At 39.4% G+C, this 57,671-nt stretch carries 52 protein-coding genes (2 of these 52 cut by a window edge); 24 read left to right on the top strand and 28 right to left on the bottom strand.

Annotated features, from left to right (window positions below):
- Nucleotides 1-582, top strand: the final stretch of a protein-coding gene (locus QWY93_RS00275) for a 2-isopropylmalate synthase (RefSeq protein WP_290246191.1). 591 nt of this gene lie to the left of the window's left edge; only the last 582 of its 1,173 coding nucleotides appear in the window; the start codon falls outside the window, past its left edge; its stop codon occupies nucleotides 580-582.
- Nucleotides 583-869: 287 nt separating this feature from the next.
- On the opposite strand, the gene ffh is transcribed toward QWY93_RS00275, so the two are convergent.
- From ffh to QWY93_RS00380, 21 genes are all read right to left on the bottom strand, one after another.
- Nucleotides 870-2,210, bottom strand: a complete 1,341-nt coding sequence (gene ffh, locus QWY93_RS00280) for a signal recognition particle protein (protein ID WP_290246192.1) — start codon at nucleotides 2,208-2,210, stop codon at nucleotides 870-872.
- A gap of 813 nt (nucleotides 2,211-3,023) precedes the next feature.
- The gene (locus QWY93_RS00285) at nucleotides 3,024-3,908 is read right to left on the bottom strand and encodes a DUF5777 family beta-barrel protein (protein WP_290246193.1); all 885 of its coding nucleotides are present in this window, start codon (nucleotides 3,906-3,908) and stop codon (nucleotides 3,024-3,026) included.
- A 53-nt stretch (nucleotides 3,909-3,961) separates the two neighbouring features.
- On the bottom strand, nucleotides 3,962-4,498 hold the full coding sequence (locus QWY93_RS00290) for a YceI family protein (RefSeq protein WP_290246194.1): 537 nt from the start codon (nucleotides 4,496-4,498) through the stop codon (nucleotides 3,962-3,964).
- Between the two features lie 12 nt (nucleotides 4,499-4,510).
- Entirely contained in the window at nucleotides 4,511-4,879 is a 369-nt protein-coding gene (locus QWY93_RS00295) for a 2-polyprenyl-6-methoxyphenol hydroxylase (RefSeq protein ID WP_290246195.1), read from the bottom strand.
- Between the two features lie 73 nt (nucleotides 4,880-4,952).
- Nucleotides 4,953-5,477 (bottom strand): CHRD domain-containing protein, encoded by a 525-nt coding sequence (locus tag QWY93_RS00300; protein WP_290246196.1) that lies wholly within the window; start codon nucleotides 5,475-5,477, stop codon nucleotides 4,953-4,955.
- Between the two features lie 121 nt (nucleotides 5,478-5,598).
- The gene (locus QWY93_RS00305; RefSeq protein WP_290246197.1) at nucleotides 5,599-6,858 is read right to left on the bottom strand and encodes a hypothetical protein; all 1,260 of its coding nucleotides are present in this window, start codon (nucleotides 6,856-6,858) and stop codon (nucleotides 5,599-5,601) included.
- Nucleotides 6,848-7,411, bottom strand: a complete 564-nt coding sequence (locus tag QWY93_RS00310) for an RNA polymerase sigma factor (RefSeq protein WP_290246198.1) — start codon at nucleotides 7,409-7,411, stop codon at nucleotides 6,848-6,850. The genes QWY93_RS00305 and QWY93_RS00310 overlap by 11 nt, the downstream gene beginning before the upstream one ends.
- A 518-nt stretch (nucleotides 7,412-7,929) precedes the next feature.
- Nucleotides 7,930-8,634, bottom strand: coding sequence for a sulfite exporter TauE/SafE family protein (locus QWY93_RS00315; protein ID WP_290246199.1), 705 nt, complete (start codon nucleotides 8,632-8,634; stop codon nucleotides 7,930-7,932).
- A complete protein-coding gene (locus QWY93_RS00320; protein ID WP_290246200.1) occupies nucleotides 8,635-9,060 on the bottom strand; it encodes a FixH family protein in 426 nt (141 codons plus the stop codon).
- An 18-nt stretch (nucleotides 9,061-9,078) separates the two neighbouring features.
- Complete coding sequence (ccoG, locus tag QWY93_RS00325) at nucleotides 9,079-10,491, bottom strand: cytochrome c oxidase accessory protein CcoG (RefSeq protein WP_290246201.1); 1,413 nt, start codon at nucleotides 10,489-10,491, stop codon at nucleotides 9,079-9,081.
- Between the two features lie 51 nt (nucleotides 10,492-10,542).
- A complete protein-coding gene (locus tag QWY93_RS00330; protein ID WP_290246202.1) occupies nucleotides 10,543-11,475 on the bottom strand; it encodes a cbb3-type cytochrome c oxidase N-terminal domain-containing protein in 933 nt (310 codons plus the stop codon).
- The gene (locus QWY93_RS00335; protein WP_290246203.1) at nucleotides 11,462-11,656 is read right to left on the bottom strand and encodes a cbb3-type cytochrome c oxidase subunit 3; all 195 of its coding nucleotides are present in this window, start codon (nucleotides 11,654-11,656) and stop codon (nucleotides 11,462-11,464) included. The genes QWY93_RS00330 and QWY93_RS00335 overlap by 14 nt, the downstream gene beginning before the upstream one ends.
- A gap of 10 nt (nucleotides 11,657-11,666) precedes the next feature.
- Nucleotides 11,667-13,796, bottom strand: coding sequence for a cytochrome-c oxidase, cbb3-type subunit I (gene ccoN, locus QWY93_RS00340; RefSeq protein WP_290248797.1), 2,130 nt, complete (start codon nucleotides 13,794-13,796; stop codon nucleotides 11,667-11,669).
- A gap of 56 nt (nucleotides 13,797-13,852) precedes the next feature.
- Entirely contained in the window at nucleotides 13,853-14,035 is a 183-nt protein-coding gene (gene ccoS / locus QWY93_RS00345; RefSeq protein ID WP_290246204.1) for a cbb3-type cytochrome oxidase assembly protein CcoS, read from the bottom strand.
- On the bottom strand, nucleotides 14,026-16,470 hold the full coding sequence (locus tag QWY93_RS00350; RefSeq protein ID WP_290246205.1) for a heavy metal translocating P-type ATPase: 2,445 nt from the start codon (nucleotides 16,468-16,470) through the stop codon (nucleotides 14,026-14,028). The genes ccoS and QWY93_RS00350 overlap by 10 nt, the downstream gene beginning before the upstream one ends.
- A 55-nt stretch (nucleotides 16,471-16,525) precedes the next feature.
- Nucleotides 16,526-17,164 (bottom strand): hypothetical protein, encoded by a 639-nt coding sequence (locus tag QWY93_RS00355; RefSeq protein ID WP_290246206.1) that lies wholly within the window; start codon nucleotides 17,162-17,164, stop codon nucleotides 16,526-16,528.
- Between the two features lie 278 nt (nucleotides 17,165-17,442).
- Complete coding sequence (locus QWY93_RS00360; RefSeq protein ID WP_290246207.1) at nucleotides 17,443-18,150, bottom strand: Crp/Fnr family transcriptional regulator; 708 nt, start codon at nucleotides 18,148-18,150, stop codon at nucleotides 17,443-17,445.
- A gap of 92 nt (nucleotides 18,151-18,242) precedes the next feature.
- Entirely contained in the window at nucleotides 18,243-18,833 is a 591-nt protein-coding gene (locus QWY93_RS00365) for a YceI family protein (RefSeq protein WP_290246208.1), read from the bottom strand.
- 80 nt (nucleotides 18,834-18,913) lie between these two features.
- A complete protein-coding gene (locus QWY93_RS00370; protein ID WP_290246209.1) occupies nucleotides 18,914-20,182 on the bottom strand; it encodes a hypothetical protein in 1,269 nt (422 codons plus the stop codon).
- A 19-nt stretch (nucleotides 20,183-20,201) separates the two neighbouring features.
- On the bottom strand, nucleotides 20,202-20,786 hold the full coding sequence (locus QWY93_RS00375; RefSeq protein ID WP_290246210.1) for a YceI family protein: 585 nt from the start codon (nucleotides 20,784-20,786) through the stop codon (nucleotides 20,202-20,204).
- A 404-nt stretch (nucleotides 20,787-21,190) separates the two neighbouring features.
- Entirely contained in the window at nucleotides 21,191-21,988 is a 798-nt protein-coding gene (locus QWY93_RS00380; RefSeq protein ID WP_290246211.1) for a M48 family metallopeptidase, read from the bottom strand.
- Nucleotides 21,989-22,189: 201 nt separating this feature from the next.
- On the opposite strand from QWY93_RS00380, the gene QWY93_RS00385 reads away from it, so the two are divergent.
- Nucleotides 22,190-24,142: a CHRD domain-containing protein gene (locus QWY93_RS00385; protein WP_290246212.1), complete on the top strand. Its 1,953-nt coding sequence runs from the start codon at nucleotides 22,190-22,192 to the stop codon at nucleotides 24,140-24,142.
- 51 nt (nucleotides 24,143-24,193) lie between these two features.
- Here the strand turns inward: QWY93_RS00385 and QWY93_RS00390 are convergent, their stop codons facing one another.
- Nucleotides 24,194-24,937 carry an NYN domain-containing protein gene (locus QWY93_RS00390; RefSeq protein WP_290246213.1) on the bottom strand — a complete coding sequence of 248 codons (744 nt, stop codon included), beginning with the start codon at nucleotides 24,935-24,937 and terminating at the stop codon, nucleotides 24,194-24,196.
- A gap of 131 nt (nucleotides 24,938-25,068) precedes the next feature.
- On the opposite strand from QWY93_RS00390, the gene QWY93_RS00395 reads away from it, so the two are divergent.
- Both QWY93_RS00395 and QWY93_RS00400 read left to right on the top strand, forming a co-directional pair.
- Nucleotides 25,069-25,992, top strand: a complete 924-nt coding sequence (locus QWY93_RS00395; RefSeq protein WP_290246214.1) for a glutamate--tRNA ligase family protein — start codon at nucleotides 25,069-25,071, stop codon at nucleotides 25,990-25,992.
- 374 nt (nucleotides 25,993-26,366) lie between these two features.
- Complete coding sequence (locus QWY93_RS00400; protein ID WP_290246215.1) at nucleotides 26,367-26,963, top strand: DUF4377 domain-containing protein; 597 nt, start codon at nucleotides 26,367-26,369, stop codon at nucleotides 26,961-26,963.
- Nucleotides 26,964-26,990: 27 nt separating this feature from the next.
- Here QWY93_RS00400 and QWY93_RS00405 read toward each other — a convergent pair whose 3' ends face one another.
- Nucleotides 26,991-27,917 (bottom strand): helix-turn-helix transcriptional regulator, encoded by a 927-nt coding sequence (locus QWY93_RS00405; protein ID WP_290246216.1) that lies wholly within the window; start codon nucleotides 27,915-27,917, stop codon nucleotides 26,991-26,993.
- 138 nt (nucleotides 27,918-28,055) lie between these two features.
- On the opposite strand from QWY93_RS00405, the gene QWY93_RS00410 reads away from it, so the two are divergent.
- Nucleotides 28,056-29,720 carry a glycosyltransferase family protein gene (locus QWY93_RS00410; RefSeq protein WP_290246218.1) on the top strand — a complete coding sequence of 555 codons (1,665 nt, stop codon included), beginning with the start codon at nucleotides 28,056-28,058 and terminating at the stop codon, nucleotides 29,718-29,720.
- On the opposite strand, the gene QWY93_RS00415 is transcribed toward QWY93_RS00410, so the two are convergent.
- A complete protein-coding gene (locus QWY93_RS00415) occupies nucleotides 29,712-30,323 on the bottom strand; it encodes a QcrA and Rieske domain-containing protein (protein WP_290246219.1) in 612 nt (203 codons plus the stop codon). The genes QWY93_RS00410 and QWY93_RS00415 overlap by 9 nt on opposite strands.
- Nucleotides 30,324-30,373: 50 nt before the next feature.
- Nucleotides 30,374-30,883 (bottom strand): hypothetical protein, encoded by a 510-nt coding sequence (locus QWY93_RS00420; protein ID WP_290246220.1) that lies wholly within the window; start codon nucleotides 30,881-30,883, stop codon nucleotides 30,374-30,376.
- A 668-nt stretch (nucleotides 30,884-31,551) separates the two neighbouring features.
- Between QWY93_RS00420 and smc the strand changes: the two genes are divergently transcribed.
- Nucleotides 31,552-35,106, top strand: a complete 3,555-nt coding sequence (gene smc / locus QWY93_RS00425; protein WP_290246221.1) for a chromosome segregation protein SMC — start codon at nucleotides 31,552-31,554, stop codon at nucleotides 35,104-35,106.
- Between the two features lie 773 nt (nucleotides 35,107-35,879).
- Here the strand turns inward: smc and QWY93_RS00430 are convergent.
- Complete coding sequence (locus QWY93_RS00430) at nucleotides 35,880-36,590, bottom strand: DsbA family oxidoreductase (RefSeq protein ID WP_290246222.1); 711 nt, start codon at nucleotides 36,588-36,590, stop codon at nucleotides 35,880-35,882.
- 200 nt (nucleotides 36,591-36,790) lie between these two features.
- The gene (locus QWY93_RS00435; RefSeq protein WP_290246223.1) at nucleotides 36,791-36,964 is read right to left on the bottom strand and encodes a hypothetical protein; all 174 of its coding nucleotides are present in this window, start codon (nucleotides 36,962-36,964) and stop codon (nucleotides 36,791-36,793) included.
- Between the two features lie 1,173 nt (nucleotides 36,965-38,137).
- Here QWY93_RS00435 and QWY93_RS00440 point away from each other — a divergent pair.
- From QWY93_RS00440 to dprA, 10 genes are all read left to right on the top strand, one after another.
- Nucleotides 38,138-38,815, top strand: a complete 678-nt coding sequence (locus tag QWY93_RS00440) for a GNAT family N-acetyltransferase (protein WP_290246224.1) — start codon at nucleotides 38,138-38,140, stop codon at nucleotides 38,813-38,815.
- A 1-nt stretch (nucleotide 38,816) separates the two neighbouring features.
- Nucleotides 38,817-40,016: an argininosuccinate synthase gene (locus tag QWY93_RS00445; protein WP_290246225.1), complete on the top strand. Its 1,200-nt coding sequence runs from the start codon at nucleotides 38,817-38,819 to the stop codon at nucleotides 40,014-40,016.
- Entirely contained in the window at nucleotides 40,009-40,977 is a 969-nt protein-coding gene (gene argC / locus QWY93_RS00450) for an N-acetyl-gamma-glutamyl-phosphate reductase (RefSeq protein ID WP_290246226.1), read from the top strand. The genes QWY93_RS00445 and argC overlap by 8 nt, the downstream gene beginning before the upstream one ends.
- A gap of 12 nt (nucleotides 40,978-40,989) precedes the next feature.
- On the top strand, nucleotides 40,990-42,135 hold the full coding sequence (locus tag QWY93_RS00455) for an aspartate aminotransferase family protein (RefSeq protein ID WP_290246227.1): 1,146 nt from the start codon (nucleotides 40,990-40,992) through the stop codon (nucleotides 42,133-42,135).
- A gap of 19 nt (nucleotides 42,136-42,154) precedes the next feature.
- Complete coding sequence (locus QWY93_RS00460; RefSeq protein WP_290246229.1) at nucleotides 42,155-43,096, top strand: Rossmann-fold NAD(P)-binding domain-containing protein; 942 nt, start codon at nucleotides 42,155-42,157, stop codon at nucleotides 43,094-43,096.
- Between the two features lie 20 nt (nucleotides 43,097-43,116).
- Nucleotides 43,117-43,917: an acetylglutamate kinase gene (gene argB, locus QWY93_RS00465; protein WP_290246230.1), complete on the top strand. Its 801-nt coding sequence runs from the start codon at nucleotides 43,117-43,119 to the stop codon at nucleotides 43,915-43,917.
- Between the two features lie 28 nt (nucleotides 43,918-43,945).
- The gene (locus QWY93_RS00470; RefSeq protein ID WP_290246231.1) at nucleotides 43,946-45,001 is read left to right on the top strand and encodes a M20 family metallo-hydrolase; all 1,056 of its coding nucleotides are present in this window, start codon (nucleotides 43,946-43,948) and stop codon (nucleotides 44,999-45,001) included.
- A gap of 212 nt (nucleotides 45,002-45,213) precedes the next feature.
- Complete coding sequence (gene argH, locus QWY93_RS00475) at nucleotides 45,214-46,548, top strand: argininosuccinate lyase (RefSeq protein ID WP_290246232.1); 1,335 nt, start codon at nucleotides 45,214-45,216, stop codon at nucleotides 46,546-46,548.
- A 186-nt stretch (nucleotides 46,549-46,734) separates the two neighbouring features.
- Nucleotides 46,735-47,103, top strand: coding sequence for a MerR family transcriptional regulator (locus QWY93_RS00480; protein ID WP_290246233.1), 369 nt, complete (start codon nucleotides 46,735-46,737; stop codon nucleotides 47,101-47,103).
- Complete coding sequence (gene dprA, locus QWY93_RS00485) at nucleotides 47,069-48,193, top strand: DNA-processing protein DprA (RefSeq protein ID WP_290246234.1); 1,125 nt, start codon at nucleotides 47,069-47,071, stop codon at nucleotides 48,191-48,193. Before QWY93_RS00480 ends, dprA begins: the two co-directional genes overlap by 35 nt.
- 69 nt (nucleotides 48,194-48,262) lie before the next feature.
- Here the strand turns inward: dprA and QWY93_RS00490 are convergent, their stop codons facing one another.
- On the bottom strand, nucleotides 48,263-49,108 hold the full coding sequence (locus QWY93_RS00490; RefSeq protein ID WP_290246235.1) for a hydroxymethylglutaryl-CoA lyase: 846 nt from the start codon (nucleotides 49,106-49,108) through the stop codon (nucleotides 48,263-48,265).
- A gap of 250 nt (nucleotides 49,109-49,358) precedes the next feature.
- Here QWY93_RS00490 and QWY93_RS00495 point away from each other — a divergent pair, with 250 nt between their 5' ends.
- The 8 genes from QWY93_RS00495 to QWY93_RS00530 form a co-directional block, all read left to right on the top strand.
- Nucleotides 49,359-50,321 carry an NAD(P)-dependent alcohol dehydrogenase gene (locus QWY93_RS00495; protein WP_290246236.1) on the top strand — a complete coding sequence of 321 codons (963 nt, stop codon included), beginning with the start codon at nucleotides 49,359-49,361 and terminating at the stop codon, nucleotides 50,319-50,321.
- Between the two features lie 329 nt (nucleotides 50,322-50,650).
- On the top strand, nucleotides 50,651-51,151 hold the full coding sequence (locus QWY93_RS00500; RefSeq protein ID WP_290246237.1) for a YybH family protein: 501 nt from the start codon (nucleotides 50,651-50,653) through the stop codon (nucleotides 51,149-51,151).
- A gap of 217 nt (nucleotides 51,152-51,368) precedes the next feature.
- Entirely contained in the window at nucleotides 51,369-51,734 is a 366-nt protein-coding gene (locus tag QWY93_RS00505; protein ID WP_290246238.1) for a nuclear transport factor 2 family protein, read from the top strand.
- Nucleotides 51,735-51,887: 153 nt separating this feature from the next.
- On the top strand, nucleotides 51,888-54,305 hold the full coding sequence (locus QWY93_RS00510) for a YfhO family protein (RefSeq protein WP_290246239.1): 2,418 nt from the start codon (nucleotides 51,888-51,890) through the stop codon (nucleotides 54,303-54,305).
- Between the two features lie 3 nt (nucleotides 54,306-54,308).
- The gene (locus QWY93_RS00515; RefSeq protein ID WP_290246240.1) at nucleotides 54,309-55,022 is read left to right on the top strand and encodes a class I SAM-dependent methyltransferase; all 714 of its coding nucleotides are present in this window, start codon (nucleotides 54,309-54,311) and stop codon (nucleotides 55,020-55,022) included.
- Between the two features lie 22 nt (nucleotides 55,023-55,044).
- Nucleotides 55,045-55,917 carry a glycosyltransferase family 2 protein gene (locus QWY93_RS00520; RefSeq protein ID WP_290246241.1) on the top strand — a complete coding sequence of 291 codons (873 nt, stop codon included), beginning with the start codon at nucleotides 55,045-55,047 and terminating at the stop codon, nucleotides 55,915-55,917.
- Between the two features lie 35 nt (nucleotides 55,918-55,952).
- Nucleotides 55,953-56,669 carry an O-methyltransferase gene (locus QWY93_RS00525; RefSeq protein WP_290246242.1) on the top strand — a complete coding sequence of 239 codons (717 nt, stop codon included), beginning with the start codon at nucleotides 55,953-55,955 and terminating at the stop codon, nucleotides 56,667-56,669.
- Nucleotides 56,670-56,672: 3 nt separating this feature from the next.
- Nucleotides 56,673-57,671 carry the 5' portion of a lipopolysaccharide biosynthesis protein gene (locus QWY93_RS00530; protein WP_290246243.1) on the top strand. 495 nt of this gene lie beyond the right edge of the window, so 999 of the gene's 1,494 nt are visible here — the first part of the coding sequence; it begins with the start codon at nucleotides 56,673-56,675; its stop codon lies off the right edge, out of view.

Consider the following 57,671-nt stretch of genomic DNA (forward strand, 5'->3'; position numbering starts at 1 on the left):
GTAATCATTTCTGCCCATTGCCATAATGATCTTGGACTGGCCACTGCCAATGCTATCTCCGCAGTAATGAACGGGGCCCGACAGATAGAATGTACCATCAACGGAATTGGCGAAAGAGCTGGAAACACTTCCCTTGAAGAAGTTTCCATGATCATGAAGCAACATCCAAGATTGAATGTTTATAATAACATCAATTCCAAATTGCTTAATCCAATAAGTAAATTGGTTTCAGAAAGAATGGGAATGTTGGTTCAGCCAAATAAAGCCATTGTAGGATCCAATGCCTTTGCCCATTCCTCTGGTATCCACCAGGATGGAGTAATCAAAAACAGGGAAACCTATGAAATCATCGACCCTGCTGATGTAGGGGTAACCGAATCCATGATCGTATTAACTGCCAGAAGTGGTCGGGCTGCATTGGCTTTCCGTGCCCACCGAATTGGCTATAACCTAACAAAACTTCAATTGGACGATGTGTATCAATTGTTCCTGGAAAAAGCTGATGTGACCAAGGAAGTTACTGATGATGATCTTCATGAAATCATGAAATTAGCCAAGATCGCTGGGAATGTAGAAGCGTAATCGAAATAGTAATTCCATAAAAAAAGAGGAATGATCAACTCATTCCTCTTTTTTTTGTTCAAACTACAATACATCATTTACAAAGACCTGATATACACTGATTATTTTTTATTTAAGTACTTATTCCCCACAGGCTTTCAGATCAACCCTTAGCTTCACCTTTGTACCATCGGGCCTTTTTGGTCCCATAAAAAAAGCCGGAAGAGGTCTCCACCTCCTACCAGCTTTCATATAATTTTTCTTGAGCTTGTCTCAAGGCTTATTATTCCCTTCTAAAAATAATTTTCTTAATTTCTTCCTCCTGCCTTTGGCATCAAATTCCCCAATGCACGCTGGGCTCCACCCATTTTATTCATTTGCTTCATGAGCTTCCTCATATCAGCAAATTGCTTCATAAGGTTATTGACTTCCTGGATGGTTCTACCACTTCCCTTTGCAATTCTCCTTCTTCTTCCTCCATCGATAATATCTGGATTTTCCCTTTCTGTAGGAGTCATACTACGGATAATGGCTTCTATAGGAATAAAAGAATCATCATCAATATCAATGCCTTTAAGGGCTTTCCCCATTCCCGGGATCATTCCCATCAGATCCTTCAGGTTACCCATCTTCTTGATCTGCTCCAATTGGGAAAGGAAATCATCAAAGTTGAATTGGTTTTTTCTGATCTTGGCATTGATCCGCTTGGCTTCATCCTCATCGAAAGATTGCTGCGCCTTTTCTACCAATGAAACCACATCCCCCATACCCAGAATCCGCTGGGCCATACGGTCAGGATAGAAAAGATCTAGATTTTCCATCTTCTCACCTGTGGAGATAAATTTAATTGGTTTGTTGACAACGTGACGGATGGATATGGCAGCACCACCTCGGGTATCACCATCTAACTTGGTCAACACTACCCCATCAAAATCCAATCGCTCATCAAAAGTCTTGGCAGTATTAACAGCATCCTGACCGGTCATAGAGTCCACCACAAACAAGGTCTCTGTAGGATTGAGATTTTCTTTTAATTCAGAAATCTCTTTCATCATCTGTTCATCCACAGCCAAACGACCTGCCGTATCAACGATGACCGTTTTCTTGCCATTTCTCTTGGCGTATTCTATACCCCTCTGGGCAATTTCAACAGCATTTTTGTTTTCAGGTTCAGCATATACCTCAACCCCTATCTGCTCACCTAATGTCTTTAATTGTTCGATGGCAGCAGGACGATAAATATCACAGGCAATCAACAAGGTCTGACGGCCTTGCTTTTTCAGATAGGTAGCCAATTTACCGGAGAAGGTAGTTTTCCCAGAACCCTGAAGTCCGGAAATCAAAACTACTGCCGGATCTCCCTGAATATTAATATCCTTCTTCTCACCCCCCATAATCTTGGTAAGCTCTTCTTGGGTGATTTTCACCAACAATTGTCCGGGAGAAACCGAAATCAAAACGTCCCTACCAAGGGCTTCCTCTTTGATTTTATCCGTTACATCCTTTGCCACCTTATAGTTCACGTCGGCATCAATCAATGCCCTTCTGATTTCTTTGGCCGTAGTTGCAACGTTGATTTCTGTAATCTTGCCCGTTCCTTTGAGGGTCTTAAATGCTCTATCTAGTTTATAACTGAGATTATCAAACATGCTCTTTTATTCTATTTATTGCAAAAATACAATAAATAAAGTTTTTTTGAAGGTAAGTGGTATTTATCTGAAAAATTCTTTATCCACCTTAGGCTTTCCCTCAATCTTTTAGTTAAATCTAAAAATAACTACCCCCACTTAACCATCTGAATATCAATATTTAAACAACTTTAAAAACAGGTTTTACACATCAAAATCCTAAATTATGCAGTTCATTGAAGAAAGATAACAAAAAATACTCTTTTTTAGGTGTTTTATTTTTCAACAAAAAATCCTATATTGGAATTACTGTTTCACTTTTTCAACCAAGAAGTTATCAACTTAATTTTTCATTTTTTAGTAGAAAGAAAGCCGCCGGGATTTTTCCGGCGGTTTTTTGCTTTAATCACCGGAAAACTGGATGTTATATTAAAAAAAATCTCCTCCATCTTCCCTTACTGTTTCCCAAATTTAAAGAATCCACCCATATTTCCAAAATAATTCAATTACTTTTAGGTAATTTTACATTTTTCGCAAACCTCACCCGATATTAATGGATAGTTTCAAATACTCTATCTCAACTCCAGGTAAATTTCATCAATTCCTTAATTGAAAATTAAAATCAGCTATCTCGGATTTTCCATCCCAGATCAAAACTAGAGTGATTTTCAATCCTTATGACCGGATAAAAAAAGGAAGCGTTTTTAATTCTGAGCCAAAGAGAATAAGTGGGGTTTAGCTCAAACGGAATAAAAAGTTAACTAATAAGCTGGTAAAGCCGAGGATTTGAGTAATTTTCATTATTTCCTAATCAGGATTCATGATAGGAATTCCTTACCAGTCCTTGTTTTTATTTTTCAGCTGGAAAGTTCTGGAAATATTAAATCCAAAATGGATATCTCCATCCCAGAAATCACCTGTTGTTGATGGAATAAATCCACTTTCGGTCATGGCCCTGGAATTGGTCAAATGAAGCTGGAAGACATGACCTCCAGTTTCAATATCCACACCAATGGCCACGGCATTGTGATTCCGGTCATTGTCAGGTGCATTGGCCCTGTAAATGTACTCCAGATTAATGGCAGTTCCTGGCGTAACTTGGTACTTCCCTCCCATTCCCAAGGCATAAAGGTTGTTTTTATCTGTTGGTCTTGGCACCAAATTCCTATGAACCAGGGTAGGTGCCAATTGCAGGGAAATTTTATTAAATTTTCTGGCAAGGATTGCCTGATGGGTATAGGCCAATTTTCTTTTAAAATTCATAGGCAAATCAGGCCTTTTAAAAGTCTTGATGGCCATATTGGAATACCAAACCAAAGAAACGGGCATATTTTTTTCGCCCGATTCCTGCCATAGAATTTTATATTTTACCAAACCATCATAAATTTTTTCAAATGAATTTCGTCCAACTCCTATCGTCAATCGATCTGTAATGGCATAATCCAGTCCCAATCTGATATTGGAATCATCTAAGCCAAAAAACTGATAAGAACCGGAGTTGACCCGGCCAAAACGGTGAGAAATGATAAAGTCTAAGGTTCCTTCCGGCCGGGTCTCCACGGTATGCCCATTTATCAGCCGGGTACCTTTAAAGGTTCCGGTTACTTTTTGATCTACAGGCTCGGTGGATTCTTCTAGTTGTTTTAGCAGATCATCTTGAGCATAGGCTACTTGGGAAAACAACAATAATAATAGAAGAGACAGATTAAAAGATTTCATGGTGTTGGACAGTTTTTATTGGGATTTGTTAAAGTTTTAAGTAAAGCCTCAATTTACTGAGCATTAAATTTAAAATTAACCGTTACTTCCACTTCTTCAGAAATATTATAAAACAAAACTTTGGGAATTTCCACATCATAATCTGCCACTTTAATGGGGAAAACAGCTTCCATTTCTATTTTATTACCCGAAACCGTAAAATCTCCAGTAACTTGGAAATCCCTTGTAATACCATGAATGGTCATCTTTCCTTTAGCAACGGCCTTTTGTGTACCACTGCTTTCCATGTCATAGTTGCTCAATTGGCCTTGAAATGTTCCCCTGGGATATTTGTCGGATTCCATAAATCTTTCATTAAAATGCTGTTGCATCAATGATTTCCTGAATTCAAATCCCTTGATGGGTACCACAAAAGCCAATTCCCCTGATTTTGAATCAAACAATCCAGTCGCATCCTTATTGGTGGCCTTGATGTCCTCTAATGGGGCATCCGAAAAGAATGTAACCTTACTATCTGTGGATTTATAGGTCTGCCCCAATAAAGGCAAACACCAAGACCACACCAAAAATATCAACATTAACAGTTTCATCTCACTTTCATTTTAATTGTCCTGGGCACCATTGGCTACCCAACAATAAATATCATCTTTCTCTTGTTCAGATAATGTGTTATTAGCTTCAGGAGGTGGCATGAAACCACTTTGGGTATAAGTACGAATTGTGGTGGCATTTTGGATGATATTTTCCTTTACAGTGAAATCCACAGTTCCTGTACCTCCTGGTACATGGCAACCTGATACGGCGCAATTTGCATTGATAATTGCCAATACATCCCCAGACAGGGTGGCATTGTTATTTTCACAAGGATCGCCATTTCCATTTCCCGGATTGATATCTTCTTCATTTTCACTGGAACAAGCCCCCGCAAATACCAGTAACATAAAAACCATCAAATACTTCATTAATTTCATAATTAATTTATTTAAGGTTAAAATCACTTTCTGAAAAACTGGAGCCCCTGATGGGCCCCATTTTCATTTTTCTTTAATAGGAGGGTCCTCCTCCGTTACCCCCGTTATTATTTCCTGTTCCGGAGCTATTGCTACCAATGTTTCCCTGGGCAACCAAGGTGGACAAATTTGATCCACTTAAATGGACATTGACGTAACCATCATAAATGAGCAATTCATCGAAAGTAATGGGGGTACCATCATTTTCTTCCGTAACCAAGGTTTGACTCATCCCTGTAGCACCATCCACATCAGTAAGGTCTATTTCTATTGGACCTCCTTCACTTGCTGAATTGGAATGAATATGTGAAGGGTGGCTATTACCAGAAGTAGTTCCAACCAGGTCAATGGTCACCATAGTGGACCCATCATTTTGCCTTTCAAATTTTACTGTCCCATAAATGGCAGGATCAGAAACAGGGTCCAGCGTATAGGTTCTTTCCTGAACCTGTGGATCTCCATTGCCATTATCATCGTCATCATCATCATTACATGAGATCAATCCTAATCCGGCGATCAGAAATAAACTGATCATCCAATAAATTATTCGCTTATTCATCACTTCTATCATTTCGGTTGTTATAAAATATCCTCTTTTCTACACACTTAAAGTTCGGCGAATACTTTTCATATTAAGCATTGCCAACTTACCAATAGCCTTGGAAATTTTCCTTCGACCATTACCATCTATATTTTATGCCAATAAAGGCGCCGGCGCTTTTTAAATTTACTTTTCCTTCCCCGATTTCTGTGATGGGCAATTTGAAATAGGGTTCTACCTGGAGTGAAAGTTTTGGTGTCAAAATCCTTTCATACCCCAAACTAAAATTCATTATTCCCAATAAATGCTGATTTGAATTCCTGACATCAACTTCACTGGAATAAGGGCTATAACCATTTGAATATTCCAGCTCATAACTTTCCCTAAGCATGAAATAGGAAGAAAATCCTGTACTGATATACCACCTGTCCAATTCATTATTGATGGCATAAAACCGGACATTTAAGGGCACATCCAATACCCAACAATCTCCCTTGATTCCGTTTGGAGAAGGTGCATAACCTGTTTGATACCCTTCATCCCCTTGGTAGGTCTTAAAGGAATAAAGCCCTCCCAGGGTAATGCTCCACTGAGGCAAAAGGAAATACTCCACATTAATCCCTGCACTGGTTCCCAAACCATGCAGATCATTGATTTTCAAAGCACTTACATCAGGGGAAAGCAAGCCAGCCAAACTCCAACGGTCATCCTGCCAATAATCAGCTTTTTTCTTATCCGGAACGTTGTAGGTTCCTTCTCTGGGTCCTTTTGTATCCATGGGTTGTAAGCCATTGGAATTGAGTTTTGGGGTTTGAAGAAATAAATCTGGAACCACCCTTTTTGCCCTATTAACCAATACCATTTGGTTTTGGGGTGAATTTCTAACTTCTTGCTGAGTAACTGCCCCTGCATCTGCATTTTGGAACTCAGGGTCCACAGTTTTTTTATTATTTATTTTATTTCTGGAGTGAAAAGTGGATCGTGCGCCACGAGCTTCTTGCTTGCTTGCGGCATTTTTTCCCTCCAAGTTTCCTGTAGTATTATTTTCAGAGTTATTATTCCCGTAGTTTGAATAAATTTCATTTTTGCTGGTAGTATTTTCACCACTTTCTTCAGTTTCTGCAATAATTAATTCAGATGAAGAGGATTGATTTTCCTGCTGCTGGACTTCAGTATTATTACTTCCATCCCAAAAATTCCAGGCCAACCAGGCACCTCCCAAAAGAATTATAGCAGAAAGACTTCGGAAAAGGTTGTTTTTGTACCAAGGCACACCATTATGTCCTGGAGAAGGGCTTTGAAGTTTTTGCTTCATCTTATCCCAATCCCCCGGCACAAAAGGAATGTCCGCTTCCTCCACCTTTTGGCGGAAGAGTTCATCCAATTCCTTATCGCTCATATTTTTCCAGTCCTTTTTCATGACTTCGCGTTAACATACTTCTTAGGTTGGCCCTAGCCCGGGACAAATTTGATTTTGAGGTGCCCACAGATATTTGGAGCATATCGGCAATTTCTTCATGGGAATACCCCTCAATAACATTCAAGTTGAACACTGTTCGGTACTTGGGAGACAAATTCTGTAACAGTTGGATAATTTCCTGATAAGAAATTTCTCCCATGATGTCCTGTCCCTGGTCTGATACCTTTTTGACTTGATCTAAATCAGCATTATTATTTTGATGAATATATTTTTTGTAATGATTAATCGATGTATTAATCAGGATCCTTCTAAACCAGGGCTTAAAGGGTTGATCGGGATTAAATTGACTGATCTTATTAAAGATTTTCATAAACCCATCATTTAAGACCTCAACTGCTTCCTCCCTATTGGCCGTAAACCTTAGACTAATGCTCATACCATAACTGTAAAATTGCTTATACAACAATTCCTGGCTTTTTTGGTCACCTTTTAAAAGCCCCTCTAACAGCGATTTCGTTAGTTCTTTTTTCACTTATTTTCCGCTTGCATTAGTCTATACAACACTTTTCTTTGATCGGTTGCGTGGGATAATAGATTTTAAGAATATTCTTAATTATGCCAGTAACCTTTGGGATCCAGAAGAAGGCCACAAACCTCTATGAAGGACAAATTTTCATCACACCACCTTCCATCAGAAAAGATTAGTGGGATTTATTTTGATTGATTTCCCTGATGAAAGGATACTCTTCTCTAAGTTTTCCGGCCAACCTTATTATTGACTTCCCTTTTTGATCATTTTATTTTTATTCCCTTAAAATAAAACGATCAAACAGAATTAAAGGTATGATTTCCTGGAATTGCCCCTTCAGGTCATCCACCCAATCACTAAACCTAAAAAACTTTTGACTTGGATTTTTTATCAAATACCAACTTACAATAATGTAATTTATCAGTTTCCTTTTTCAAACTATAGTTATAAATGGCATAAAAAAGAGGTTAGGAAATCTAAATCCTAACCTCAAAAAACAATAGTAGAAAGAGAAAACCCTATTACCTGCACATGGTCATTTCCTGAATGGTTGTTCCAATTTCCATAAGCTGCAATTCCGGGCTGAGAAAATGAATTCCCAGCCCCAATCCGCGGAAAATAAATAGGCAACCAATAAATACCCCAAAATAGGGCAGCCACTGGGATACCTTTTGCCTTCCAAAATTATTAATCCAGTTTCCACCCAACATCAAAACCAGCAAAAGCGGAATAGTTCCTATTCCAAAAAATGCCATATAAAGAGAGCTCCCCAAAGGATTTCCTTGTGCCAAAGCCGCCATCAAAGCCATATACACCATCCCACAAGGCATAAGTCCATTTAAGAATCCGGTTACAAAAAATGATACGGCACCTCCCCTTTTGATCCAATATCCCAGGTAATTTTTTAATTTCCCCACGAATTGAAACAATCCTAAACCGGCCATTAGCTTTTCCCCTTTTGAATAAAAGATGGCAAAAATGATCATTATAATCCCCAGACCAATAGATAGTCCCTGTTGCATTCCTGCCATTTCAAATCCTACGCCTAAAAAGCCTATTGCCAAACCTAACAGGGAATAAGTCATGGTCCGTCCCAGGTTATATGCCAGTTTTCTAGCCCAATACCCACGCTTATTCAGGGACCCAATCGCCAAAGCTATTGGACCACACATCCCCACACAATGAAAGGAACTTACAAAACCCAGAACTATCGCTGTCCAGATCATTTACAAATTAATTTTTTTCTCCTGAAAGTATTCCTTACCATCATTTTTCCAGGTTAATTTTACTCTCCAATACCCGGATTTAAGATCCTTCAAATCCAACTCTAAAGGTGATTTTTCAGAAAATTTTACCGGAATCTTATGGTCCATCCTGGCATCAGAAGGTCTGAATAACCATAATGTTCCTTCCGCCCCATTTTCCAATTCCAATCCCAACTTTTTGGTATTTGCATCAAACCAAATCACTTCCTGGCCTAACTCGGCGGCATTGGCCACTTTTTGGATGTGTTCCTGGTATTTGATTTCCTCTTCATAATATTGCTGGGTTACCAAATGAATATCATCCTGTTTGACACAAATGGTCACCATTGTTGCCATCATTGCTCCAAAAGCAATAAAAACCAAAATCAATCCTTTTCCCCAATTCATACTTTTTTGATTTAATAGTTATTTGTTTTTTGGTAATGGAGCCATAAAATTGGTTTCAATTCTGTCAATCACCTCCCCGCCCTGAATTAAAAGCAGTTCCACCTCCTGATTGATGGATTTAACATTTTCTTGTTCCATTACAAGGAAAAATCTCCCTTCCATTTTAGACTGACCAGACAATCTCCAATTCCCCCCTTCCTTTGCTTCTATTTTAAACCGGCTATTTCCAGGTTTTATCTGAATGTTTTTTGGATCAAATGTTTTGTTGATCAGTGTCATTTCATACAAATTACTGACTTGCCCATCGGGCCTCTCCTGGTAAGTCATACCCCTAAACCGGGTAACCGTGGCGGAAAAATCGTCTCTAGTAACCAGTAGGCCAACAAAAGCTAATATCAACAGCGCCAATACCGTACTATAGCCCATTACCCTAGGGGTAATCAACTTAGCATTTTTGTGTTGAATGCTATTTTCAGAGGCATACCTTATCAAGCCTTTGGGCCGGTTGATTTTTTCCATGACGCCATCACAGGCATCCATGCATGCAGTGCAATTTACACAGTCCATCTGGACCCCATTTCTAATATCAATGCCTGTTGGACAAACTTGAACACAAAGGCTGCAATCCACACAATCCCCCTTAAGGTTGCCTTCATTTGAATTTTTCACCAATTTTCCCCTTGGTTCGCCTCTAACATAATCATAACTTACATTGATGGAATTACTATCCAAAAGCACTCCCTGAAGCCTTCCATAGGGGCATACCACTGTACAAGCTTGTTCTCTAAACCAGGAAAAAACAAACAGGAAAATTCCCGTAAAGGTCATTAGGCCAATAAAACCAGCCCAATTTTCCGTAGGAGAATGAGATACCATTTCCAAGGTTCTTTCCCATCCCACCAAATAGGCCATGACAGTATGGGCAATCACCAAAGACACCATGGTAAACAAACCCATTTTAAAGCCTTTTTTAAGGATTTTTTCTCTGTTCCAGGGCTTGGCATTCAACTTTTTTTGTTGATTGGCATCTCCCTCGACCCAGTATTCAATTTTCCTGAAGACCATTTCCATAAATAATGTCTGAGGACATGCCCAACCGCAAAAAACCCTGCCAAACACAACCGTAAACAGGATGACAAAAACAAAAAAGATCAAAAGCAAAAACAACAAAATATGAGTATCCTGTGGCCAAAAGACCTGCCCAAAGATGATGAATTTCCTTTCAAAGAAATTCAATAACATCAACGGTTTACCATTCACCTGAAGAAAAGGACCTGCAAACAGCAGGCCCAACAATAGCCAGCTGACAATAGTCCTCCACCGGAAAAAGAAACCTTTTACCTTCTTGGGGTAAATCCAGTTTCTTTGTCCATCCTCTTGAACGGTGGCCAGGGAATCCCTAAATGAACTTGTGTTTTTGATATCTTTCATTGGATTTAAATTTTGAGGCAGATGGCCCATTGTCAGCCATCTGCCTCTCCATTAAAAAGCTGATGGAGCACTTCCAACTTCTATTGCTGCAGTTTGTGTATCTGCCGGAGCTTTTTCTTCTGGGACATATTTTTCTCCCTGAGGTTCTTTGGGGTTGGTCGGAGTGGTACCCTGTAAGGAAAGGACAAAGTTGGCCACTTGCTTGATTTCCTCAGGGCTTAACTGATCTTGCCAAGGGATCATGCCCTTTTCAGGAACACCATATTTTATAACGGTAAATACATCCTTGATACTTCCACCGTGAAGCCAATATTCATCGGTAAAGTTGGGGCCAACACCCCCTCCTCCATCTGCACCATGACAGGCTACACAGTTATTTTGGTACAAAGATTTTCCTGCTTGGATCACCGCTTCAGACTGGTCCAATGTTACATTGGTTTCATCTATGGAGGCCAATGCAAATGCTTTTCTTTCCTCGGCTTCTAATGCTGCCAATTCCAGCTCTACTTGATATTCTTCAATTTGAGATTTGCCCAAATCAAATACCGAATAGTACATAAAATAGCCAATACCAAACACTATTGTTCCATAAAACAGGTACTTAAGCCAAGGAGGCATAAAGTTGTCCAGCTCCACAATACCATCATAGCTGTGGTCCAGCATGATCTCATGTTCCTTTTCAATGGGTTTCATTTCCCCTACCACAAACCTTTTCTTAAACCTTTCCCAAAAAGAAGGTTCTTGGGCCAGTTCGGGATTTTCTTGTTTCAGAATTCCCGAAATAAAAGTCATTAGGTAAATCAATAACAACAATAATAAAACCGTCACCCCTAATACTACCATTATCATGATCAATAGGGCCAATTGGGTGCTATCCATTCCCCTTAGGCTTTCTACCCAGCCAGTATTGCTTTGCTGGGCCAATGCCGGAGTTGCTGATATAAATGCCAAAAAGGCTGACAATATTAATTTATTCTTTTTCATAGGTATTATCATTTTTGGGATTGCCATCGTGGACGGGCAAAGACTTCATATGATCTACATAATTGCGATCCGCTTTTAAAACCCACCAGGCCATTCCAATAAAAAACAAGACAAAGATGAGCAGGGAAATCACTGGGTATATTTCCACATTTTCTATTGCGATTAATATTTCCTTTTTCATTTTGCTTTACTTATGGATTTGAACTCTCTTTTTTTATATCTGTCCCCAACCGCTGTAAATAGGCGATAAGAGCCACAATTTCGGTGTCTGGAAGCACCTCAATACCTGATTCCTTCAGGTTGGCAGCAATCCCCTGGGCTTGTTTATGGGCATTCTCTACTGCCTCTTGCGAAAAACCTTCCGGATAAGGTACACCCAACTTCTGCATGGTTTCTATTTTGGCCGGTAGATCCGAATGGTCCATGGTATTGGTAGCCATCCAAGAGTAAGAAGGCATTGTGGACCCGGGAGACATGGTTCTGGGATCCACCATATGGTGGTAATGCCAACTATCTGGATATTTCTTTCCAACCCTGTGCAGGTCTGGGCCGGTCCTTTTGGATCCCCATAGGAAAGGACGGTCATATACAAATTCTCCTGCTTTGGAATACTCTCCATATCTTTCTGTTTCTGAGCGGAAAGGCCGGATCATTTGAGAGTGACAACCTACACAACCATTAGAGATATACAGGTCACGCCCTTGCAATTCAAGCGGGGTATAAGGTTGTACACTGGCAATGGTGGGCACATTGGATTTTACCAAAATGGTAGGTATGATTTCTATTACCCCCCCGATGATGATGGCCACCGTTGCCAAAACAGTAAAGAAAACGGGTTTCCTTTCCCAGGCTCGGTGCCAAAACTCACCTTTCTCAGACCTATATTTCACAAGGGCAGGAGCTTCGTCTTTTTCCTCAGTCAAGAAGGATCCTAACTTGGCTGTTTTTACAAGGTTATACCCCATAATTATTGCTCCGGTCAAGTAAAGTACCCCACCAAATGCCCGGAACATGTACATAGGGACAATTTCCAGCACAGTCTCAAGGAAGTTGGGATAGGCCAACCTTCCCATTTCATTAAATTCTTTCCACATAAGACTTTGAGTCAATGCGGCTACATACATGGGAAGTGCGTAAAACAGGATACCCAAGGTCCCTAACCAAAAGTGGGTATTGGCCAATTTGGTAGAGTAAAGATTAGTTCTCCACATCTTAGGCCATAGCCAGTACAATATTCCGAAAGTGAGAAATCCGTTCCATCCCAAACCTCCAATATGCACATGGGCTACAATCCAATCTGTATAGTGGGCAATGGCGTTGACATTTTTAAGGGAAAGCAATGGTCCTTCAAAAGTGGCCATACCATAGGCGGTAACAGCAACCACCATAAATTTCAACACCGGGTCAACTCTCACTTTGTCCCATGCCCCTCTCAGGGTCAAAAGGCCATTGACCATACCACCCCAAGAAGGGGCGATTAGCATAATTGAAAAGGCAACACCTAATACCTGGGCCCATTCTGGCAAAGCGGTGTACAACAAGTGGTGAGGCCCTGCCCAGATATAAATAAATATCAAGGACCAAAAGTGAACAATAGATAGCTTATAAGAATAAATGGGTCTGTTGGCTGCTTTTGGCAGGTAATAATACATCAACCCCAAAAAGGGAGTAGTTAGGAAAAAAGCCACTGCATTGTGCCCATACCACCATTGTACCAAGGCATCCTGAACACCTGCATAAGCGGAATAACTTTTAAAAAAAGAAACAGGCAATGCCAATGAATTAAAGATATGCAGTACCGCTACCGTTACGAAGGAGGCCAGATAAAACCAAATGGCCACATACATATGTCTTTCTCTTCTTTTTACCAAGGTACCGATCATATTGGCACCAAAGGCCACCCAAATCACCGCAATGGCAATATCAATAGGCCATTCCAGTTCTGCATATTCCTTGGACGTGGTCAGTCCTAAAGGAAGGGTGATGGCTGCAGCTAATATGATCAGCTGCCAACCCCAGAAATGGATCCAACTGAGGGCATCACTCCACATCCTGGCCTTCAAAAGCCGGGGCATGGAATAATAAACACCCGCAAAAATAGCATTTCCCACAAAGGCAAAAATCACCGCATTGGTATGCAATGGACGAATCCTGCCAAAGGTGGTGTAGGGATTACCCAAGTTAGCCTCGGGAAGAAATAGCTGGGTGGCGGCCAATATACCCACCAACATCCCAACCAAACCCCAAATGATGGTGGCTGCACCAAAGTACTTGACGATTTTGTTATCGTAACTGAATTTTTCCAGCGTTGCTGTACCCAAGGACTGGGCGACCGGATCATCGCCCCTGAACTTTTCCAATTTAGGTTCTGACATATCTATTTTGATTTAATTGTAGTTTTTTGGTTTCCGTTTTCTTTCGTTGTTTTATCAAATAAAATCCTGATGGAGGGAGTATGGGCATCATCGAATTGCCCTTGGTTCATGGCCCTTAGAAATAGTATTAAAAAGCCAATGGCCAGAACTAGACTCACTCCGATCAATACAAAAATCACTTCCATAGCTCATTTTTTTTTGTGATCAATCCTTTCTTATAAGCCCAATAATTGGTTGAAATGGTGGTAAACACCACTACCGAAATACTGCTCAATGGCATAAGCACTGCACAAATCACCGGACTCAGCAGCCCCTGGACTGCCAGGCCAATGCCCAAAGCATTGTACACAAAGCTCAGGATAAAGCTTCCCTTAATAATTTTCCTGCTGACTTTGGCAAACTCAATAAAGGCCGGAAGTTTATTTATGGCCGTTGCATCCAATATGGCATCACTTGCAGGGGAAAAGTGAGTCGCTTGATCTGTTAAGGCAATCCCCACTTTGCTTTCCTGAAGGGCGCCGGAATCATTCAAGCCATCTCCCATCATTAATGTGTTTTTTCCCTCACCATTTAACTTTTCCAAAAACTTCAGTTTGTCTTTAGGGCTTTGCTGAAACAGCATGGACACACCTGATCCAAATACTTCTTCCAAATGTTTTCTTTCATGATTTTGATCTCCTGAAAGCAAATGCACTTTACCCTTTTCCTTTAAAAGGGTGACCAGAGTTGGCATTCCTTTCCTCAGTCCGCTTTGGATTGAGAAATAGCCCATCACCTTTCCTTCAATGGCTAGATACACCTGGTTTCCCAAAATTTTATTTTTCCCATTTTCTACTTCTAGCCATTTTGCTGAACCCAGCTTTATTTCCATGGACTTATATTTGGCCAAAATGCCTTTTCCTGTCCACTCCTTGATTTCAGTTACATTATTAGAAGGCTCTTCTTTTATCCATTGCCGAATCCTATTGCTTAATGGGTGGTTTGAGACGGAAACCATCGATTTGATGATGGACAAAGTTTCAGGAGAAAGAGCTTCTCCCTTGAAAGATACTTTGGCCTGATTTGGGTTAGTCAGAGTACCTGTTTTGTCCAATACAAAAGAGTCCACCTCTGCCAGGTTTTCGATCACATGGCCATTTTTGAGATAAAATTTTCCATTCCCCATCACCCTTAGGGTATTTCCAAGGGTAAAGGGAGTGGAAAGCGCCAGTGCACAGGGACATGCCACTATCAGGACACTGGTAAATGCTTTGATCCCAGTGGGCAAATCATAAAAGCTCCAAAATCCCAGTGCCAAAAAGGCCACTAAAAGTACTGTGAAAGTAAATTTTCCACTAATGGCATTAGCCAAAGAGGCCAACCCTTCCTCATCCTTATTTTGATGGAAACTTTTGTGGTTCCAAAGTGAAGTCAAATACCCCTGAGAGGGTAATTTTTGCACTTCTAGTAATAATTCAGCACCTTTTTGCCTGCCTCCAGCATAAATCAATTTTCCTTCGGGGACCTTTACAGGAACTTCCTCTCCGGTGACAAAACTGTAATCGATTTGTGCATCCCCATTGAAGAGCACACTATCACAAGGGATCAATTCCTCATTTCTAACTTTGATAAGGTCCCCTTCCTGGATTTTTGTCAAAGCCACTACCTCTTCTGCCCCTTTGTTCATTAAGGTTACAGACAGTGGGAAGTAAGCTTTATAATCCCGGTCGAAAGCCAGGGTGGCAAAGGTTTTTTGTTGGTATAATTTTCCCAATAGCAAGAAAAACAGCAGCCCACCTAATGAATCCATATACCCACTTTCCTGGTGGATCAAAATTTCATAGAGGCTATAAGTAAAAAGAGTAATGATTCCTAATACAATAGGAACATCCATATTTACTCTTTTGCTTTTCAGGGAATACCAAGCCGACTTGTAATAATCAGCTGCAGCATAAAACACCACTGGCAAAGCCAGGAAAATATTTAGGTAAGCAAATAATCCTCTGAAACCTTCTCCCAAAAGGGAGGTCTCAGAAAAATAATCCGGCAAGCTGAAAAACATCATATTGCCAAAACAAAACCCTGCTACAGCCAGCTTATAAATGCCAGATTTATCCTTCCCGGTTGAATCTTCACTTTTTTTATCCAGATTGGAAAGCCTGATAGTCGGTTCATATCCAATTTTTGCCAATAACTCTACAAGCCCCTGAAGGGTAATTTCCCTTTTTAAAAATCTGAACTGGGCCACTTTTTTCACAAAGTCTACCCTACCGGAGATTACCCCGGGATTTAATTGATGTAGATTTTCCAATAACCAAATACAACTTGCACAATGGATGGCAGGAATGCTGAAGGAAACATGGGCTTCCTCTTCATTCTGGAAATCAACCATTTTTTCGAGAATGGTTTGATCAGACAAAAAATCAAACCGGTTGGCCTGCTGGGATTGATTTTTTTTCTTTGTTCCTGGACTATCACCGTATTCATAATAGCTGCTAAGTCCATTGTCCTGAAGCAGTTCATAAACCAATTGACAACCAGGACAGCAGAAATCCTTTCCATCAAAAATCAATGCATCACTCAAACAATTGTCCCCACAGTGGAAACAAACTTTTGTTTTATCTTTTGCAATTACATTCATTTAAGAGGTTGGTTATTAATTAAAAATTAATTGAGATTTAAGATTTGATTTGGGTTTATTTGGCCAAGTAAAAGGACAGCTGATCATACCATCTTTCCCCTTTGTAAAAGAGAAAAAGAACTTTGGCCAATTCAGCCTGGTAATTTTTGGTAGTGACCAATAGGGTGCATTTGTTTTTGGTAGCATATGACCAGAAGTCCCCTATCTTGGTAAAATTGAATTTGATAAAGGACGTTTCTTTGGTTGAATTAGTAATCAGCTGAATGAGCTCCTGTTCCTCTGCCTGTTTTGACTTAGGGATAAAACATGGGGAAATGATTGTTGCCTGACTCTCCCGAATCAGGGGAAGAAATAGGGTAATGAAATTCTTGATAATCCGGGCAGATGGAGGTGTCCCGTCATAATGGAAAAGAATCTTCTCTGTTGAAAGCTCATGGTCATACAATAACAAGGGGATATCGCAGACATGATTCTCCAAAACACTGGGTTGATCCTGATCATGAAGCCAATCCAAAACTTTGGGCAAATTGGCTGTAATAAGCAAAGGTGATTGCTTTTCTGAGTTCTCTACAATTGGGGTGACCTGTGAGGAAACCCTTTCATAAAAATCCATAGGAATCTGCTCATAATAATGGGCTTTGAGTAAATTCTCAGGGATTTCAAAATGACCGAAGGAATTGGTTTTCACTTGCATAAATCAATATCATTTATGCAAATGTATATGTATGGGGACCGGGGAAGTATGATATTTAAAAAGTCAAAACCTGATAAAAATCAGGTTTTGACTTTTTTTATTTGGGTTGGACTATCAGTTATTTAGGTTCTGAATAATTACTTATAAAATTTTAATAATAGAAAAAGTATCTAATATTAAGAGGGGCTTGTTCAAAAGCAGGGTTTTTGAATAGAAATCACATTTTTCAAATCCATGGATGCTGCTCCGAAGCCACTACCCTAATTCAAAAAAACAATTTAATTATAGAAATCTGATAGCCTTGCCAAGCTTTTTTTGTCTTTTACAATTATCTTTTTACCCTCGAAAGCAATTAGCTTGTCCTTTTTAAACTCGGACAACAAGCGGATAACGGTTTCAGTGGCAGTCCCCACCAACCCGGCAATTTCCTCCCGGGTCAGAGCAATATCTATTTTTTGGTTTTCACCACCATCAACTCCATAAGATTCTCCTAGCTTTAGAAGGGTAAAGGCCAGTCTTTCTCGGATGGTTTTTTGGGTAGCATCCGTCAATTTATTCTCCATTACCCCCAAGTCCTTACAAATAGCCTGAGTCAACCTCCGGTGAAATTGGTTATCCTGGGCTATGATATTCAAAAATGTTTCCTTTGGGATAAAACAAATTTTGGCATCTTCCACAATAGTTGCGGAGTTGGAATAAGTTTCTTCCCCCAGAAGTGAGGTATAACCCAAAAAATCACCCTTTTGTGCTAATCGGATAATCTGTTCTTTCCCGTTGGAAGCAGTTTTATAAACTTTGACAATTCCGGAACTCACACAAAAAACGCCTAATGGTTTGGTGCCTTCATAAAAAAGGATTTGTCCTTTTTTATGGGAAATTAGGTTTTTGTTATCAGAAAGATTGCACAAATGCTCTTCTGACAATCCCGAAAACATGGAAAACTTTCTGCTAAGACAAAGTTCGCAAGGAGTATTTTTTACCTGCATATTCTCTTATAAATGTTTAACTAAGTGCAAATCTAATAGTTAAACATACTAAAAAAATATGACTTTTATCATATTGCCCCCATACATCTTAATTAGGATTCAAAAGGCTTTAAATGAATTACAAAATCCACTGTTACCCTGTCATTTACCTTGATGGCCCCAAAAAATTTTTCAGGAGGCTCAAGGCCAAAATCTGAAAACAAAAAGGATTGGCTACCAATCAGATGCATTTCATTTTCCCCCTTTTGTACCAATTTGCATTGCATGGGAAATTGCTTAGAAGCACCCGCCAAGGTAATCTCTGCTAGCCCTTCCAGTATTTGCTTATTATCCCAGGATTTATTGGTCATATGGATAAATTTGATTTTGATTTTTGGGAATTCATCTGCTTGTACGGTTTTTTGAAAATCTTTGGTCATTATGGAATTGACACAATCAAAATTACAAGCAGAAACTGCCACCTCCCCCTTCCATTCTGTATTTCCTGTTAATGGTTGGGAATAAGAAAAAAGTTTATCTGAACCAGAATAACTTAAATTAGTGCATAAAAAATTATTGATATTGGTTGTACCGGAAATCTCCATTTGACTTTTGGAGGTCACTTTCCATACTTCTGCTTTAATTTCATTTGGAGACCACCAAATCTGAAGTAATCCCCATATCAATAATATTAGAATATTCATGGCTCTAAAGAAATAGGGTTCTTTTATTTAATAAACAGAGTTTGGTACCGGAAAGATTCCGGCACCAAACTGATCCTAAATTAGAAACTTATGGCTGCTTCTATGTTAATACCATTGAATTCACCTCCACTGTATTTGCTTTCAGCATCGAAACCTTCATATTTTTGATTGACATATTCAATTTTGGTCACGATATTTTTGGTCATGTACCATCCTCCACCAAAGTTGACACGGTTGATATCCATAGAGTTGGCATCAGAAGTCATTTCACCTTTTACCTGGTTATATCTTCCTCCAAGATAGAATTGTTCATCTCCTCCAAATCTGTACAACAATTCACCTCCCAATTGAGTAAAAGAACCTCCACCTTGTTCATCACTGTCGCTGGCTACTTCATAGATTCCGAAGAATTCCAAACCTTTGAATTGAACGAAGGGGTTAATCTGAATGGCAGTCAACTGTCTGAAACGGGGGTTAAATCTACCCTCAAAATCAGAACCGTCACCATCTAGGGTTTCCATTACTTTATAATAACGGCTTCCCGCGCGGTCACCACCATAAAGATAAGTACCAGTAGAAGTCCCATTATTGATATACCAAGAACCAGTAAGTCTTAACCTGAGATCTTCAGCTACCTCATCATCATAGCCTAATTTTCCGAAGAAGGATATTTTATTATCAGTATTGTCGTTAACCGCTACACTTTGGTTTAGTTTACCATTGGTAATACCCAACACGCCCAAGAATCCACTTTTCTGAACCCTCACTTCACCAAAAGCTTCAGTGGTAAAGGAGTCCATGATGTAATTTCCTACAAATGGATTATAGATGGCACGGCCATTATCGGTTCTTCTGAAATGGGCATCGCCATAGTTGACTTCGTCCAGACCGATGAGGATGGTGGTATATTCCATCAAGCCTCCTAAAAAGCCTGGAGATACAAAATCTAATTTGTCAATTTGCAAATGTCCACCTTTTACCCAGGCTTCAGTGTGGTGTTTTGAAGAGAGATAAGTTCTCATGTGTAATTTCACACCTTCCTGAAGCTGTACATCCAAGTTTAAGTTGGCAGTAGGCAAGTTGAAATTCGAACCTAATTCCACTAGATTACCTTGGTCATTACTTTGGTCCAAACCTTGGAACTGAATAGCAAAGTCACCACCCACTTTTACCTTAATCCCATCAAATGGTTCTTCTGCAGTTTTTGGAGATTCAAATACCGCAAGACCAGTTTTATCATTAGATCGGTGATATTGTAATTCACCTTGAGCTTGTGCAAAGGAAATTCCTGCAAAGAGTGCCCCGACGGATAATAGGACTACATTGAATCCTTTTACTAAATTTTTCATAATTTCTTAAGGTTGAAAGTTAACGAGCTGATTTAAATTGTGTATTGAATGATAGGGTTAGGTTATCTCCGGTTTTAATTGTATTGAACATGGCAGTTGGAGGATCTATCTTAAATTCGGTAAAGGTAATTTCATGTTTTCCAGCAAAATCCACCGCATTTCCATTGACAATATATTTTGCTTCCAGAGGTATTAATTTTGAAGTTCCGGCTACTGTTAATTTACCCTTTACTTTTACAGTGTCTGGAGTTATTCCCAATACTTCCACAAGCTCAAAGCTGATCTTTGGATTGGCTTTGGATTTTAATGCCTCATAGGCATTTTTATCCATGCTGGATTTACCACTCTTTAGAGTGTTTACTGGTATGGTCAACTTCAAACCCTCAAGGGCAGTAATTACCCCATTTTCTGTTTTAAGTTGAATATCTCCTGACATTCCTGACTTGGCGACCATATCCCAATCGTGAATGGTAGAAGTTCCAGATACCTTGATTACCTGATCTCCTGATAAGGTATATTTTTCTTGAGCATTGACAGCGAAAGCAGCCAAGGTCAAAAAAACTACCCAAGTTGTTTTTGCGATAATGTGAATAGCTTTTTTCATAAGTTTTTCGTTTAGGTATTTAAAGTGATCTTTTCGACCATCTTGTTGATACAAAGCTAATCCCCAACTTATGGTTACAGCCTGACCTCTGTTAACCCGAAACATGATAGTTGTCATGTTTTCAATTTACCCAAAAAAGAATTTTAACACAAAATTTCAAACATTAACATTATTTTTATTTTACAAAAAACACTTTTTAATTATTTTTATTCTGTTTTTAAAAATCACAACCAATCAATCTACCTTTAAAAAATCACTGGATTCACAAAAAAAAACTGGTCGGAATTTCAATTCCTGACCAGTTTTTTTGACCCTTAATTAAGGAATAGGTATTAACAGTTGCTTTTGTTAGCGGAATATTTTGGACTCATTATTCCATTTTTTTAAATCTCACTTCTCCCCTCCTATTTTTTATAATATTTCATAGCTTCCGACATATGGCCATTTAACTTATCAATCCTTCTTTCAGGACCAGGGTGCGTAGAAAGGAATTCTGGAGGTCTTTGGCCACTGGATTGGGCTTCCATTCGTTTCCAAAATTCAGGTGCTTCCCTGGGATCATAACCAGCAATGGCCATAAAAATCAAACCCAATTGGTCAGCTTCAAGTTCTTGATCTCTTGAAAACTTCAGCATTCCTACTTGACCACCTATGCCTACTGCCTGCATAAATATCGTTTCAGTCAAAGTTGGGTCTTGCCCCATGGCAGCTTGTAAGCCCTCCATTAATCCATTGGCCATCAAACCCTGGGACATTCTTTCCCGGGCATGGCTTGCTATGGCGTGGGCTACCTCGTGTCCCATAACTACTGCTACACCAGCATCATTCTGGCATATAGGCATAATCCCAGTATAAAAGGCCACCTTACCTCCCGGCATACACCAAGCATTTACCTGCTCATCCTGGATCAAATTAAACTCCCAGGCAAAACCATCCAGAATTTCTTCGTAACCATTATCTTTTAGGTAAGTCTCCACCGCGCTGGCAATATTCCTTCCAACCCGAACTACCCGCTGTCCTTCAGCGGTGTTGGTCACTATTTTGCTTTCTTTCTTGACCTGTGAATACTGTTCATAAGATAATGGTAAAACCTCTGCATTGCCTACAATGCTCAGTTGCTTTCTTCCAGTCAATGGTACTGTAGCACAACCATATACCAATAAAATGGTAAGAATTAATATTCCTGCTCTTTTTAATAACATATCTTTAAAAGGTTTGTTGATCATTAAACACCAAAAAAAGTGCCATTTAATAGGTTGGGAAATATTTGAGCTTCCCCATCGAATTTTGACACAAATTAGAAAAACTTTTTTCTGAACTGGGCAATATTTTAAACAAAAATCACCTTGATTTGTTCTAGACCATAATACAAGAAATTCTTTTAACCAAACCTATATTTTGTTATGAAAAATTTACAACGAAGACACTTTAATTTTCTCTGGGTGATCCTCGGATTTTTTGTTTTCTCCTCTTGTTTAGATGATGAAAATCCCGCAGATTCCCTGGAACTCACTGGTGAAAGCATGACCTACCAGCTCTTAGAAAACGGAAATTCAGGAGTAAGTGGTACCGCTATTTTTGAGGAAGGAGAAGATGGGTACACCAAAATCACATTGGAACTTAACGGAACGCCGGAAAACGGCGTACATCCTGCTCATATCCATTTTAATTCTGCCGCTGAGGGAGGAGACATTGCCATTAGCCTGGTAAGTGTGGATGGAAGATCAGGATCAAGTACAACTTTGGTCAACAGTCAGGATGATGGTACTCCCATCAATTATGACCAGCTGATCAATTTTAATGGTTACATTAATATCCATTTGAGTAATGGGGAATTAGCCACTATTGTTGCTCAAGGTAATATTGGGGGGAATGCTCTGGAAGGTTCTTCCAAAGAATATTCCCTAAGCTCTAAAGATATTCCTGGAATATCAGGAACTATCCTCTTTGAAAAGAAAATGGATGGTACCACCCGTACAACAATTAGTTTGGAAGGCACTCCGGATGGGGGAAGCCATCCTGCCCATATTCACAACAATTCCGCTGCCGAAGGGGGGGCAATAGCCATTTCTTTCAACCCGGTTAATGGATCTACTGGAATGAGCCAAACGGAAATTTCCATGACTGATGAAGGGGATCCTGTCACTTATGAAGACATTATCAATATGGATGGATATGTCAATGTACATGCTAGTGCAAGTGACCTGAAAACCTTGGCTGCACAGGGGGATATCGGAATCAATGAGCTCACCGGGGAATCCAAAACCTATATGCTTGCAGAAAAAGCTGTCCCGGGAATTAGCGGAACAGTTACTTTTGAAAAGAGAGTTAGTGGATACACATTAGCAACACTTGACCTGGTAGGAACCCCTGAAGAAGGAAATCACCCCGCACATATCCATGACAATACTGCAGCAGAAGGTGGCGGCATTGCCATTTCCTTTAAACCTGTGGATGGCACAACCGGAATGAGCATGACCACTATTCGTGAAACCGATGGTGGAATGGAAGTGAGCTATGAAGACATCCTCAATTATGATGGTTATGTCAATGTACACCTCAGCGCAAGTGCCTTAGGAACCATTGTGGCCCAAGGAGATATAGGACAAAATGAATTGACTGGAAATGCCAAAACCTATCCCTTAGACGAAAGAATGGTTCCTGGAATAAGGGGGTCTATTACTTTTGAAGAAAGAACCAATGGTTTGTCCCTGGCTACAATTCAATTGGAAGGCACCTCGGATGGTGGGACCCATCCAGCCCATATACATGCCAATTCGGCTGCTGAGGGTGGAGATATTGTTGTCACTTTCAATTCTGTGGACGGAACTACTGGAATGAGCCAAACCACCATTCGTCAGACCAACAGCGGCGACCCAATGCCATATGCTGATATCCTTGAGGTAGATGGCTATGTCAATGTTCATAGGAGCCCAAGCGAACTGGGAACCATCGTTGCCCAAGGGGATATTGGACAAAATGAATTAACCGGAAATTCCAAAGTTTACACTTTAAATGAATTTGCTGTCCAGGGAATCAGTGGAACCATCACCTTTGAGGAAAGGAAAAACGGCTTAGCCCAAGCCACTATTTCATTGATAGGAACTCCTGACGGTGGAATGCACCCCGCCCATATCCATGCAAATTCAGCTGCTGAGGGTGGAGGAATTATTTTCTCTTTCAATAAGGTGGATGGTACTACTGGAATGAGCAGGACTCATGTAGAAATGTTGGATAACGGAGGGGCTTTTAACTATCAAGATGTATTGACTGTGGATGGTTATGTAAATGTACACCTGTCTGAAGGGGATCTGGAAACCATCGTTGCACAGGGAAATATCGGTGCCAATGAATAATTAAACCTAAAGTTGACAAAAAGGCCAAAGGGAAATTCCTTTGGCCTTTTTTTATGGTTTATTCCTTACATAAATCAGTTTATACCTTCCCCTTTGATTTTCCCGCTGTTCTATTTCAAATTTACTGATTGAACTGATCAGGGGAGTTAACTTTTGAAACCCATAATTTCTGGAGTCAAAATTAGGTTGTTTTTTTTGTAATAAATTACCCACATCTCCTAAAAATGCCCAACCATCATCATCAGCACAATCTGAAATAGTATTTGAAATAAGGCGGATTACTTTAGGAGTAATTTTGTCCACAGTACTTGCTTTTCTTTCCCCCTCCTCTTTGGTAGATTTTTCGGTTACCTTTTCTTCAATTTTTAAGATTTCCAGGTATATAAATTTATCGCATGCTACAATAAAAGGCTCTGGAGTTTTCTTTTCTCCAATACCAAAAACCTTCATTCCAGCTTCCCGGAGTCGAGTGGCCAGCTTGGTAAAATCACTATCACTGGATACCAGGCAGAAGCCATTCACTTTACCGGAATATAGGATATCCATTGCATCAATGATCATCGCCGAATCAGTGGCATTTTTTCCAGTAGTATAGCTGTACTGCTGCATGGGGTTGATGGCATTTTCCAGCAAGACTCCCTTCCATTTTCCCATTTGGGGATTAGTCCAATCCCCATAAATCCTCTTGATTGTGGGATTCCCATATTTGGCGATCTCCTCCATCATTTCCTTGACATAAAAATGGGGTATATTGTCGGCATCAATCAAAACGGCTAATTTCAGTTCATTTTCCATGGCAATTCCATATTAACTCAAATTCAAAAATTATAAACCTAAAATTAGTATAAGTTCTGCTCTTCTGGAATGGGCTAGGGAGAATTTATGATTTTATCTATTTTTATTAAGTAATTTTCCATTTCTCACCAATGAACAATAGACTAGAAAACATCCCCCTAAATTCCCCTAGAGATATCATTTCCCGAATTGCCCCTACTCCAAGCGGATATCTTCATTTGGGAAATGCCCTTTCTTTTGCTATTACTATTTCTATTGCCAGGAAAAATAATGGAAAAATTCTACTAAGAATTGATGACCTGGACAAACCCAGAATCAGGAAAGCATTTGTAGAAGATATTTTTGAAACCCTTAATTTTTTGGATATTCCATGGGACCTGGGGCCCAAAAACTATAATGATTACAAGGAAGAATTCTCCCAGTATCAAAGGTTGCCCTTATACCAGGAAGCTCTTAAATCGTTGGTACTTTCCCCAGCCCTATTTGCCTGCCAATGTTCCCGAAAAGATATCAGGAAACTTAGCCGGTTTGGAGATTACCCGGGGACTTGCCAAAACCAAGAAATCGACTTTTTTCAAAAAGGAGTCAACTGGCGAATGAAAACTCCTCTGGACCAATACATTTATTTAATGAATATAAACAGGGAATTAGTACCCTATAAAATCCCTGTTTCCTTGAAGGATTTTGCCATCAGGAGAAAAAACGAATTACCTACTTACCAATTAGCTTCTTTGGTAGATGACCTTCATTTCGGGATCAATTTAATTGTCAGGGGTATGGATCTATTGGATTCCAGCATTGCCCAAATGTACCTTTCCCATAAGCTTCCTAAAAACAATTTCAATCAAACCCTATTTTACCATCATCCACTTATGAAGAAGGGCCAAGGAATTAAACTATCCAAATCTGATGGTGCCACATCCATTCAATATTTAAGAAAAACAGGAAAAACCAAAAAAGATATTTTTCGGATTATGGGTGAATTTATGGGGTTTAAAAGGGAAACCAATAACCTGGAAGAATTCCAAAATCAACTTTTAGAGAAAGGATTGTAAAGTGCTTGTTCAAACAACCACCTTAAACAGCCCTGTATATAATATATTAATTACCTAATTAATAATCCTATACCCCATAAGACAAGCTGTGAGACAGGTGATTTGCCGAAACCCTATTTCTAAAGATCCATTGGGAAATTTGAATAAAGTTTTTAAGCCATAGTTTTAAAAAGGTCAAGTCTATATGGGGAATTACACTCAATCTTTGCTCCAGATTATCCCCTCTTCTTTCAGTTATCTAACTGAATTAAGACCTTCTTTAGCTTCACGTACAACTCAAACCTAAAGACTTAATACTACAACAATGGCACTTTTATTGTAAAGGGTGGAGTGAAACAAAATTCTGAACTAAACCACTAAACATTTTAGCTGCGATGCAAAAGAACATTTTACCTATCAGCCAGAGGGTTGGCAAAAAAATATTTCCAATTTTATTGGTGATTTTAACTTTTTCATCCTGCCTTGAACCCCTGGTAAAAGAAGAAAAAATCACCGTAAAGCATTACCCGGTGGTAAAAAACAATGACGTCAATAATCCTACCCTTTGGATACAGGTGCAATTCAGTCACCAAACAGAAAAGGATGAATGGTCCGAAATACCCATCGATGCTATAGAAGGGTTTGATTATGAGTTAGGCTATGAACATGAATTAAGAATAAGAAAAGAGGAAGTTCAAGAACCATCCATGGAGCGTCCTTACATAAAATACACCTTACTGTCTGAAATCAGTAAGGATAAAGTTTCCAGCAGTACTTCCTTTACCCTACCCATCAAATCCCTGGAATACAATCCATCAGAATTGGTTTCTGGCGACATATTTTCAGGATTTGTTCTGCTAAATAAAATCCCGATAGAATGCACCACATTATGTGATGACCTTGAAGATGAAATGGAAGAAAACAATGAAGTAAGCGGGGTTTTCAGACACAATTTTGACGGAACCATCAAATTGGTAAGTTTGCAAAATTAATGCTTTAATCTTTAGTTATGTATTTTCTTATTGGGCTGAAAAAAAATTTTCAGCCTTTTTTAATTTTTGCCCCAAATATTGCTTTAACTCATTTCCTTTTACCACTTCTACCTCCCCGGGAAGTCCCAAAATAAATCTTGCAATTCCTGGTAATTCTGGAATTTGAGTCTCAAAATAATAATTGCCTCTGCCCTTGACATAGGTAAATGGACGGGTATCTGGATGCTCTTCTATCAGCAACTGGTAAGCTTTTTTGGACAACTTAAGCTTGACTTCAAACTGGTCCTTTCCGGTAAATCCAAACAAACCTTGTTCCAATTGTTTATGCAATGGTTCAAATTGAAATTTCTTTTTGCTCACAAGCAATTCACTGATCCTTTCCAATTTAAATAGTTTCATTTCCTTGCTTTCCACTTCAAAAGCATAAACTGATTCAAAGTTTCTATTAAAAGCTACAGGTTCCACCAATCGATCACTTACCACATCGCTATTCAAAGAATAATAATCCTTTAACAAAACCTGATATTTATTCTTGATGGAATCTGCAATTTCATCTACAAACATTCCCAAATTGGCATTAAAAAGTTGGGTCAGGCTTTGTTGAAAATCTGACCGGAGTTGAACTTTTTGTAGTATGGCATCCTTTAAAAAATTTTTTTCCCTGCTTTTGCTGATCAATTCTCCCAAAAAAGCAGCCTCCTCATCAGTAAATGTACCATAAAAGGTTCCCTGATAATGTTCTACACGATTGGCAATCTTGAATTTTGAGTATTCTTTTTCAACCTGAAAACCCAACTCCTCCAATAGCTTCAAATACCTGTAAATAGTCCGCTTATCGGTTTCTAAGGATTCTGCTAAACGCCCTACGCTCTTTCCAACATTGCTACGCAGTAAATTAATTAATTTAAAAACCCTTAATATCTTTTGTTGCTCTATTTTCTTTTTGTCCTTCATTATTTGAAAAATTCAGAGCTTTAATTTAGGGGCTTAGCTTTAATCCCAAAAAAATCAAGTCATAAATTGTCACAATTTCTCAACTTATTTTTTTACTTAAAGGCATCCTTCCCATTTTTGTAACTCATTAAAATCAACATGATCACAAAATCAACATTCCAGTCATTACCAATTCTCTTAGGAGGCATGTTGTTTTTTATTGCCTATTGGTATTGGGGATATGATGGAATTGTATTCAGTGATGATGTAACCTATATCCGGTTGGGTCACCATTTCTGGAAGGGAAATGAAGTATTAAATACAGACCATTTTACTTTACGTTGGGGTACGTATTTTTTACCGGGCCTTTTCACAGTCTGGCTGGGGTTTAACGACCATATTGCTTCTCTTTCCTCCCTATTATTTTATTTGGCTGCATTGTTCATCCTTTGGAAATCTCTTTCCAATTCAATGGAGCAAAAATGGGCCATAGTATTTTTTGTCACCCCTGTTTATCTGTTGCATTTTCTCCCCAAAGTGTTTCCAGATTCAGCATTGGTGTTTTGGGTTTTGCTGGTCCCTTTTTCAATAATTCACCGAAATAAAAAACCTTTATTGGCGGCATTAATTATGGCACTGGCGCTTTTTATTGGTTTTTGCACCAAAGAAACCATGGTGCTTTTGTTCCCCATTCCTATCATTCTATTTCTCCTGGACTACAAAAAATCTTCAAACCGGAAGTTTTATGAGTATTTTATTGGGATTTCGCTAGTGTTAATCATCAATTTCCTGGGTTATCATTACTGGAAATTTGGGGATCCATTATTTCGGTTTAAAAGTATAGATTCCGGCCATTATATCTCTGATTACACTTATTATGATAAGGGTTGGAAAAGTATTCTTCAGAGGATTACATATCTTCCTTTATACACATTTATTGAAAGGCAATATTGGATTTGGGTTGTGTTGGCCATTCCGGGAATAATCCGGGGATATCAGTCCAGAAATAATATACATTTTGCATTTTCTTTAACCAGCACTTGCCTGATCCTGGGATTTTGGTTTATGACCTCTACAATGGCATTTTACAATCCCATATACCTTAATCCTAGACATTTAATAATCTTTATTGGTCCCTTATCAGCAAATATAGCTTTGGGAAGTCAGGATTGGCTGAAAAATGCTTTCTGGAAAAATCTTTGCTCCCTATTAATTTTTATAGGGGCAATAATTATCCTGTTTTCAGATTTAAAAATGGCCGCATTTTATGGTGCTATTGCTTTGGTCTTATTCCTGGTTCCATCCCAATTCAAATGGATCTCATTCGCCGTTTTATTAATAATTCCATCAATACTGGCAGCCAACTACCAGAAAAGCTTAAAAAATTACCCTCATTTAAAAGAGGAATTTCAAAAATTGGCCGACCAATCAGACATTCACCAACCACTTCTTACCCATACTTTTTTGGCCCAAAGCCAAAGTATATTATTGGAAAATAACACAAATATCCATTCCATCCATTCAATGGAGAGGGCCCCATTATTGCTTGGAAAAATTCCTCTTCAATTTAACCTTTTAATTTACAAATACTACAAGCATGCCTATCCAGATGAAGAAAGGGCTCTCCAAAACACCCTAAAACTAATTCAGTCATTGGGATACACTACTGTTGTTAAAAGAGAGGACAAATGGATTAAAATCCTCAGATTTAAAAATGTAACTCCGAACAAACCACTTTTTTGGGAGGATCAAACCTATAATAAATACCCTTATATAAAAAATGGGGTATTTTATATTAAAACAAAAGATTTTGGATCATTTTGAAATGGTCAGAAGGTCTCCGGATAGCTGAACCGAATAACTTTCCAAAGAGGATTGGGCTGGCCCGCTTTCCACATTTCCACTGGAGGAAAACTGACTTCCGTGACATGCACAGGTAAAGGTATTATTTTGATAACTCCAATTGGTATCACAGCCCTGATGGGTACATACTGAAGTAAGTGCATTGAAATCATTTTCCCCAACTTTTACCACCAATACTTGGGCTTCAGCAATTAACAACCATCCTCCAACAATTTTTAAATCAGATTGAATGTTCAAATCAATGGTCACTTGATTTCCATCAATGCTTATTCCATCATCATCTGAACCACCATTGTCTGGATTATCATCATTTCCTGTAGAGTCATCCCCAGTATTGCCTCCATTGTCAGGATCGTTATCATTACCGGTGGAATCATCACCGGGGTTGTCATCTCCTGTTAAATCCGGTTCCATATCATCGCTGTTACTACATCCTGTAAAAAAGGAAAGCCCAAATGTGGATGCCACGCTAAACAATCCTGATTTATACAAAAAATCCCTGCGGTCTTTGGAAAGTATTCCTGATTTAATGGTTTTTCGCAAGTCCTTTTCTTTATCATCCATACCCGAAATTTTTATTTTTCATTTTACATTATTACATCCTTAAATATTTCCTAAAAATGCCTTCTTTTAAGGATTTCAGAGACAACAATAGACTCCCTAAGATTTTCGGGATTTCTTAAAAGCTGCTTATACCGGCTAGATTGAGATTCCTTCCTGGTAATATCTTCCACATCACCCAAAATTTTTTCCTCAGAACGCAAATCCACCTGATCTTCCAACTTCTTTAACTTCTCCTCACCCTCTTTGTCCTCAGCATGGTAGGTTCCTTCATAATATTTGATTTCAGATGGTTCCTTTTCTTTTTCTGAATCTTCAGTTGGGTAAAATTCTTTTGGACCGTCTCCGGCTTCCCCTTTTTTTTCCTGAATTTCTTTCTGGCCAGTTTCTTCAAAGTCTTCCTCTCTTTGCTGTTGCTCCCCTCTTATTTCCTGAAGTAACTCTTCGAAGGATTTTTGCCTTTTTGGAGCTTGCTCTTCCCCATTGGATTCCTCTTCACCATTGCCCTGTTTATCTCCTTTCTTTTTCACCAAACTGTTAAGGATAAAAAATACAATCGCCAAAATGATATATATAATAGTCCCGCCGTCCACTTTTTAATTTAGGTTAATTTCAACCAAGTTAATAAAATTTTCCTCTCAGTAATAAAGATTACCAGATCATTATTTCATAATAATTTATCACTATTACATCATTATAATAAAAACTTACACGTAACTGATTTAAAAAAAACAAAACATTATAATGGAGAAAACTTTGATTATCATTAAATCTTGCTGGAAATTTTTAAGCTTGTTTTTTCTTTAAAAATGCTCTTTTTATGTTCGGGGAAGGCCATTACCGAAATGGGTTTTATAGGATGAAACTTGAGGAATTTAGAAACAGAAAGGAAGCCCAAATCACCGTATCGATTCCAGGGGTAAACTTTGATGGATGAAGGTACTTTTGTAAAATATTCCAAAACGAAAAAAAATCTCAGGACCAATGAAGTTTTATGTAGAAAGCATAATAAATAACTTGGGATTTATGCATAAAACACAAAAACAAAAATCTCCCAAACAATAGCCAATCCCCAAATTCATTTCAACCGGTTCAAATCTCCGACTTGGACTCAAATTTTTTAATGAATGTGGATTTTAAAAATCAATATTAAATGCAACTCCCTACCCCATTTGCTTATTACCTTGATCTGATTAATTTTGTTTGTCTTTAATCCATCAACCAACGCTACATGCAGCTTACCAAGCTTGAAATAAAAGGGTTTAAAAGTTTTGGTGATAAGGTCACCATCCATTTTGACCGGGGAATTACAGGAATTGTTGGGCCCAACGGCTGTGGTAAGTCCAATGTAGTAGATGCTATCCGCTGGGTTTTAGGGGAGCAAAAAACCCGCATGCTGCGTTCCGATAAAATGGAAAATGTCATTTTTAATGGCACCAAAAACCGGAAGCCCACCAATTTGGCAGAGGTTTCCCTGACTTTTGAAAATACCAAAAACCTTCTCCCCACTGAATACACCCATGTAACTGTAACCAGAAGATATTACCGAACTGGTGAAAGTGAGTACCTGCTCAATGGAATTGTCTGCAGGCTAAAGGATATCAATAACCTGTTTATGGACACAGGTATCCAATCCAACAGCTATGCGATTATCGAACTTAAAATGATCGATGAACTCCTTAATGACAAAAACAACTCCAGAAGGGACTTATTCGAGGAAGCTGCCGGGATTTCCAAATTTAAAACCCGTAAAAAAGAAACCCTCAAAAAGCTGGAAGACACCGATGCGGATCTGGAACGGGTGGAGGACCTCCTTTATGAAATTGAAAAGAACCTAAAATCACTGGAAAAACAGGCAAAACAGGCCTCGAAATATTTTGAAATAAAAAAAGGATATAAGGAATCAAGCATTGCACTGGCCAAAAAAAGCGTAAAAGCCCATACGGACAATCTGATACAGGTCAATGAAAAGGTCAATGCAGAAAATGACCGAAAACTCCAGCTGAATAACCAGATTTATGAAAAAGAAGCTGTTTTGGAAAAGACCAAAGCAGAACTGATCCATAAAGAAAAACTACTCGCTTCCAGGCAAAAAACTTTAAATGAACATGTAAATAACATCAGGCAGTTTGAAAGCGAGAAAAAAATAAAAAATGAAAGGTTACGGTTTTTGGAAGACCGTTCTCAAAAACTGCGGGAACAAATAGATCAGGACAGAAAATCTAATGATCGTGCTGGATTCAGTATTCGCTCCCTGGAACAGGAAAAGGAGGTTGCAGAAAAACTGTTGGCTGAAAAGGAACTGACCGTTGATAACCTAAAGGCTGATTATGAGGAGCAAAAATCCGCCCATGCCATCCTTCAGGAAAGGCAAAAAGTAATGAGCAAGGATTTTTCCTCCAAAAAAGACACCATCTACCAATTAGCCAAGGAACTGGAAATCAAACAGATTCAACTTTCCTCTCTGAAACAAGAACTGGAAAAGACCACTTCCGATGATGATAACCAGGAAGCCAATCTTGCTGATTTTGAGGAAAAAATGGTAATTCTTAAGGGTGAATTGGATCAAAAAACAGAAGAATTAACCAGATTAAAAGGAAAAGAGGAAGATCAAAATCACAAAATTGAGGAATCCAACCATACTATTGAACTGATCCGTGAAGAGGTCACCCAATTGGGAAGAAAATTGGATGCCAAGCAAAATGAATTCAACCTGACAAAATCCCTGGTGGAAAACCTGGAGGGATTTCCTGAAGCTATAAAGTTCCTGAAAAAAAATGCGGATTGGGGTAAGGACACCCCGTTACTTTCGGATATATTGACCACTGGGGAAAATTACCGGGTGAGCATTGAAAACTATTTAGAAAGCTACATGAACTATTATGTAGTGGACACGGAAGCCCAGGCCATAGCTGCTGTGAATTTGTTGAGCGATGCTGCCAGAGGGAAAGCCAATTTTTTTGTCCTGGAGCATTTTGAACGCTTCCAACCCGCTCAAACCAAACTTTTCTCCAATGCCATTGCAGCCACCGAAATTATCGAATATGATGAAAAATACGCCAAGCTGATCAGTTACGTCCTGGATGGGGTTTACATTGTCAATGGAGAGATCAAAGATGTACCCCATGACAATGATGCAGTTTTCATTACCGAAAGCGGAAAATTTACCAAAAGGAAATTCAGCATTTCAGGGGGCTCGGTAGGCTTATTTGAAGGAAAAAGAATTGGCCGGGCCAAAAACCTGGAAAAGCTGGAATTTGAAATCAAAGAGCTGAACAAAAAAGTCAGCAGCACCCGCTCCAATTTGGACAAAAATGTTTCCGAACTGATGAAACTTAAGGAAGTTTCCTATAAAAAAGACATTGAAGGGCTTCAAAGTGAAATCAATGAGGTCAACCAGCAGTTTATTTCCATCCGGACCAAAAAGGAGCAATTGGCAGAAATGCTTTCCTCCAATGCCAATAAAAGGGAAGATATCCTTGAAAAAATTGAAAGCCTTACGGAAGAACTTCAAGAAATCGGCCCTAAACTGGATGAAGAAAAATCAGGATTTGAAGGTTTGGAACAGGAATTGGAAATCATCAATGACCAATTACTGGAAGAAGAAGAAAGCCTTTCGGTAAAATCAAGTTCTTACAATCAGGAAAACATACAATATCACCAACACCTCAATAAGGTGGATAGTCTGGAACAAGAAATTTCCTTCAAAAAAAGTGCTTTTGAAAGCAGCAAGGAAAGGATCGAAAAATCCCAATCTGAGCTTTCCAATATTGACCAGGAAATTAAATCATTGTTGGACAATAATGAAATTAAAGATGATGAACTGATTGAGTTATATACTGAAAAGGAAACCATTGAATCAGGAGTAACAGAAGCAGAAAAAGAATATTATGCAGCCCGGGGTGATATTGATGAAATAGAGAAACAAGTAAGGGAGCTCCAAAAAAGCAAGGAAGGGATCGACACTATTATCATGCAATTCCAGGAAACCCTCAACGAAATCAAACTCAAACTCAGCAGCATGAAAGAGCGCTTGAGTGTTGAATTTGAAATTAACCTGGATGCATTGATGGAAGAGGAACCTGAAGTGGACCCTTTATTTGAAGAAAAGGATGAACAACAAATCCGTTCAGAGGTAGAAAAGGCCAAACAGAAATTAGAAAAAATCGGACCTATCAACCCAATGGCTATGGAGGCTTATGATGAAATCAAGGAACGGCACACCTTTATCACCGAACAAAGGGATGACCTGAACAAAGCAAAAAATTCCCTTACTGACACCATTAAAGAAATTGACCAGGTCGCCAAGGAAACCTTTCTGGAAGCTTTTGATCAGATCAAAACCAACTTTGTACGGGTATTTCGGTCATTATTTACCGCAGAGGATGATTGTGATCTAAAACTGACAAATCCAGAGAGCCCCTTGGATAGCAGCATTGAAATTATGGCCAAACCAAAAGGAAAAAGACCGCTGACCATTAACCAGCTTTCCGGAGGGGAAAAGACCCTAACAGCAACCTCCCTCCTATTTGCCATTTACCTGCTTAAGCCTGCTCCTTTCTGTATCTTTGATGAAGTAGATGCCCCATTAGATGATGCCAATATTGACAAGTTTAACCAAATCATTCAGAAATTCTCCGAAGAATCCCAGTTCATCATCGTCACCCATAACAAAAGAACCATGGCCAGCACCGATATCATTTACGGAATTACCATGATCGAAGCAGGTGTTTCCAGAGTGGTTCCGGTGGATTTAAGGGAATTGGTAGATATTACCGAGGAATAATTTTCTATTTTAGGAGCTTGGAAGGATTTTAATAATTGAATGTATTGGTAATTCTATTTTTCGAGAAAAGATATTTTTAATAAAATCTTACCCAAGTGGGGTGAAATAAGAAAACTCAAAGAAAACCGTAAGAAAGATAATCTATTCTTTTTTAGGTTCGGCAGCTATTAAGATTCTACTTCCAACACTTTTCCGCTAAAATCCAAACACTCATATTCTAAGTAAATGGAAGTGCTAAGCTAAGTATTCAAATGAGCTCTCCAAGATTGCAAATCCTATTTATTGGGAATTCTGAAATGCAAATCCCGAATAGCTGAAACCTCAAAAAAATCTATCTATGTGCCCCAAATCCCCATAAGGTTTACAAATCAGGCACAAAAAAAGCTATGAACAGAACCCATAGCTTTAGTCAATTAACAATAAACCCAAAATAACCTGCTGTAGGGGAAGGATTCGAACCTCCACAGGGCAGTTAGGCAAAACACGAGCTCGATATTTGCTTTGTCCTGGATTCCCCACCTCTGAGACAGAGAGGCATGTCTGCCAGTTTCAACACCCTACAGTATGCAAGCTTTTAAGCGCTTTTCGCTTTGCTTTATATTACAAATGTAATACAGGCTTACTTACGTTACAAATATAACAACAAATAAATTTATTTTTTACAGTATTCGTAATAATATAAGCAGAAAAACACAATAAAATCAATACATCAATTTCAAAACAGCCTCTAATTATCTTTTCAATAATAGCTCAGACCACTATTTATCAAGGCTTTAACATTCGCTGTCTGGGCCACAGGATTTCCCCTCTTCTTCAGGAGAAAAAGCCAAACCATCCTTTACGGATTGTTCATAAGATTTCCAGGCCGATTCAAGGGCTTGGGTAAAAGTTTCTTTAGGCTGGGCACCTGAAACACCATATTTTTGATCCATAACAAAAAACGGGACCCCTCTAACCCCAAGTTGCTGGGATTCATAGACATCATGTTTCACAGCCATTTCAAAATCAACAGAACTAAGAGCCTCCTTGGCTTTTTCGGTATCCAACCCAACCTCTTTGGCTAAACCTATCAAAGATTCCTCATCATCAATATTGGCACCTTCAGTAAAATAAGCATAAAACAACCTTTCTTTCATCTCATCACCCTTTCCGGACAGTTTTGCAAACTGCAATAGTCTATGTGCAACTTTAGGATTGGCCACAACCACTTTATCAAAATCATAATCCAAGCCCTCTTCCTTAGCCATTTCAGCCACATGGTTACCGGCTTCCCTGGCTTCTTCCACACTCATCCCTTTAGTTTCAGCCAAATATTGGGCAATGTTCATTACCGGATCAGTTTTCATATCAGGGTTCAACAAAAAGCTTTTCCATTCCACTTCAACCTTATTTTTGTGTGGAAATTCCTCTAAAGCAGCTTCCAATCTGCGTTTGCCTATATAGCAAAATGGACACATGATGTCCGACCAAATTTCTATTTTCATATGATTTTTAATTATCTTACCTGATCAAACAAATACAGGAAATTTGAGTTCAAAAGTAAAACAAAAAACCAAGGAATGTCCTTCCTGTGCCATGGAAGTTGACGAAAAAGCCAAAGTATGCCCTATCTGTCAATATGAATTTCCCCAAAGGAATCCCATTTACCAATGGGTAGCTATCCTTCTGGTGATAGCGTTTATTATTATGCTGATATTATAGAAAAAGCTGGGCCAGCTTTTCCACCAGGGCCAGCTTTTTCCAAACTATTAATTCTCAAAAAGGAGACCAAACAGCCCCTTACCTTATATATCTCCAAGTGCTCCTTAAGGGATTCCACAGCTTCCAGGTGGTTGATGGCCTCCAAATGTTCACGCATGGATTTTCCCCCAATGGTGGTCCCCCATGGACTACTAAATGGGTTTCTTGGAAAGTCCAGGTGTTCCCCTCAATGTGATTGCTTTCAAAGGTTTAAGCCACCTTAAAATACTCCTTCATTTTTTGGACTTGTGTAGTTCCAAGAGGCGGTTTCTTTGCCAATTTTTTTTTACATCAATTTGTCTAAGTTTATCAAGGACATCACCTGGGATTTTGTGCATGACCATAGCTTTTTTACTGTCCAGGTACTCCACCCTGCATTCTGCTAAAGCCAAGATCACCGCAGCATCTACCTCCTACTCCACCAACTTAAGCACTTTTTCAGCCAGCCAAGGCTTCCGTAATTCATCATTAGGAACCTGATAAGCCTCTGCCAAGTCTTTTAGGTTCTACTCGGAAGGAAGCCGCTTTTCCCCTTCAAATTTACTGATCTAACCTTCATCCACACCAGAAAGCTTTACCGGTTCCACAATGGTAAGCCCTCTTCTTTCTCTAGCATTCAATAAAGCTTCAATAAGTTTCATGACCTATTTGACTTTTTATTTATTGAAATTCTTAATCAATTTTAAAACAATAGAAAGCAAACACCTGATTTTCAACCCATTTACCTCTCTTTTCCCATTTAAAATTAAGAGGATTTGAACAATACAGGTAATCATCTTAAAAAAAGCCTAACCGGGGCTTTTCCATTAAGAAGATATGATCGAGAACAACATTATTAATGTTAATTCAATCAAATGAATTTGTGTTTACTTCTCTAAGGAGGGTAGTTCAGTGGAAGCCAGGTGCAAATTCTTGGACTATTTCTGAATTCTTGAAATTGAAGATACATTTGCGGGTATACATAAAAAATTAAACCTAAATATTTTGTAATTCTTCCCATAACTTTTAATATTTGTACCTCTAAATCGAAATGAGCCACTTGATCAACATAGCATCACAAAATTTTGGAATGGACATTTTATCCGTTAACAGTATTGCTATGCCTATTTTTTCACCAAGGAAGGATTTTAGGAACCTTTTCAGGGCTTAGTCCCTGTTATATTTTATGATGTCCTACGTGGATATTGCACCTAACTTTCAATTAAACTTCTTAAAATCACATTGGAGCCCAAAATTGGCCTATTTAATGGTATACGCAGCCAATTTCTGCTCCGTCGACCCGTAAAAGAACATGGTAAAAAATCAATTTATCATACAACCTGCAGGAGTGCAGCACTGTAAATATGCTCAGGAAATTGTAGATGAGATGGCTTTATCTGCCCAGGCAAGAGGAACCGGTATTGCTAAACGATCTCCAGACTACATTATCCAAAAGATGATGGAAGGAAAAGCTGTTATTGCTTTGAGCAAAGAGGGGGAATGGGCTGGATTTTGCTACATTGAAGCATGGAGTCATGGTAAATTTGTGGCCAACTCGGGATTAATAGTTTCTCCCAATTTCAGAAAATGTGGCTTGGCAAGAGAAATAAAAAATGCTGTTTTCAAACTCAGCCGAAGCAAATACCCTAATGCCAAAATCTTTGGTCTTACTACGGGTGCTGCTGTGATGAAGATCAATTCCGAATTAGGTTATGTCCCCGTAAGTTATTCGGACCTGACTGATGACGAAGATTTTTGGAAAGGCTGCCAAAGTTGTGTCAATTATGAAATCCTGAAAAGCAAAAACCGTCAAAACTGTCTTTGCACGGCTATGTTATATGTACCCAAGGAAAAAAAGAATAAAAAGGATATAGCCCTGCGTAATAATTTCAAGAAGAACCTTAACCTTTTTGAACGCTTAGTAAGAATGAAGCGTGCGGTATTTCTGAAACTAAAAAAAAAGACCAATAGAACGTTAGAAATTATATAAAATGAAAAAAGTTGTTTTAGCATACAGCGGTGGGCTGGACACCACTTTTTGCGCCATCCACCTTTCCAAAGAAAAAGGCTATGAAGTACATGCCGTTTTGGTCAACACCGGAGGATTCAGTGAAGAGGAATTAAAAGCCACCGAAGAACGGGCTGCCAAATTGGGAATTGCCTCTTTTGAGGTCCTGGACGTAACCCAAACCTATTATCAGGAAGTCATCAAATACCTGGTTTTTGGCAATGTCCTTAAAAATCAAACTTATCCACTTTCTGTAAGTGCTGAAAGAATTCTTCAGGCCAAAGCTTTGGCCGAATATGCTAAAAAAATTGGCGCTAAGGCCGTTGCTCATGGAAGTACAGGAGCTGGAAATGATCAAGTACGTTTTGATATGATTTTCCAAACTATTCTTCCAGAAGCAGAAATCATCACTCCTATCAGGGATTTGAAGTTGAGCAGGGAAGCTGAAATCGAATACCTGAAAAAGCATGGAGTGGAAATGAACTTCGAAAAAGCAGCTTACTCCATCAATAAAGGTATCTGGGGAACCTCCGTGGGAGGTAAGGAAACCTTGACTTCTGGAGATACTTTACCAGAAGAAGCCTACCCTACCCAACTTAGCAAAACTGTACCTGAAAACATCACTCTTCAGTTTGAATCTGGAGAACTTAAGGGAGTTAATGGTAAAAAGTTTAAAAACCCGGTTGAAGCCATTTTAGAAGTTCAAAAATTGGCTGACCCTTATGCTATTGGCCGTGACATCCACGTGGGAGACACTATCATTGGTATTAAAGGGCGCGTTGGTTTTGAGGCAGCTGCTCCATTAATTATCATCAAAGCTCACCAACTTTTGGAAAAACACACTTTGACCAAATGGCAATCTTTCTGGAAAAACCAATTGGCAGAATTCTATGGCAATCATCTCCATGAAGGCCATTATTTGGATCCAGTAATGAGAAACCTGGAAGCTTTCCTTCAGGATACCCAGACATTCGTTTCCGGTGAGGTAAAAGTTGCTTTACAGCCTTATAGGTTCCAATTGATCGGAATTGACTCTAAACATGACTTGATGTCAGCTAAATTTGGAAGCTATGGTGAAATGAACAAGGGGTACACCGCTGAGGACGTGAAAGGATTCACCAAAATCCTGGGCAACCAAACCGCCATTTTCCATAAAGTGAATCAAACCTTAGAAAATGAATAAAATCAAAACCGCCATCATTGGCGCAGCAGGATATACGGGTGGGGAATTGCTTAGAATCCTAATTCACCACCCCAATTGCGAACTTGTTTATATTCACAGCAATAGCCAAAAAGGAAAAAGATTAGAAGAAGTACATCCCGACTTAATTGGTGAATCTGACCTAGTCTTTACCGATAAAGTGGAAACCAAAGGCTTGGATGCTGTATTTTTGGGCTTGCCTCATGGCCAGGCCAAGTTATTTTTGGAAGAAAACACATTTGATAAAAACACAGTGGTCATAGACCTAAGTACTGATTTCCGTGATGAATCCAATGGTTTTATCTATGGCCTTCCAGAAGTTAATGCCGAAAAAGCCAAAGGAGCCAAACGCATTGCCAATCCCGGTTGTTTTGCCACTGGAATCCAATTGGCATTAGCACCTGCCATTAAAGCAGACCTGGCAAAAAAAGACATCCACATTACGGGAATTACAGGCAGTACCGGAGCTGGTAAAAAGCTTGCTGAAACTTCTCATTTCAGCCAAAGAAACCAAAATGTATCGGTTTACAAGCTTTTCACCCACCAGCACCTTAAGGAAATCAAACAGACATTTGGGCAGTTGAAAGCCGGATTTGACCAAAACATTCTTTTTGTTCCTTACCGTGGCAATTTTACCAGAGGAATTTGGATCACGGCATATTTTCCTTTTGAAGGCACTTTGGAAGAGGCATATAAAGTTTATAAAGACTTTTATAAAGATGCTGCTTTCACCCATGTTTCCGAAAAGGACATTGACCTCAAACAAGTGGTCAGCACCAACAAATGCATAGTACATTTGAAAAAAGAAGCCGGGCAATTGGTCGTTTATTCAGCCATTGACAATTTGCTGAAAGGGGCCTCAGGCCAAGCGGTCCAAAATTATAACCTGGCCTTTGGGCTGGATGAAAAAGAAGGTTTAAAACTCAAAAGCATTGCTTTTTAATAGAACGAAAAAATGAAACCATTTGATGTTTATCCCTTGATCGATATTACTCCGGTAAAAGCATCCGGTGCAAAAATCTGGGATGATCAAGGCACTGAATATTTGGACCTATATGGTGGGCATGCTGTTATTTCCATTGGACACAGCCATCCTCATTATACCAAAAGAATCAAAGAACAATTGGACAACATCGCATTTTATTCCAATTCTGTCCAGATTCCTCTCCAAAAAGAACTTTCAAAAAAGTTGGGTGAGCTATCGGAATACCCTGATTATGACCTATTTCTTTGTAATTCTGGTGCCGAAGCCAATGAAAATGCTCTGAAACTGGCCTCTTTTGAAACCGGAAAAAAAGGCTTTATTTCTTTTTCCAAGGGTTTTCATGGTAGGACATCAGGAGCAGTGGCATTAACCGATAACCCCAAGATCATAGCCCCTTTTAACCAGCATGATCATGTTCATATCCTTCCATTTGGAGATTTGGAAGCTGTGGAAAAACAATTGAAAGAAGGGGAAATTGCCGGAATCATTGTGGAAGGTATTCAGGGAATTGGTGGCATACAGGTCCCTGATCCTGCTTTCTTGAATGGTTTGTCCCGTCTTTCCCAGGAATACGGGGCCAAGCTGATTCTTGATGAGGTACAATCCGGCTATGGTCGAACTGGTAAATTCTTTGCCCACCAATGGGTAGAAGGATTGAAACCAGCCCTGATCACAGTTGCCAAAGGTATGGGCAACGGCTTCCCAATTGGAGGAGTTTTGATCAGTCCGGAATTCAAAGCTTCCCATGGACTTTTGGGCACTACCTTTGGGGGGAACCATTTGGCCTGTGCAGCTGCTTTGGCTGTTTTGGAAGTTATTGAGGAGGAAAACCTGATCCAATCTTCGTTGGAAAACGGGGAATTCCTGATCAAGGAATTGGAAAAAATTGAAGGAGTCACCGAAGTAAGAGGTAAAGGGCTTATGATAGGGTTTGACATGGACAGGCAGGCCGCCCCTGTAAGAAAGGCCCTGATTCATGAATACAAGACTTTTACAGGAAGCTCCTCAGGTAAAAACACCATTAGATTATTGCCTCCATTAAATATTGATCAAAAAGCCTTAACTTTATTTCTTCAAAATTTAACTTCCATTTTAGCTGCTAAAACAGTCCAATAATCTAGAATTTATTTTCATAATGAAATACTACACCCAATTTGAAAACAAAAGCCTCGCTGATCAATTAATTCAGAAAGCCCTTGAATACAAGCAGCATCCTTTATTGGATAAAAATCTTGGCGCAGGAAAAAGAATTGGTTTACTTTTTTTAAATCCCAGCCTTAGAACAAGAGTCAGCACCCAAATTGCTGCTTCCAACCTGGGCATGGAACCCATTGTTCTCAATATGGATAAAGAAAGTTGGGCCCTTGAAATGAGGGATGGGGTCATTATGAATCAGAATAAAGTGGAGCATATAAAGGATGCTGCAGGAGTATTAGGAAGCTATTTTGATGTATTGGCCTTGAGGGCATTTCCAACTTTGACTGACAAAGGGGAAGATTCTGAGGATTATATTCTTCATCAATTTATCAAGCATAGTGGGCTACCCGTGGTCAGTCTAGAATCAGCCATCCGGCACCCTCTTCAAAGTTTGGCTGATATGATCACCATAAATGAGCACAAAAAATCAGAAAAACCTAAAGTGGTTTTAACCTGGGCTCCTCATATAAAAGCCATCCCCCATGCAGTTGGCAATTCTTTTGCTGAATGGTCGGTGGGATGCGGCCATGATGTGACCATTACCCATCCGGAGGGATATGAGCTGGATGAAAGGTTTACCCAGGGAGCAAATATCGAATATGACCAAGAAAAGGCATTGGCAGATGCTGATTTTGTATATGTCAAAAACTGGAGTGCCTTTAATGATTATGGCAAAATTTTATGTACTGATGAATCCTGGATGTTGACGGAGCAAAAGCTAATAAATGCCCCACAGGCAAAAGTGATGCACTGTTTACCTGTAAGGAGAAATGTAGAACTGTCTGATGAAATATTGGATGGGGAGCGGAGTTTGGTTCAATTTCAGGCCAAAAACCGGATATTTGCGGCTCAGTCCGTTTTGAGTGCGATCATTAAATAACATCTATATCAATCCTCAGGATGAAAATCAGTATTGTAAAAATTGGAGGTAATGTTATCGACGACCCTGAAAAACTGGAAGAATTCCTTTCCCTTTTTTCAAGATTGGAAGGTAAAAAAATTCTTGTCCATGGGGGTGGAGTCATGGCCTCGAAATTTGGCGAAAGCTTGGGCATCAAACCACAAATGGTGGATGGCAGGAGGATTACCGATAAGGAAACTCTGGAAGTCGTGACCATGGTCTATGCAGGCTTGATCAATAAAAATATTGTAGCCAAACTACAAGCTAGAGAACAGGATGCCATGGGACTCACCGGAGCAGATGGCAATTTGATCCGATCCGAAAAAAGGCCTGTCAAGGACATTGATTACGGTTTTGTAGGAGATGTAAAAGAGGTAAACACAAATTTAATTGAATTATTGCTGGCGGAAAATATTGTACCTGTAGTTGCTGCCATCACCCATGATCAAAGAGGTTTGTTGCTTAACACCAATGCGGATACAATAGCCTCTGAAATAGCCACTTCATTGGCCCAAAAACATACAGTAAACCTTTATTTCTGCTTTAATAAAGCTGGGGTACTTATTGACGAAAACAATGACAGTTCCGTAGTTCCCCTGATCAATGAGGATGTGTATGATGAACTGAAGAGGGAAAAAGTAATTCACTCAGGAATGATCCCCAAATTGGACAATGCTTTTAATGCCCTATATAAAGGTGTCAATAATGTTTGGCTGGGAAAAGCCGAGAACCTGGTGCTTGCTGCCAAAGGAAAGAGTGCAGGAACCAGCTTCGAAAAACACCGTTATGACCTCTATTGAAAATCTTAATTAACCCAATATATATTTCATGAACCTTAAGGAAGAAGCCATCTCCCTTCTCCAGCAATTGATAGAAACCCCTTCCCTTAGCCGGGAAGAAGGTGATACCGCTCAATTGTTGGCCGATTTTTTTTCTCAAAAAGGAATTGAGGTAAACCAAAAGACAAACAACATCTGGGTTACCAACAAACATTTTGATGCCAGCAAACCCAGTATTCTTTTAAATTCTCACCACGACACTGTAAAACCTAACAATGGTTATACAAAAGACCCTTTCAAAGCCATAATAGAAAATGGTAAACTATATGGGTTGGGAAGTAATGATGCAGGGGGGTGTTTGGTCAGCCTCATTGCTGCATTCACCCACTTTTACAATAAAAAACTTCCTTATAACCTGATTTTGGCAGCAACTGCTGAGGAAGAAGTCAGTGGAAAAAACGGGATTGCATCCATTTTGGAGGATTTGCCTGATATCGAATTGGCCATTGTGGGCGAACCTACCTTATTGGATTTGGCCGTTGCCGAAAAAGGCTTGATGGTCATCGATGCCACAGTAAAGGGAAAAGCAGGCCATGCAGCTAGGAATGAGGGTATCAATGCCCTTTATGAAGCCTTACCGGACCTTAATACCATCAAAGATTTCAAATTTAAGCGGGTTTCAGATTACTTGGGAGAAAGTAAAGTTTCAGCCACCATTATCCAGGCTGGAAGCCAGCACAATGTGGTTCCAGACCTATGCACTTATACCCTGGATGTAAGAATAACGGATAGTTATACCCTTCAGGAAGCTTTGGATGAACTTAAGGAAGTCCTAAAGGCGGACCTACAACCCAGGTCCATGCGGTTAAATTCATCAGCCCTGCCCAAGGATCATAAAATCTGGGAAGTTGCTAAAGGCATGGACCTCAAATTTTATGGAAGCCCAACCCTTTCAGATCAAGCTTTGATACCTTACCCTTCGGTCAAAATCGGCCCAGGAGATTCTGCCCGTTCCCATACCCCGGATGAATTCATTCATCTGGACGAAATCAAGCTGGGAATTGATAGGTATATTGCTATTTTGGAAGAATATTTTAGAGTTTAAAAAAGGCTGACTTAATCATTAATCTTTTCCTGAAAGGGAAATTGAAATTGTTGAAAGTAATCAGTGATCGGTTATCGGTAATCAGATATAAGAGGTTAATAAAATAATGAAGGAATTAACGGATTATGGAAATTCAAAATAAAATTAATTCGTGGTAATTCGTGTAATTATTGGACCTCTTCTAGATCACTCCTAAAAATAAAAATACAACCATGAAACTTTGGCAAAAAAACACCACCAGCACCAAGGAAGTTGAACAGTTTACCATTGGCCGGGATCCTGAATTTGACCTTGTTTTGGCTCCATTTGACATACTAGGCTCCCTAGCTCATGCTACCATGTTGGAAAGCATTGGCCTGCTGACCAAAGAAGAACTGGCTACCCTCAAAAAGGGGTTAAAAGAAATATATGAAGAAATCGAAGCCGGAACTTTTAAAATCGATCCGGGTGTGGAAGATGTGCATTCCCAGGTGGAATTTCTTTTGACCGAGAGATATGGAGATGTAGGCAAAAAACTGCATAGTGGCCGTTCCAGAAATGACCAAGTAGCTGTGGATTTGAAACTATTTTATCGTTCAGAAATTCAACAAGTACTTGAGGCCACCAAATTATTGTTTGATCTGCTGATCAATTTGGCAGAGAAACATAAAAATGACCTGATGCCAGGTTATACCCACACCCAACTGGCCATGCCTTCTTCTTTTGGCCTTTGGTTCAGCTCTCTTGCAGAATCATTGGCAGAGGATATTGAATTGTGGCAAGCAGCCTATAACCAGGCAGATAGGAATCCTCTTGGATCAGCGGCAGGTTTTGGTTCCTCATTTCCACTCAACAGGACCATGACCACTGAATTATTGGGCTTCAAGGAAATGCACTACAATGTAATCAATGCCCAAAACAACCGGGGAAAAACCGAAAAGGTAATAGCTTTTGCCATGGCTGGAATGGCAGGAACTTTAAACAGACTGGCCGATGATACCATTATTTTTATGAACCAGCATTTTGGTTTTGTAAAGTTCCCGGACAATCTGACCACTGGTTCCAGCATTATGCCCCATAAGAAAAACCCTGATGTTTTTGAATTGATCCGGGCCAAGTGCAACCAAATTCAAAGCGGTCCCCAGAATATCATGATGCAAATGACCAATACCACAACAGGGTATCACCGGGATTTGCAGTTGTTGAAAGAAACCACTTTCCCTGATTTTGAAAAATTGAGGGATTGCATTGAAATCACCCGGTTTATGCTGGAAAATGTGGAAGTTAAATCCGGCTTATTGAAGGATTCCTTTTACAAACACCTATTCAGTGTGGAAGAAGTTAACCGCCTTGTTTTGGAAGGTATGCCCTTCCGTGATGCCTATAAAAAAGTTGGTTTGGACATAGAAAGCGACAATTTCAAACCCGAACATTCCGTTAATCATACACATGAGGGAAGTATTGGGCAATTGTGCCTTGACAAAATACAGGAAAAAATGGACAAGGCCCTGGCAGCATTCAGCTTTGGCCACATTGAAAATCAGTATCAGAAATTGTTGGAGAAATAAAGATATTAGATTTTAGATTCAAATTTTGGGTAAGATAGAAGAAAATGGGAGGTATTGCTTTACCTGACAAAATCTCCCATTGTGACATCTTTGGTTCAATTAAGGCAAAAAGAATTACTAAAAACCATCCCCCTTTGTCAACTTTCTTAGAAATTCCTTATTTTAAGACTCAAATATTTTGTAGCGGTGCCATATAAAGAAAGAGAAATAGAAAAGAAATATTATTCCATTGGAGAAGTCGCGGAAAAGTTCAGTGTCGCAACCTCTTTGATCCGCTATTGGGAAGGTGAATTTGATATCATCAAACCCAAAAAGGACAAAAAAGGCAATCGCAGGTTTACCAAAGATGACATCGAAAAGATTGGCTTGATTTTTCACTTGGTAAAAGAAAAAGGTTATACCCTACAAGGCGCTCAGGAAATCATCAAAAAAGATCAGTACGAGATCAGTGACAAAGCGGGTATGGTCAATCGCTTAAATCAGATCAAAAGTTTTTTAATTGAAATTCGAGACCAATTGAATGTCGGAGAACAAGGAGGAAACACTACTTTATAATATTGCCCTCAGCCTAATTCCCAATTTAGGGCCCTATGCCTTCAAAAACATCATCAGTTATTGTGGTTCCGCTCAGCATTTTTTGACCATGCCCGCTGGAAAAGCTGCCAAAATTCCCGGAATTGGCCTCAAATTATTGGAGGGTAGGAAGAAAAAAGACCAATATCTAAAAAAGGCTGAGGAGATCATTAACGATACCCATATCAATGACCTTCAAATCCATACCTACATGGAAAAAAGCTACCCTTCCCGTCTAAAATCATTTGTGGATGCTCCGGTTTTGCTGTTTTCTAAAGGCCAAATGGATCTCAACCCACCGAAGACCATTGGCATCGTGGGCACTCGAAATGCCTCGGAATATGGAAAAAATATTACCCGTAAAATTGTGGAAGACCTTGCGCCTTACAAGCCCACCATAATCAGTGGTTTGGCTTATGGCATAGACATTGAATCTCATCGGGCAGCTTTAATAAATGAGCTTCCCACTATTGGTGTGCTTGGAGCTTCCCTGGATAATATCTACCCTGCCCCCCATAAAGTAACTGCCCAATCCATGATGGCAAATGGAGGCTTGCTTACCGAGTACAAAATGGGAACTAATATCCATGCAAAAAATTTCCCCGCCAGAAACCGCATTATCGCAGCCCTTTCCGATGCTTTAATTGTAGTGGAAGCGGCCAAAAAAGGTGGGGCATTGATCACGGCTGAGATTTCTCATAGTTATAACCGTGAGGTGTTCGCCGTCCCCGGTAATTTGCAGAATACTTACAGTGAAGGCTGCAATAACCTGATCCGTAACATGAAAGCGGGAATTTATATGGGAGCCAAGGATATTGAAGAAGCGCTATCCTGGACAAAAGAAAAAGAAGGTTCAATTCATGGAAAAGCCAATAAAAAAATTAATCTCAGCCAATTCTCACCATCAGAAAAAACCATCCTCCAAACCCTATCAGATGCCCAATCCCTGGAAATCGACCGGCTAAGCTGGCAAACCCAAATTCCGGTATCCCAACTCGCCTCCCTCCTGCTTAACCTGGAATTCCAAGGTCTGGTCAAATCCTTACCCGGTAAAAAATATTCTATTATTTAACTCCTCGTGCCCTGCCGGTCGGAATTTTCAATACCTTGCAAATTCATTTGCGTCCATTGCGGTAAAAATTCACCCAAATACAAAATCGGCCAACTTCATCGCTTCCACTAACTCTTCCTTGTTCAAGCCCAGATCATAACCATTCTTTTCCAGCACCCTGATCATTTCTTCTGTAGCTACGTTACCTACCAATTCATCCTTGGCCATAGGGCATCCCCCAAATCCCTTGAGTGCGCCATCAAACCTTTGGCAGCCTCCTTTTAACCCTGCTTCAATTTTTGCGGCAATTGTTTCAGGACGGCTGTGGAAATGTGCCCCAAATTCAATATCAGGATAGGCTTGAATATTAGTTAAAAATAGTTTTTCGATCAATTCAGGTTCAGCTACCCCAATAGTATCAGAAAGGGCTATAATTTTGATACCCAGCTCATCCAATTTCCCCACAAATTCAGCCACAATTCCTGTTGAAAATGCTTCCCCATAGGGATTGCCAAAACCCATGCTCAAATAAGTCACCAAGGTCCTGCCCTTGGTTTCACATAGATTTTGAATATCCTCCACTATTTCCAAAGCTTCAGAAATACTTTTATTGGTATTGCGTTTTTGGAAGGTTTCAGAAATGGAAAGAGGAAAACCTAAATAATCAATTTCCTCAAAATCCAAAGCATCTTCAGCTCCCCTTTTATTGGCCACAATAGCCAAGAGTTTTGATTTGGAATGATAAAGGTCCAATAGGTCCAATAACTCAGCCGTATCCCGCATTTGGGGCATAGCCTTGGGACTGACAAAGCTTCCAAAATCCACCGTATCGAAACCAACTTCCAATAATTGGTTGATATAAGCTGCCTTGATTGCGGTATCAATAAATTCTGTCCTCCCCTGCATGGCATCCCTTGGGCATTCGATGATCTTCATGGTAAAATAATTATTTCTGAAAAATCGGTTTCCGAAGGTAAAAAATTTATAGTGATTTTTAGGGTCGCTATCATTTTATCCTTGCATGGTCCAAGTCTGGAGACATGGCCCAGTACATAACCGGTCTTCGAACTAAAAATAAGGTCTCCTTAAAAAATTGCTCTTATATAAACTTTTTATACCCAAAAACCTTAATTTTATTTATCCCAACCCGAAAAAAGATCCTATATCAATTCCCATTTTTCCCGAAATGAAAGCTGCTACCCATTCCCAATATGGCCCACCAGAAGTTTTAAAAATTGTTGATATCCCTCAACCACAACCTAAGCCTGGTGAAATTTTGGTTAGGGTAAAAGCCTGTACTATCAACAGGACTGATTGTGCCAACCTTTTGGCCAAACCTTTTATAATGAGGTTTTTTAACGGCCTTTTCTCACCCAGAAACCCTATTCCGGGAACTGACTTTGCTGGAATTGTTGAAGATGTGGGAAGGAATGTCAAAAAATTTAAAGTTGGAGAACGGGTTTTTGGTTTTGATGATGGCGGTCTATCCTCTCAAGCGGAATTCCTTGTGATTTCGGCAAAAAAAGCCATACACCAGATCCCTTCTAATTGTTCCTTTGATACTGCAATCGCCAGCGTGGAAGGGGCCCATTACGCTCTCAATTTTATCAATAAAGTAAAAGTCAAACCTGGTGACAAAGTTTTGATTAATGGCGGAACCGGAGCCATAGGATCAGCTTTGGTCCAATTTTCAAAAAATAAAGGAGCTATTTTAACTGCAGTATGCAGAGCGGAACATTTTGAAAAGATGAAAATTTTGGGAGCAGATAAGGTAATTGATTATACAAAAGAGGACTTCACAGAGGATAATGACCTTTATGAATATATTTTTGATTCAGTAGGAAAAAGCACTTTTTTTAAATGTAAAAAAATATTGAAAAAAACTGGTACCTACATTTCTTCTGAACTGGGGCCTTTTGTCCAAAACCCTTTCTTATCCTTTGCCACTCCTTTGGTGAAGAGAAAACAAGTCAGGTTTCCCATCCCTTTTCATCCGGAGAAAAGTCTTGAACAAATGGCCCAATTAATTCAAGAGGGAAAATTCAAACCTCTAATTGACCGTGTTTATCCTCTTGAAAAGGTCAAAGAAGCCTATGAATATGTTTTGACAGGACAAAAAGTAGGGAATGTTATTTTAAAAATGGATTAGCCAATATTTCTTTTGAAATCCCCCCTCCAATAGAGTCTCAAAACCTGGAAATAATAAAAAAAAATTCACCCCCCTCCTAAACTAACCCAAGTATCATATCCACATAAAAGCATTACGAATAATAAAAGTTGATCTTTATTATTTTCAACAAATAAAAAAGCATTTAAACCAATACATTTTAAATATAATCTAAATTGATTATTTTTATATGGATCTATGCAATATTAATTACCTATCTTAAAGGATTTCCATAATGAAACATAATTGAAATTTCGATTACGGAGAAGCCGAAAACCGATTTAGAGTAGGCAACTTTAAATAGCCTTAATATGAAAAAGTTAACAATGATTTTAACTCTTGCAGCCATTCCGTTATTGTTCGCCTCTTCTATCTCAAGTTGTAGTGAAAAAGCAGAAGAATCCGTAGAAAAAGTAGTTGAACCCACATTTGATCTGGCTACAGCCAAATCGGAAATTGTAGCTGCGAACAAGGAATTTATGGAGGCCCTTGCGGCAATGGACTCAGTGGGCTTAGCCAATTTATATACTCAAGATGCTAAGTTTATGATGACAGGTGCTCCCGCATATACCGGAAGGCAAGATATTCAGTCTGCTCTATCAGATATAATGAATTCAGGAATTACTGGTGTGGATCTTAGAACAGTTGAAGTTTGGGGAACAGAAGACATGGTTGTTGAAGAGGGAGAATACACTTTATTTGCCGAAGATTCAGAAGCAGATAAAGGAAAATATCTAGTACTCTGGAAAAAAGAAAATGGAAATTGGAAATTGCATAGAGATATTTTCAATTCAAATATGCCAGCAGAATAGTTAAATAGGACTATCCTTTAGTTGGAGATCACAAAATTTTAGGGCCAGGATTTTTTAGCTGATAATTAAAACAACCTGGCCTGTAATTTTTTTTTGGAGTTTTTATAATTATTAATTTCAATCTTTGTTATAGGAATTCCTCCCTCCATAATAAAAATATAAGTTTCAAATTATGAGGTAATCCCTGGACCAAGGTGAATCCAAAATAAATTAATCTATGGACGCCAAAAAAGTAATTTCCACTTGGTTTGACCTATGGAAGTCAGGGGATTTTTTAAAATTGCCTTTATCCGAAAATTTCATTCATACCAGCCCTTATGGCACCATTAAAGGCAAAACCCGCTACCTTCAATTGGTGGAAGCCAACAAGAACAAATTCCTCAATCACAAGTTTGAAATACATGATATCCTCCATGAGAAAGACAAGGTTTGTGTCCGTTATACAGCCATTCAGGAAAACTTTAGATTAGAAGTTAGCGAATGGCATTATGTAAAAGATGGCTTGATAGAAAAAGTGATAGCCTACTACAATATCCCAGGGGAAATCCGTGAAGACCGAAAAATTAATTTTTTAGATAAATAAGTAAAATGTTTGGGCAAGTTTCCAAACATGATTCTTTCAGGTTTAAATCTCCAGCCGGATCCCCCAATACCTTTTCAATACTCTCCTATTAGAAATCCCCATTAATTTATAATTTGCGCTTTCCTTTTGAAAACTGACCTTAAATAAATCAGCATGCAACTCAACTTTAAAAAGGAAGTTTTGCCCCACCTAATTGGTGTGGTTTCTTTTTACGTTTTGATCGTTCTTTATTTCTCCCCCATAGTTTTTGAGGGGAAAACGATTTTCCAAAATGACATTCTTCAGTGGGAAGGTTCAGCCCAGGAAATCCAGGAATTCCGGGAGGAAACCGGAGAAGAAGCCCTATGGACCAACAGTATGTTTGGTGGAATGCCCGCCTATCTCATCAACACCGAATTTCCCGGGGACATTTCAAGAACGGTTATCAGCATTTTGACTTTTGGACTCCCTCATCCCATTAATGGCTTATTTATCGGCATGGTGGGCATGTATATTCTCCTATTAGTATTTAAAGTCAGACCTGAGATATCGGTGTTGGGTTCTTGGGCTTTTGCTTTTAACACTTTTCATATGCTTAGCCTTGAGGCGGGGCACAATTCAAAAATCTGGGCCATCTGCCTGATTCCAATGATTTTGGCAGGAATCCATATGGCATTCCGGGGGAAATGGCTTTTAGGAGTTGCAGTTACAGCCATTGCCCTCATGTTGCAGATCAGGTTCAACCACCTACAAATCACATATTATACCCTGATAACCGTGCTGATCTATGCCATTGGGCAATTAATCCATTATATCAAACAACAAAAATTACCAGAGTTTGGAAAAATTGCAGGTATCCTGATCCTCGGGGGCTTGTTAGCAGTTGGAGCCAATGCAGGTAGGTTGTTGACCGTTTTGGAATATGGTGAATACTCCATCAGGGGAGAAAAAACTTTGGATACCCCAAACCAGGGAGACAGCGGTTTGAATAAGGACTACGCCTTTAGCTGGTCCCAGGGAAAACTGGAATCTATGACCCTTTTGGTGCCTAATTTCATGGGGGGAGCAAGCCAGGAAACAATTGGACAAGATTCACACAGTGCGGAAGCCTTACAGAAAAATGGCATTTCAGGAGCCCAACTCAATAACTTTATCAAATCTGCCCCCACATATTGGGGGGATCAACCATTTACAGGTGGCCCCATTTATGGCAGTGTCATCATGGTCTTCCTTTTTGTAATCGGACTCATTTATGCCCCAAAAAGGTTTCGGAATATTTTCCTGGCCATCACCATCATTTCACTGATGCTTTCCTGGGGTAAAAACTTGGCCTGGTTTAACTTCACTCTATTTGACTACCTGCCTGGATATAATAAATTCCGTGCAGTATCCATGGCTTTAGGGATCACACTTTTTGCTATTCCAGTGCTTGGCTGTCTTGGATTGGAAAGGCTCTTTGCTGACAATAACAAAAAAGCAAAAATCAAAGCCTTATTAACTGCCCTCGGCATAACAGGTGGCTTCACCTTACTATTGATCATTTTTGCTGGTGCATTTGGTTTTCAGGGGGCTGCAGATGCTAATTTCCCTGCTTGGTTGACCGAAGCTTTAAGGGAAGACCGAAAGGTGATGTTGCAAAAGGATGCTTTCCGCAGTTTGGTGTTTATTGTACTTAGCGGATTTTTGATTTACCTGGCCTTAATTGAAAAAATAAAATACCAATGGGCTGCCTTAGGCTTGGCCGTATTAGTGTTAGGGGATGTATGGACCATCAATAAAAGATACCTGAATGAGGAAAGCCTAAAAACAAGTCCCAGCAAATCCTACTTTGCCCCAAGCCCCGCGGATAAAAAGATTATGCAGGATGACGGGTATTTTAGGGTTTTGAACCTTCAAAACACATTCAAGGAGGCAAGGACCAGTTACCGTTTTAATAGCATTGGAGGCTACCATGGGGCCAAAATGAGAAGATACCAAGACCTGATAGACAGAATCCTCAGCAAAGAAATCAACCAATTTGTTCAAAAAGCCCAGGAAGGAAATTTTGACTATGAAAGCCTTTCTGCCCTGAACATGTTGAACACCAAATATATTTTGGCTGGACAAGCCGCCAATGCTGTATTCCAAAACCCCGAAGCTTATGGTCCTGCCTGGTTCCCCCAAGAAGTCTTACCGGTACAATCCAATGAAGAAGAAATTAACAAATTGGCCGATATGGATACCCGGCAACAGGCAACTGTTAATTCAGAAGAGTTTGATGCCAAAGCAGGAAAAGGAACAGTGGAGTTGACCCAATATGCCCCTAATGAGCTGCATTATCAGGCAAATGTCACCAAAGCGGGATTAGTGGTATTTTCAGAAATTTATTATCCTAAGGGGTGGAAAGCCCTTATCGATGGTAATGAAGCATCCATTATACGTACCAATTATTTATTAAGAGGTTTGATGGTGCCGGAAGGGGAACATGAAATTAAATTTAAATTTGAGCCTAAGAGTTTTCAACAGGGATCCATCCTTGCCATCATCTCCCAATATTTTATTATATTAATGCTTCTTTCTGGAATTGTAATATCATTCAAAAAGCAGGATTAGACCATGGAGGAAAAGGATAAATATATCAGCTATTATGACCAGTTTATTTCTGATAAGAAGAAGGAGGAAATTAGTCTCAGGGATCTTCATATCCTGGAGAAGCTGGTAGCTGCTGGATTAAAATCCAACCATAAGGTCTTGGATGTTGGCTGCGGACTGGGAGAATTGAGCCATTTGATAGCCCACAAAGTGAGAAATGGTCAGGTTTTGGCTGTAGATTTTAGCTCGGAGAGTATTCAAAAGGCAACAGAACTGTGGAAAAAACAGGAAAACCTGAAATTTGAAGCTACAGATTTAAGGACTTTTTATAAAAAAGGAGCCACTTTTGATTTCTTTGTTTTTTCAGATATTCTGGAACAAAACTCTCCTGACAGCCATTTCAAACTGTTTGAAAGCATCCAACGCCATGCCCATGAGCATTCCACCATCTTTATCCATTTACCAACCCCTCCCTACTCTGCCTGGAAAGCACAAAATGACCCGGAAATGCTACAAGCAGTTGAGCCTTCGGTCAATATTGGTGGATTAATTAAAAGTATTAAGGATAATGGTTTTTATCTGGAGCAGGCCACTTCTTATTCTGTGTTTTATGAGGAGTATGATTACCAATATTTTATTTTCAAACCATTAAAGGCATTGGAAAACCCCACACCTAAGGGAAAATGGACATTACAAAAAGAAAAACTCCAGTTCAACCTGAAGACCTTGCTGAGGTAAATTGCCGGCCAATTTAACTTTTATGCTAAAATACAGTGTCATCATTCCTGCCCATAATGAGGGGGAATATTTATCTGGCCTTTTGGATTCTCTGGCTGGTCAAAGCTTATTACCCCAACAAGCCATTATTGTCAATGATCATTCCTCTGATCAAACAGAAAACATCATTGACGAGTATGCAACTAAATTTCCCTGGATTTCTAAGGTTAACAGCTTAACCCAGGCATCCCGATTGCCGGGAAGTAAGGTGGTGGCTGCATTTGAAAAAGGATTGGAAAAAATTGACCAGCCATTTGACTTTATAGTCAAACTCGATGCTGACTTAATCCTTCCCCCCCAATATTTTGAAAAGGTGGCCAATGTATTTAAACAAAATCCCAAAGCCGGTATTGTTGGTGGTTTTGCATATGAATTGGAAAATGACCAATGGGAGCTTAACCATCCCATGGGAAAAGACCATGTTCGGGGAGCCTTTAAATCTTATTCCAAGAGCTGTTTTGAGAAAATGAATGGATTGAGGTGCAGCATTGGATGGGACACCATCGATGAATTACTGTGCCGTTTTCATGGATTTGAGGTCATTACCCTTCCTGAATTAAAAGTAAAACACCTCCGCCCAACCGGAAGCTCTTATTCCAAAAAAGCCAAATACCTCCAAGGCCAGGCAATGTATAAAATGCGTTACGGATTGGGCATTGCTTTCCTCTCCATGGCCAAGGTCAGTTGGAAACAAAAAAAGCCGGGCTATCTTTTAGACAGCATGCTGGGTTACCTGATGGCTTGGCTTAAAAACACGGAAAAGGCTGTCAATTCCAGGGAAGGACAATTTATAAGGGATTACCGATGGAAAAACATCTTCAAAAAGATCAGTGGGAAATCATCTGAAATTTCCTAAGTTTGGTTCCCAAAAGTCAACGGTTCATCCCCAGCATGGAAAACCCAATTATTCAAAAACTTAAAAAGGCCCAGGATCACAGTATTCTTCCCCGTCAAAACTGGAAGAGAGAAAAAAGTGATGGCATTTCCTATATTCGTTACCGGGCCTTCCGCCCCTTGATCAAAGCAGTTTTTCACATCTTCCGTTGGTGGAACAGGCCCACTCCCTGGTTTGCCCCCTCAGCTGTCAATTTTCTAAAAAACTGGCTAAATAAAGAAATGATCGGTCTGGAATTTGGAAGCGGCTCCAGTTCTAAGTTTTTTGCCCAAAGGATAAAAAAATTGGTCAGTGTTGAACATCACCAAGGTTGGCACCAACATGTATCAAAATGGTTTAAAGAGAACCAGTTGGATAATATTGAATATAAATTTATTGCCGAAAATCCTGAATTAGCCCCCAATTCTCTTCCAGCTTTTTTTAATAGATTGGGTCTTAAAAATGAGGATTATCGGTACAAAAAAGAATTTTGGAATTATTTTCATGTGGCCGATGATTACCCGGATGAACATTTTGATTTTATCTTGGTGGATGGCAGGGCAAGGGTTGCTTGCTTGCTTAATTCCCTGCCAAAATTAAAAAGCGGAGGCTTAATGATTTTAGATAATTCAGACCGTCCTGGTTACCGATTAGCATTTGAAGTCCTTAAGGATTGGGATAGGTTCACTTGTACAACTGGCCTTTCAGACACCACTTTTTGGATCAAACCATAAGAAATGGGGAAAATCAGGAAACAATCATCTCAAACTACCATTATTGCCTATGCAGGGATTTTAATTGGCTTTGTAGGTTCTGCCCTTTTGCGACCTAAAATCCTGACCGAAGGAGAGATTGGCCTGTTACAACTGGTCCTAAACACCACAGCACTCTTTGCTTCCATTTTTACTTTAGGCACTAACCTTACCACACTAAAAATGGTGCCTGAATTTAAACACAAACCTAAAAAAAGAAAGCGGTTCATCTCCTTTTCTCTTTTGGTTGGTTTGGCTGGGGCATTATTGGCCATTCCTGCTTTCCTGGGGTTAAGGAACTTTATATTTCAAACAAATGAAGGTGGTTTGGCAGGCTTTGATTATAACTGGACTTTTTTTTCCGGCGTATTAGTAGTCATAGCATTTCGGATATTCCAGTTCATCTTGGATGCTTATCTTCGCACCAACCACCAGCCGCTTCCAGGAATTATTGCAGAAAGTATACTCCAAAAGTTCCTCCCCATAATTGCTTTGGTTTTACTCTATATTGATTGGATTAGCTTCCAACAATTGGTTTATTTTAACCTGGCCATATTTATCCTTCCGGTTTCAATTTCATTTATCCTATTAAACCGGTCAAAAGCTTTTCGCCTTGGAAAACCGGGGCCATTCACCCCTTATGAGAAACAAAAAATTGCAGGTATTTCCAGCTCCGGAATATTGGAAATCCTCAGCGGAGGATTGATCCTTTATATTGATGTTTATATGGTGCAATGGCTTCTTGGTGAAGAATCGGTGGGGGTTTATACAACCTTATTCTTTTTTGGTGCGGTGATCAGTGTGCCAGCAAAAGCCCTCAGAAGAGTTTCCATTGTTACAATTTCCGAACACATTGCCCAAAGGGATTACAAAAGCATTCAATCTATTTACCAAAAAAGCAGCCAGACCTTATTGGTCATTGGTGGTTTGATATTCTTGGGAATCTGGGGAAACCGATACAGTGTGGGAGAGTATCTTGGAGAA

The sequence above is a fragment of the Echinicola jeungdonensis genome (genome assembly GCF_030409905.1).
GTDB lineage: Bacteria > Bacteroidota > Bacteroidia > Cytophagales > Cyclobacteriaceae > Echinicola > Echinicola jeungdonensis.

What these genes read in the sequence shown, in the direction of transcription:
- ffh (WP_290246192.1), bottom strand. Translation starts at nt 2,210, where the DNA reads ATGTTTGATAATCTCAGTTATAAACTAGATAGAGCATTTAAGACCCTC.
- QWY93_RS00285 (WP_290246193.1), bottom strand. Translation starts at nt 3,908, where the DNA reads ATGAAATCTTTTAATCTGTCTCTTCTATTATTATTGTTGTTTTCCCAA.
- QWY93_RS00290 (WP_290246194.1), bottom strand. Translation starts at nt 4,498, where the DNA reads ATGAAACTGTTAATGTTGATATTTTTGGTGTGGTCTTGGTGTTTGCCT.
- QWY93_RS00295 (WP_290246195.1), bottom strand. Translation starts at nt 4,879, where the DNA reads ATGAAATTAATGAAGTATTTGATGGTTTTTATGTTACTGGTATTTGCG.
- QWY93_RS00300 (WP_290246196.1), bottom strand. Translation starts at nt 5,477, where the DNA reads ATGAATAAGCGAATAATTTATTGGATGATCAGTTTATTTCTGATCGCC.
- QWY93_RS00305 (WP_290246197.1), bottom strand. Translation starts at nt 6,858, where the DNA reads ATGAGCGATAAGGAATTGGATGAACTCTTCCGCCAAAAGGTGGAGGAA.
- QWY93_RS00315 (WP_290246199.1), bottom strand. Translation starts at nt 8,634, where the DNA reads ATGATCTGGACAGCGATAGTTCTGGGTTTTGTAAGTTCCTTTCATTGT.
- QWY93_RS00320 (WP_290246200.1), bottom strand. Translation starts at nt 9,060, where the DNA reads ATGAATTGGGGAAAAGGATTGATTTTGGTTTTTATTGCTTTTGGAGCA.
- ccoG (WP_290246201.1), bottom strand. Translation starts at nt 10,491, where the DNA reads ATGAAAGATATCAAAAACACAAGTTCATTTAGGGATTCCCTGGCCACC.
- QWY93_RS00330 (WP_290246202.1), bottom strand. Translation starts at nt 11,475, where the DNA reads ATGAAAAAGAATAAATTAATATTGTCAGCCTTTTTGGCATTTATATCA.
- QWY93_RS00335 (WP_290246203.1), bottom strand. Translation starts at nt 11,656, where the DNA reads ATGAAAAAGGAAATATTAATCGCAATAGAAAATGTGGAAATATACCCA.
- ccoS (WP_290246204.1), bottom strand. Translation starts at nt 14,035, where the DNA reads ATGGAAGTGATTTTTGTATTGATCGGAGTGAGTCTAGTTCTGGCCATT.
- QWY93_RS00350 (WP_290246205.1), bottom strand. Translation starts at nt 16,470, where the DNA reads ATGAATGTAATTGCAAAAGATAAAACAAAAGTTTGTTTCCACTGTGGG.
- QWY93_RS00355 (WP_290246206.1), bottom strand. Translation starts at nt 17,164, where the DNA reads ATGCAAGTGAAAACCAATTCCTTCGGTCATTTTGAAATCCCTGAGAAT.
- QWY93_RS00360 (WP_290246207.1), bottom strand. Translation starts at nt 18,150, where the DNA reads ATGCAGGTAAAAAATACTCCTTGCGAACTTTGTCTTAGCAGAAAGTTT.
- QWY93_RS00365 (WP_290246208.1), bottom strand. Translation starts at nt 18,833, where the DNA reads ATGAATATTCTAATATTATTGATATGGGGATTACTTCAGATTTGGTGG.
- QWY93_RS00370 (WP_290246209.1), bottom strand. Translation starts at nt 20,182, where the DNA reads ATGAAAAATTTAGTAAAAGGATTCAATGTAGTCCTATTATCCGTCGGG.
- QWY93_RS00375 (WP_290246210.1), bottom strand. Translation starts at nt 20,786, where the DNA reads ATGAAAAAAGCTATTCACATTATCGCAAAAACAACTTGGGTAGTTTTT.
- QWY93_RS00380 (WP_290246211.1), bottom strand. Translation starts at nt 21,988, where the DNA reads ATGTTATTAAAAAGAGCAGGAATATTAATTCTTACCATTTTATTGGTA.
- QWY93_RS00385 (WP_290246212.1), top strand. Translation starts at nt 22,190, where the DNA reads ATGAAAAATTTACAACGAAGACACTTTAATTTTCTCTGGGTGATCCTC.
- QWY93_RS00390 (WP_290246213.1), bottom strand. Translation starts at nt 24,937, where the DNA reads ATGGAAAATGAACTGAAATTAGCCGTTTTGATTGATGCCGACAATATA.
- QWY93_RS00395 (WP_290246214.1), top strand. Translation starts at nt 25,069, where the DNA reads ATGAACAATAGACTAGAAAACATCCCCCTAAATTCCCCTAGAGATATC.
- QWY93_RS00400 (WP_290246215.1), top strand. Translation starts at nt 26,367, where the DNA reads ATGCAAAAGAACATTTTACCTATCAGCCAGAGGGTTGGCAAAAAAATA.
- QWY93_RS00405 (WP_290246216.1), bottom strand. Translation starts at nt 27,917, where the DNA reads ATGAAGGACAAAAAGAAAATAGAGCAACAAAAGATATTAAGGGTTTTT.
- QWY93_RS00410 (WP_290246218.1), top strand. Translation starts at nt 28,056, where the DNA reads ATGATCACAAAATCAACATTCCAGTCATTACCAATTCTCTTAGGAGGC.
- QWY93_RS00415 (WP_290246219.1), bottom strand. Translation starts at nt 30,323, where the DNA reads ATGGATGATAAAGAAAAGGACTTGCGAAAAACCATTAAATCAGGAATA.
- smc (WP_290246221.1), top strand. Translation starts at nt 31,552, where the DNA reads ATGCAGCTTACCAAGCTTGAAATAAAAGGGTTTAAAAGTTTTGGTGAT.
- QWY93_RS00430 (WP_290246222.1), bottom strand. Translation starts at nt 36,590, where the DNA reads ATGAAAATAGAAATTTGGTCGGACATCATGTGTCCATTTTGCTATATA.
- QWY93_RS00435 (WP_290246223.1), bottom strand. Translation starts at nt 36,964, where the DNA reads ATGCGTGAACATTTGGAGGCCATCAACCACCTGGAAGCTGTGGAATCC.
- QWY93_RS00440 (WP_290246224.1), top strand. Translation starts at nt 38,138, where the DNA reads ATGGTAAAAAATCAATTTATCATACAACCTGCAGGAGTGCAGCACTGT.
- QWY93_RS00445 (WP_290246225.1), top strand. Translation starts at nt 38,817, where the DNA reads ATGAAAAAAGTTGTTTTAGCATACAGCGGTGGGCTGGACACCACTTTT.
- argC (WP_290246226.1), top strand. Translation starts at nt 40,009, where the DNA reads ATGAATAAAATCAAAACCGCCATCATTGGCGCAGCAGGATATACGGGT.
- QWY93_RS00455 (WP_290246227.1), top strand. Translation starts at nt 40,990, where the DNA reads ATGAAACCATTTGATGTTTATCCCTTGATCGATATTACTCCGGTAAAA.
- QWY93_RS00460 (WP_290246229.1), top strand. Translation starts at nt 42,155, where the DNA reads ATGAAATACTACACCCAATTTGAAAACAAAAGCCTCGCTGATCAATTA.
- argB (WP_290246230.1), top strand. Translation starts at nt 43,117, where the DNA reads ATGAAAATCAGTATTGTAAAAATTGGAGGTAATGTTATCGACGACCCT.
- QWY93_RS00470 (WP_290246231.1), top strand. Translation starts at nt 43,946, where the DNA reads ATGAACCTTAAGGAAGAAGCCATCTCCCTTCTCCAGCAATTGATAGAA.
- argH (WP_290246232.1), top strand. Translation starts at nt 45,214, where the DNA reads ATGAAACTTTGGCAAAAAAACACCACCAGCACCAAGGAAGTTGAACAG.
- dprA (WP_290246234.1), top strand. Translation starts at nt 47,069, where the DNA reads ATGTCGGAGAACAAGGAGGAAACACTACTTTATAATATTGCCCTCAGC.
- QWY93_RS00490 (WP_290246235.1), bottom strand. Translation starts at nt 49,108, where the DNA reads ATGAAGATCATCGAATGCCCAAGGGATGCCATGCAGGGGAGGACAGAA.
- QWY93_RS00495 (WP_290246236.1), top strand. Translation starts at nt 49,359, where the DNA reads ATGAAAGCTGCTACCCATTCCCAATATGGCCCACCAGAAGTTTTAAAA.
- QWY93_RS00500 (WP_290246237.1), top strand. Translation starts at nt 50,651, where the DNA reads ATGAAAAAGTTAACAATGATTTTAACTCTTGCAGCCATTCCGTTATTG.
- QWY93_RS00505 (WP_290246238.1), top strand. Translation starts at nt 51,369, where the DNA reads ATGGACGCCAAAAAAGTAATTTCCACTTGGTTTGACCTATGGAAGTCA.
- QWY93_RS00510 (WP_290246239.1), top strand. Translation starts at nt 51,888, where the DNA reads ATGCAACTCAACTTTAAAAAGGAAGTTTTGCCCCACCTAATTGGTGTG.
- QWY93_RS00515 (WP_290246240.1), top strand. Translation starts at nt 54,309, where the DNA reads ATGGAGGAAAAGGATAAATATATCAGCTATTATGACCAGTTTATTTCT.
- QWY93_RS00520 (WP_290246241.1), top strand. Translation starts at nt 55,045, where the DNA reads ATGCTAAAATACAGTGTCATCATTCCTGCCCATAATGAGGGGGAATAT.
- QWY93_RS00525 (WP_290246242.1), top strand. Translation starts at nt 55,953, where the DNA reads ATGGAAAACCCAATTATTCAAAAACTTAAAAAGGCCCAGGATCACAGT.